The sequence below is a fragment of the Streptomyces sp. RG80 genome (assembly GCF_040446465.1).
In the GTDB taxonomy this organism is placed as follows: Bacteria; Actinomycetota; Actinomycetes; order Streptomycetales; family Streptomycetaceae; genus Streptomyces.
On the sequence record NZ_JBEAAJ010000004.1, the window covers coordinates 507421 to 563308 of the forward strand.

Annotated in this window: 54 protein-coding genes and 3 pseudogenes (2 of these 57 running past the window's edge); 40 read left to right on the forward strand and 17 right to left on the reverse strand. The window is 70.2% G+C overall.

Annotation, left to right across the window (positions count from 1 at the left end; genetic code table 11):
- From ABKA17_RS16425 to ABKA17_RS16440, 4 genes and pseudogenes are all read left to right on the forward strand, one after another.
- A protein-coding gene (locus ABKA17_RS16425; RefSeq protein WP_353692782.1) for a recombinase family protein crosses the window boundary here: on the forward strand, positions 1-286 show its 3' end. The gene continues 1076 nt to the left of window position 1, outside the view; 286 of the gene's 1362 nt are visible here — the last part of the coding sequence; the start codon falls outside the window, past its left edge; the stop codon is at positions 284-286.
- A gap of 85 nt (positions 287-371) precedes the next feature.
- Positions 372-1394: a class II fructose-bisphosphate aldolase gene (fbaA, locus tag ABKA17_RS16430; protein ID WP_353692783.1), complete on the forward strand. Its 1023-nt coding sequence runs from the start codon at positions 372-374 to the stop codon at positions 1392-1394.
- A gap of 58 nt (positions 1395-1452) precedes the next feature.
- Positions 1453-2919: an MFS transporter gene (locus tag ABKA17_RS16435; protein WP_353692784.1), complete on the forward strand. Its 1467-nt coding sequence runs from the start codon at positions 1453-1455 to the stop codon at positions 2917-2919.
- A gap of 66 nt (positions 2920-2985) precedes the next feature.
- Positions 2986-3261 (forward strand): annotated as a pseudogene (locus tag ABKA17_RS16440) (DUF3151 domain-containing protein); the annotation flags it as partial.
- Between the two features lie 87 nt (positions 3262-3348).
- Here the strand turns inward: ABKA17_RS16440 and ABKA17_RS16445 are convergent.
- A complete protein-coding gene (locus tag ABKA17_RS16445; protein ID WP_353692785.1) occupies positions 3349-3768 on the reverse strand; it encodes a DUF3151 domain-containing protein in 420 nt (139 codons plus the stop codon).
- A gap of 122 nt (positions 3769-3890) precedes the next feature.
- On the opposite strand from ABKA17_RS16445, the gene ABKA17_RS16450 reads away from it, so the two are divergent.
- Positions 3891-5339 (forward strand): recombinase family protein, encoded by a 1449-nt coding sequence (locus ABKA17_RS16450; RefSeq protein WP_353692786.1) that lies wholly within the window; start codon positions 3891-3893, stop codon positions 5337-5339.
- Positions 5340-5755: 416 nt separating this feature from the next.
- On the opposite strand, the gene ABKA17_RS16455 is transcribed toward ABKA17_RS16450, so the two are convergent.
- The gene (locus ABKA17_RS16455; RefSeq protein WP_353692787.1) at positions 5756-6274 is read right to left on the reverse strand and encodes a helix-turn-helix domain-containing protein; all 519 of its coding nucleotides are present in this window, start codon (positions 6272-6274) and stop codon (positions 5756-5758) included.
- Positions 6275-6567: 293 nt separating this feature from the next.
- Between ABKA17_RS16455 and ABKA17_RS16460 the strand changes: the two genes are divergently transcribed.
- From ABKA17_RS16460 to ABKA17_RS16495, 8 genes and pseudogenes are all read left to right on the forward strand, one after another.
- Positions 6568-8103 (forward strand): DnaB-like helicase N-terminal domain-containing protein, encoded by a 1536-nt coding sequence (locus ABKA17_RS16460; protein WP_353692788.1) that lies wholly within the window; start codon positions 6568-6570, stop codon positions 8101-8103.
- 378 nt (positions 8104-8481) lie between these two features.
- Complete coding sequence (locus ABKA17_RS16465) at positions 8482-9465, forward strand: DUF2637 domain-containing protein (RefSeq protein WP_353692789.1); 984 nt, start codon at positions 8482-8484, stop codon at positions 9463-9465.
- 115 nt (positions 9466-9580) lie between these two features.
- Positions 9581-10231 carry a MobC family plasmid mobilization relaxosome protein gene (locus ABKA17_RS16470; RefSeq protein ID WP_353693012.1) on the forward strand — a complete coding sequence of 217 codons (651 nt, stop codon included), beginning with the start codon at positions 9581-9583 and terminating at the stop codon, positions 10229-10231.
- Positions 10228-11925: a relaxase/mobilization nuclease domain-containing protein gene (locus ABKA17_RS16475; protein WP_353692790.1), complete on the forward strand. Its 1698-nt coding sequence runs from the start codon at positions 10228-10230 to the stop codon at positions 11923-11925. The genes ABKA17_RS16470 and ABKA17_RS16475 overlap by 4 nt, the downstream gene beginning before the upstream one ends.
- Positions 11926-12256: 331 nt before the next feature.
- A pseudogene (locus tag ABKA17_RS16480) lies at positions 12257-13477 on the forward strand (LamG domain protein jellyroll fold domain protein); the annotation flags it as partial.
- Positions 13478-13685: 208 nt separating this feature from the next.
- Positions 13686-16184, forward strand: coding sequence for an RHS repeat domain-containing protein (locus ABKA17_RS16485; protein ID WP_353692791.1), 2499 nt, complete (start codon positions 13686-13688; stop codon positions 16182-16184).
- A gap of 116 nt (positions 16185-16300) precedes the next feature.
- Complete coding sequence (locus ABKA17_RS16490; RefSeq protein WP_353692792.1) at positions 16301-16720, forward strand: hypothetical protein; 420 nt, start codon at positions 16301-16303, stop codon at positions 16718-16720.
- 612 nt (positions 16721-17332) lie between these two features.
- Complete coding sequence (locus ABKA17_RS16495) at positions 17333-17707, forward strand: hypothetical protein (protein WP_353692793.1); 375 nt, start codon at positions 17333-17335, stop codon at positions 17705-17707.
- Between the two features lie 360 nt (positions 17708-18067).
- On the opposite strand, the gene ABKA17_RS16500 is transcribed toward ABKA17_RS16495, so the two are convergent.
- Positions 18068-18217, reverse strand: coding sequence for a hypothetical protein (locus tag ABKA17_RS16500; RefSeq protein WP_353692794.1), 150 nt, complete (start codon positions 18215-18217; stop codon positions 18068-18070).
- A gap of 36 nt (positions 18218-18253) precedes the next feature.
- On the opposite strand from ABKA17_RS16500, the pseudogene ABKA17_RS16505 reads away from it, so the two are divergent.
- The 3 genes and pseudogenes from ABKA17_RS16505 to kynU all read left to right on the forward strand — a co-directional run.
- Positions 18254-18409: pseudogene (locus ABKA17_RS16505) on the forward strand (DUF3151 family protein); the annotation flags it as partial.
- A 149-nt stretch (positions 18410-18558) separates the two neighbouring features.
- Positions 18559-19401, forward strand: coding sequence for a tryptophan 2,3-dioxygenase family protein (locus tag ABKA17_RS16510; protein WP_353692795.1), 843 nt, complete (start codon positions 18559-18561; stop codon positions 19399-19401).
- Complete coding sequence (gene kynU, locus ABKA17_RS16515) at positions 19394-20596, forward strand: kynureninase (RefSeq protein ID WP_353692796.1); 1203 nt, start codon at positions 19394-19396, stop codon at positions 20594-20596. The genes ABKA17_RS16510 and kynU overlap by 8 nt, the downstream gene beginning before the upstream one ends.
- A 45-nt stretch (positions 20597-20641) precedes the next feature.
- Here kynU and ABKA17_RS16520 read toward each other — a convergent pair whose 3' ends face one another.
- Positions 20642-21244 (reverse strand): TetR/AcrR family transcriptional regulator, encoded by a 603-nt coding sequence (locus tag ABKA17_RS16520; RefSeq protein WP_353692797.1) that lies wholly within the window; start codon positions 21242-21244, stop codon positions 20642-20644.
- Between the two features lie 220 nt (positions 21245-21464).
- On the opposite strand from ABKA17_RS16520, the gene ABKA17_RS16525 reads away from it, so the two are divergent.
- The 9 genes from ABKA17_RS16525 (at position 21465) to ABKA17_RS16565 (ending at position 30430) form a co-directional block, all read left to right on the forward strand.
- Positions 21465-22349: an alpha/beta hydrolase gene (locus ABKA17_RS16525; RefSeq protein WP_353692798.1), complete on the forward strand. Its 885-nt coding sequence runs from the start codon at positions 21465-21467 to the stop codon at positions 22347-22349.
- Positions 22350-22735: 386 nt separating this feature from the next.
- Complete coding sequence (locus tag ABKA17_RS16530; RefSeq protein WP_353693013.1) at positions 22736-23701, forward strand: alpha/beta hydrolase; 966 nt, start codon at positions 22736-22738, stop codon at positions 23699-23701.
- Positions 23694-24944 carry an acyltransferase family protein gene (locus tag ABKA17_RS16535; RefSeq protein WP_353692799.1) on the forward strand — a complete coding sequence of 417 codons (1251 nt, stop codon included), beginning with the start codon at positions 23694-23696 and terminating at the stop codon, positions 24942-24944. The genes ABKA17_RS16530 and ABKA17_RS16535 overlap by 8 nt, the downstream gene beginning before the upstream one ends.
- Positions 24937-26307: a sensor histidine kinase gene (locus ABKA17_RS16540; RefSeq protein ID WP_502994250.1), complete on the forward strand. Its 1371-nt coding sequence runs from the start codon at positions 24937-24939 to the stop codon at positions 26305-26307. The genes ABKA17_RS16535 and ABKA17_RS16540 overlap by 8 nt, the downstream gene beginning before the upstream one ends.
- Positions 26304-26978 carry a response regulator gene (locus ABKA17_RS16545; protein WP_353692801.1) on the forward strand — a complete coding sequence of 225 codons (675 nt, stop codon included), beginning with the start codon at positions 26304-26306 and terminating at the stop codon, positions 26976-26978. Before ABKA17_RS16540 ends, ABKA17_RS16545 begins: the two co-directional genes overlap by 4 nt.
- A gap of 103 nt (positions 26979-27081) precedes the next feature.
- Positions 27082-28422 (forward strand): sensor histidine kinase, encoded by a 1341-nt coding sequence (locus ABKA17_RS16550; RefSeq protein WP_353692802.1) that lies wholly within the window; start codon positions 27082-27084, stop codon positions 28420-28422.
- Positions 28419-29084: a response regulator gene (locus ABKA17_RS16555; RefSeq protein WP_353692803.1), complete on the forward strand. Its 666-nt coding sequence runs from the start codon at positions 28419-28421 to the stop codon at positions 29082-29084. Before ABKA17_RS16550 ends, ABKA17_RS16555 begins: the two co-directional genes overlap by 4 nt.
- Before the next feature lie 232 nt (positions 29085-29316).
- The gene (locus ABKA17_RS16560; RefSeq protein WP_353692804.1) at positions 29317-29859 is read left to right on the forward strand and encodes a hypothetical protein; all 543 of its coding nucleotides are present in this window, start codon (positions 29317-29319) and stop codon (positions 29857-29859) included.
- A gap of 166 nt (positions 29860-30025) precedes the next feature.
- Positions 30026-30430 (forward strand): hypothetical protein, encoded by a 405-nt coding sequence (locus ABKA17_RS16565; RefSeq protein ID WP_353692805.1) that lies wholly within the window; start codon positions 30026-30028, stop codon positions 30428-30430.
- A 6-nt stretch (positions 30431-30436) separates the two neighbouring features.
- Here ABKA17_RS16565 and ABKA17_RS16570 read toward each other — a convergent pair whose 3' ends face one another.
- Complete coding sequence (locus tag ABKA17_RS16570) at positions 30437-30820, reverse strand: ATP-binding protein (RefSeq protein WP_353692806.1); 384 nt, start codon at positions 30818-30820, stop codon at positions 30437-30439.
- Between the two features lie 200 nt (positions 30821-31020).
- Here ABKA17_RS16570 and ABKA17_RS16575 point away from each other — a divergent pair, with 200 nt between their 5' ends.
- From ABKA17_RS16575 to ABKA17_RS16585, 3 genes are read left to right on the forward strand one after another with little or no spacing between them, the layout of a single operon-like run.
- Positions 31021-31872, forward strand: a complete 852-nt coding sequence (locus tag ABKA17_RS16575; RefSeq protein ID WP_353693014.1) for a helix-turn-helix domain-containing protein — start codon at positions 31021-31023, stop codon at positions 31870-31872.
- Positions 31872-32069 carry a DUF397 domain-containing protein gene (locus ABKA17_RS16580; protein WP_353692807.1) on the forward strand — a complete coding sequence of 66 codons (198 nt, stop codon included), beginning with the start codon at positions 31872-31874 and terminating at the stop codon, positions 32067-32069. The genes ABKA17_RS16575 and ABKA17_RS16580 overlap by 1 nt, the downstream gene beginning before the upstream one ends.
- Complete coding sequence (locus ABKA17_RS16585; RefSeq protein ID WP_353692808.1) at positions 32048-32485, forward strand: VOC family protein; 438 nt, start codon at positions 32048-32050, stop codon at positions 32483-32485. Before ABKA17_RS16580 ends, ABKA17_RS16585 begins: the two co-directional genes overlap by 22 nt.
- A gap of 3 nt (positions 32486-32488) precedes the next feature.
- Here the strand turns inward: ABKA17_RS16585 and ABKA17_RS16590 are convergent, their stop codons facing one another.
- Complete coding sequence (locus tag ABKA17_RS16590; RefSeq protein ID WP_353692809.1) at positions 32489-32680, reverse strand: hypothetical protein; 192 nt, start codon at positions 32678-32680, stop codon at positions 32489-32491.
- 188 nt (positions 32681-32868) lie between these two features.
- On the opposite strand from ABKA17_RS16590, the gene ABKA17_RS16595 reads away from it, so the two are divergent.
- A complete protein-coding gene (locus ABKA17_RS16595) occupies positions 32869-34071 on the forward strand; it encodes a cytochrome P450 (RefSeq protein WP_353692810.1) in 1203 nt (400 codons plus the stop codon).
- A gap of 33 nt (positions 34072-34104) precedes the next feature.
- On the opposite strand, the gene ABKA17_RS16600 is transcribed toward ABKA17_RS16595, so the two are convergent.
- From ABKA17_RS16600 to ABKA17_RS16610, 3 genes are read right to left on the reverse strand one after another with little or no spacing between them, the layout of a single operon-like run.
- Complete coding sequence (locus ABKA17_RS16600; protein ID WP_353692811.1) at positions 34105-34320, reverse strand: hypothetical protein; 216 nt, start codon at positions 34318-34320, stop codon at positions 34105-34107.
- Between the two features lie 46 nt (positions 34321-34366).
- Positions 34367-35935, reverse strand: a complete 1569-nt coding sequence (locus ABKA17_RS16605; RefSeq protein WP_353692812.1) for an ABC transporter permease — start codon at positions 35933-35935, stop codon at positions 34367-34369.
- A complete protein-coding gene (locus tag ABKA17_RS16610; RefSeq protein ID WP_353692813.1) occupies positions 35932-36828 on the reverse strand; it encodes an ABC transporter ATP-binding protein in 897 nt (298 codons plus the stop codon). The genes ABKA17_RS16605 and ABKA17_RS16610 overlap by 4 nt, the downstream gene beginning before the upstream one ends.
- 73 nt (positions 36829-36901) lie before the next feature.
- Here ABKA17_RS16610 and ABKA17_RS16615 point away from each other — a divergent pair, with 73 nt between their 5' ends.
- Positions 36902-37393: a GbsR/MarR family transcriptional regulator gene (locus ABKA17_RS16615; protein WP_353692814.1), complete on the forward strand. Its 492-nt coding sequence runs from the start codon at positions 36902-36904 to the stop codon at positions 37391-37393.
- A 115-nt stretch (positions 37394-37508) separates the two neighbouring features.
- On the opposite strand, the gene ABKA17_RS16620 is transcribed toward ABKA17_RS16615, so the two are convergent.
- Positions 37509-38081: a helix-turn-helix domain-containing protein gene (locus ABKA17_RS16620; RefSeq protein ID WP_353692815.1), complete on the reverse strand. Its 573-nt coding sequence runs from the start codon at positions 38079-38081 to the stop codon at positions 37509-37511.
- A gap of 141 nt (positions 38082-38222) precedes the next feature.
- On the opposite strand from ABKA17_RS16620, the gene ABKA17_RS16625 reads away from it, so the two are divergent.
- Positions 38223-39656 (forward strand): MFS transporter, encoded by a 1434-nt coding sequence (locus ABKA17_RS16625; RefSeq protein WP_353692816.1) that lies wholly within the window; start codon positions 38223-38225, stop codon positions 39654-39656.
- 124 nt (positions 39657-39780) lie between these two features.
- Here the strand turns inward: ABKA17_RS16625 and ABKA17_RS16630 are convergent, their stop codons facing one another.
- Positions 39781-40197, reverse strand: coding sequence for a DUF6086 family protein (locus tag ABKA17_RS16630; protein WP_353692817.1), 417 nt, complete (start codon positions 40195-40197; stop codon positions 39781-39783).
- A gap of 112 nt (positions 40198-40309) precedes the next feature.
- Between ABKA17_RS16630 and ABKA17_RS16635 the strand changes: the two genes are divergently transcribed.
- Complete coding sequence (locus ABKA17_RS16635) at positions 40310-40759, forward strand: hemerythrin domain-containing protein (protein WP_353692818.1); 450 nt, start codon at positions 40310-40312, stop codon at positions 40757-40759.
- A gap of 92 nt (positions 40760-40851) precedes the next feature.
- On the opposite strand, the gene ABKA17_RS16640 is transcribed toward ABKA17_RS16635, so the two are convergent.
- Positions 40852-41718, reverse strand: coding sequence for a diacylglycerol kinase (locus ABKA17_RS16640; protein ID WP_353692819.1), 867 nt, complete (start codon positions 41716-41718; stop codon positions 40852-40854).
- A 210-nt stretch (positions 41719-41928) separates the two neighbouring features.
- Between ABKA17_RS16640 and ABKA17_RS16645 the strand changes: the two genes are divergently transcribed.
- The 4 genes from ABKA17_RS16645 (at position 41929) to ABKA17_RS16660 (ending at position 46590) form a co-directional block, all read left to right on the forward strand.
- The gene (locus tag ABKA17_RS16645) at positions 41929-43212 is read left to right on the forward strand and encodes an adenylosuccinate synthase (protein ID WP_353692820.1); all 1284 of its coding nucleotides are present in this window, start codon (positions 41929-41931) and stop codon (positions 43210-43212) included.
- Between the two features lie 138 nt (positions 43213-43350).
- Positions 43351-45147, forward strand: a complete 1797-nt coding sequence (locus tag ABKA17_RS16650) for a bifunctional metallophosphatase/5'-nucleotidase (RefSeq protein ID WP_353692821.1) — start codon at positions 43351-43353, stop codon at positions 45145-45147.
- A 266-nt stretch (positions 45148-45413) separates the two neighbouring features.
- Positions 45414-46262 carry a sigma-70 family RNA polymerase sigma factor gene (locus ABKA17_RS16655; protein ID WP_353692822.1) on the forward strand — a complete coding sequence of 283 codons (849 nt, stop codon included), beginning with the start codon at positions 45414-45416 and terminating at the stop codon, positions 46260-46262.
- A gap of 37 nt (positions 46263-46299) precedes the next feature.
- Positions 46300-46590 (forward strand): hypothetical protein, encoded by a 291-nt coding sequence (locus tag ABKA17_RS16660; protein ID WP_353692823.1) that lies wholly within the window; start codon positions 46300-46302, stop codon positions 46588-46590.
- A 6-nt stretch (positions 46591-46596) separates the two neighbouring features.
- Here ABKA17_RS16660 and ABKA17_RS16665 read toward each other — a convergent pair whose 3' ends face one another.
- From ABKA17_RS16665 to ABKA17_RS16675, 3 genes are all read right to left on the reverse strand, one after another.
- Positions 46597-47247: a putative DNA-mimic protein gene (locus tag ABKA17_RS16665; RefSeq protein WP_353692824.1), complete on the reverse strand. Its 651-nt coding sequence runs from the start codon at positions 47245-47247 to the stop codon at positions 46597-46599.
- Between the two features lie 155 nt (positions 47248-47402).
- Positions 47403-48107, reverse strand: a complete 705-nt coding sequence (locus tag ABKA17_RS16670) for a GntR family transcriptional regulator (RefSeq protein WP_353692825.1) — start codon at positions 48105-48107, stop codon at positions 47403-47405.
- A 131-nt stretch (positions 48108-48238) separates the two neighbouring features.
- Positions 48239-49594, reverse strand: a complete 1356-nt coding sequence (locus tag ABKA17_RS16675; protein WP_353692826.1) for an aspartate aminotransferase family protein — start codon at positions 49592-49594, stop codon at positions 48239-48241.
- A 251-nt stretch (positions 49595-49845) separates the two neighbouring features.
- On the opposite strand from ABKA17_RS16675, the gene ABKA17_RS16680 reads away from it, so the two are divergent.
- Positions 49846-51828, forward strand: a complete 1983-nt coding sequence (locus ABKA17_RS16680) for a serine/threonine-protein kinase (RefSeq protein ID WP_353692827.1) — start codon at positions 49846-49848, stop codon at positions 51826-51828.
- A 63-nt stretch (positions 51829-51891) separates the two neighbouring features.
- Positions 51892-53325 (forward strand): M20/M25/M40 family metallo-hydrolase, encoded by a 1434-nt coding sequence (locus tag ABKA17_RS16685; RefSeq protein ID WP_353692828.1) that lies wholly within the window; start codon positions 51892-51894, stop codon positions 53323-53325.
- 31 nt (positions 53326-53356) lie between these two features.
- Here the strand turns inward: ABKA17_RS16685 and ABKA17_RS16690 are convergent, their stop codons facing one another.
- Positions 53357-53962, reverse strand: coding sequence for a response regulator transcription factor (locus ABKA17_RS16690; RefSeq protein ID WP_353692829.1), 606 nt, complete (start codon positions 53960-53962; stop codon positions 53357-53359).
- Positions 53959-55131 (reverse strand): histidine kinase, encoded by a 1173-nt coding sequence (locus ABKA17_RS16695; protein ID WP_353692830.1) that lies wholly within the window; start codon positions 55129-55131, stop codon positions 53959-53961. Before ABKA17_RS16695 ends, ABKA17_RS16690 begins: the two co-directional genes overlap by 4 nt.
- 148 nt (positions 55132-55279) lie before the next feature.
- Between ABKA17_RS16695 and ABKA17_RS16700 the strand changes: the two genes are divergently transcribed.
- Entirely contained in the window at positions 55280-55597 is a 318-nt protein-coding gene (locus ABKA17_RS16700) for a hypothetical protein (protein ID WP_353692831.1), read from the forward strand.
- Between the two features lie 70 nt (positions 55598-55667).
- Positions 55668-55888: the start of a hypothetical protein gene (locus ABKA17_RS16705; RefSeq protein WP_353692832.1), read on the forward strand. The gene runs 340 nt beyond the window's last position; 221 of the gene's 561 nt are visible here — the first part of the coding sequence; it begins with the start codon at positions 55668-55670; the stop codon falls past the right edge of the window.

The following is a 55888-nucleotide window of genomic DNA, read 5'->3' on the forward strand; positions in this document are numbered from 1 at the left end:
CGGCGAGGCCTTCGACGCCGCCTTCGGTGACGTTCTTCGTGACATCTGGGCCGACATGGATGTTCAGGATCGCAGGGCCTTCCTGCGCGAACACGGTGTCAGTGTCCGGGTGTGGCAGGACCTGGGGCCCCGGGCCGAGTACAGGGCGGTCATCGACTTCGGCGACCTCGCGGGCATGGCCAAGGGCTTGGGTCCCGGCTCACCGGCCTCGCCTGTCGATCATGGTCGGACAGATGAGCGGAAGAGGGGACTTTTGGGCGCTGTCACCCCTCCTAGGCAGGGGTAGCCTTAACGGCGCATACAGAAGGCCGAACAAGCCACGGCGCAGTGGCTCTCCCGAGGCCGGTTGACCCGCATGAGAGGAATGTGTCTTGGCTATCGCGACTCCCGAGGTCTACAACGAGATGCTCGACCGGGCGAAGGCGGGCAAGTTCGCCTACCCGGCCATCAACGTCACCTCGACGCAGACCCTGCACGCGGCGCTGCGCGGCTTCGCCGAGGCCGAGAGCGACGGCATCATCCAGATCTCGACCGGTGGCGCCGAGTTCCTGGGCGGTCAGTACAACAAGGAGATGGTCACCGGTTCGGTGGCGCTGGCCGAGTTCGCGCACATCGTCGCCAAGAAGTACGACATCACGGTCGCGCTGCACACGGACCACTGCCCGAAGGACAAGCTCGACGGGTATGTGCGGCCGCTGCTCGCCGTGTCCGAGGAGCGCGTGGCCCGGGGTGAGAACCCGCTGTTCCAGTCGCACATGTGGGACGGCTCGGCCGAGACCCTCGCGGACAACCTGTCCATCGCGCAGGAGCTGCTCGAGCGCGCCCGCGCCGCGAAGATCATCCTCGAGGTCGAGATCACCCCGACCGGTGGTGAGGAGGACGGCGTCTCGCACGAGATCAACGACTCGCTGTACACGACCGTCGACGACGCCATCCGGACCGTCGAGGCGCTCGGTCTCGGTGAGAAGGGGCGTTACCTGCTCGCCGCCTCCTTCGGCAACGTGCACGGTGTGTACAAGCCGGGCAACGTCGTGCTGCGTCCCGAGCTGCTGAAGGAGCTCAACGAGGGTGTCGCCGCCAAGTACGGCAAGACCTCCCCGTTCGACTTCGTCTTCCACGGCGGCTCCGGTTCCACCGAGGCGGAGATCGCGCTCGCGCTGGACAACGGCGTCGTGAAGATGAACATCGACACGGACACCCAGTACGCCTTCACGCGCCCGGTCGCGGACCACATGTTCCGCAACTACGACGGCGTCCTGAAGGTCGACGGCGAGGTCGGCTCCAAGAAGACCTACGACCCGCGCACCTGGGGCAAGCTCGCCGAGGCGAGCATGGCCGCGCGCGTGACGGAGGCCTGCGCCAACCTGCGTTCCACGGGTACGAAGCTGAAGTAACCCGCGAGACCACTGCGAGCCCGGTGCCCTGGCACCGGGCTCGTTGTATATCTGGGGCATGTCAGACGTCCGGCTGTCCTCGCCGCAAGGCAAGTGGATCCTGCTCACCACCGTGCTCGGCTCCAGCATGGCGATGCTGGACTCGACCGTCGTCAATGTCGCGCTGCCGCGGATCGGGCGGGATCTGGACGCCGATCTCGCCGCCCTCCAGTGGACCGTCAACGCGTACATGTTGACGCTGGCCGGCCTCATCCTGCTGGGTGGGTCGCTCGGGGACCGGTACGGGCGGCGCCGGATTTTCGTCGTGGGGGTCGTGTGGTTCGCCGCCGCCTCCCTGCTGTGCGGGCTCGCGCCGAACGCCGGTGTCCTGATCGCGGCCCGCGCCCTGCAAGGCGTCGGCGGTGCCCTGCTCACCCCCGGCTCGCTCGCCCTCATCCAGGCCTCCTTCCACCCCGACGACCGGGGGCGGGCGGTGGGTCTGTGGTCGGGGTTCGGGGGGATCGGCGCGGCGGTCGGTCCGTTCCTGGGCGGCTGGCTGGTGGACGGGCCCGGCTGGCGCTGGGTGTTCCTCCTCAACGTGCCGGTGGCGCTGCTGTGCGCCCCGATCGCCGTACGCCATGTCCCGGAGTCCGGGGACGGGCGTATCCATGCGCGCTTCGACGTGCTCGGGGCGGTCCTCGGGGCGCTCGCGCTGGCCTTCGTGACGTACGCCCTGATCGAGGCCCGCACGGCGTCCCTCGCCGTCGTCGTCTCGGCCGTCGCCGGGGTGGCCGCCGGGGTGGCGTTCGTGGTCGTGGAGAAGCGTCGCCCCGACCCGATGATGCCGCTGGACATCTTCGCGTCGCGGCAGTTCACGGCGGTCAACCTGGTCACGCTCTGCGTCTACGCGGCCTTCGGCGGTTTCTTCTTCCTGGCCGCGCTCCAGCTCCAGGTGGTCTCCGGCTACTCGGCGCTCGGCGCCGGTACGGCCCTGCTGCCGACGACCGCTCTGATGCTGCTGTTCTCGGCCCGCTCGGGCGCCCTCGCCGACCGGATCGGCCCGCGGATCCCGCTCACCGTGGGGCCGTTGCTGTGCGCGGCGGGGATGCTGCTGATGCTGCGGGTCGGGGAGGACGCCTCGTACGTCGTGGACGTGCTGCCGGCGCTGCTGGTCCTCGGCCTTGGCATGGTCACCCTGGTGGCCCCGCTGACCGCGACCGTCCTGGCGTCGGTGGACGTGGCGCGGGCGGGTCTGGCGAGCGGGGTCAACAACGCGGCGGCCCGGGCGGCGGGCCTGATCGCGGTGGCCGCGCTGCCGCTGGTCGCCGGGATGGGGGAGGCGGCGTACCGGTCGCCGGGCGCCTTCGACGAGGCGTTCGGGCGGGCGATGGCGGTGTGCGCGGGGCTGCTGGTGCTGGGCGCGGGCGTTGCCTTCGCGACCGTACGCCCGCTGCCGCCGGGCTGCACCCGCCCCGAATGCCTGCACCACGGCTCCGTCACGGCCCCGCCGCTGGAGGGTCGACCGGCGCGGAAACGGCTGGGGTAGCCCGGATCCCGCCGTACTGGCCCCGGCGGCCGTTCGTCATATGCGCGGATGGAGGAGACTTGACCCATGTCGATTCACGAGAACCTCCTCGGGGGACCGCCCCCGACCCACCTCCCCGACGACCCGGAGCCGCGTGAGCTGCTGGCCGGTGGCACCGCGCCCGCCGATGTCGCCGCGAAGTACCCGACGTCCTCGCTGGCCTGGGCCCAACTGGCCGACGAGGCGTTCGAGCGGGGCAGCGTCGTGGAGTCGTACGCCTACGCCCGTACGGGCTACCACCGCGGTCTGGACGCGCTGCGCCGCAGCGGCTGGAAGGGCCACGGACCCGTGCCCTGGGAGAACGGTGCTACATGTAATCGTTCAGTTTCTGCATTCCGTGCCGCCGTCGCTGCCTGAGTGACGGCGGCACAGACGTCTCAACTGCGGTGACTACCGCTTCAGTTCGGCGTACGCCTCGGCGCTGCTGTCCTTGAGGAACTGCCAGCAACGCTCCGTCTCTTCCTTCTCCTCGATCGCGCCGGCGGCACGGGCGAGGGCCGCGAGGCAGCGCAGGAACCCGCGATTGGCGCGGTGGTCCCAAGGGATGGGGCCATGCCCCTTCCACCCGGCCCGGCGCAGCGAGTCGAGACCCCGGTGATAGCCGGTGCGCGCGTAGGCGTACGACTCGACCACTCGCCCCGCCTCGAAGGCGTCGTCGGCGAGCATCGCCCAGGCAAGCGAGAACGTGGGGTGCTTCGCCGCGACCTCGGTCGGCGCCAGGGACTCCTCGCCCAGCAGGCGGTACGCCTCTTCGTTCTCCGGCAGGTAGGTCGGGTCCGGGCCGCCGAGCAGATTCTTGTGAGTCGTCATGCCGTCAGTCTGCCACCTCTCGCCTGATATCCGGGACGCTCGCAAGGGAAAAGGGCCGTGGACCGAGTGTGGGTGAGAACGGCGCTTGATGTCCCTGATCGTGATGTGCGACCATCCGGCGCATGGCGGCACGACGGGGGTCCTCCGGGGCCATACAGGTAGGCATCTACACCCGGATCAGCAAGGACGACGAGGCCGAGGGTCTCGGCGTCGCACGGCAGGAGGAGGACTGCCGGCTGCACTGTGCTGCCCGGGGATGGGAAGTCGCCAAGGTCTACGAGGACAACGACCTCTCCGCGTACAAGCGCAAGACGGTACGGCCCGAGTTTCGGCAGATGCTGGAAGACCTGAAGGCCGGGCGGATCGACGGGGTCGTCGCTTGGGACATCGACCGCTTCACGCGTCAGCCTCGTGAACTGGAAGCGTGGATCGACGAGTACGAGGACGCCGAGCGTCGGAAGCGGCACCTCGTCTTCGACTCCGTGTCGGCCTCGGACATCGACCTGTCCACGGAGAACGGCCGGTTCATCGCCCGGATCAAGGTGACCATCGCCAACAAGTCCTCGGCGGACACGTCGAAGCGGACGAAGCGCAAGCACCTGGAACTGGCGGCGAAGGGCAAGCTTCCCGGTGGTCGGGCGCCGTACGGATGGAACCGCGAGGACCGCAGGACGCTGGTGCCGGAAGAGGCCGAGAACCTCCGCAAAGCGGTGAAGGACTTCCTGGGCGGCATCCGCTGGGCGTCCATCGCGCGTGAGTGGCGGGACAAGGGGATCAGGTCGCACAGTGGAGGCTTCTTCGACGACTCCAAGATCAAGCGGATGCTGATGAACCCGCGGATCTGCGGCTATCGGATGCACCAGGGCGAGTTGTTCCTGGACGAGAGCGGTGGTCCCGTCGTCGGGGACTGGGAGGCGATCATCACCCCCGACGACTGGTACCTGCTGACGGAGAAGGTCAAGCGGGAGTCGGAGGGACGTGTCCCACGGGACAACGCCACCAAGTACCTGCTCTCCGGCATCGCTCGGTGTGGGCGGTGCGGTACGAAGATGCGGGCCTTCCCGTCGTACCGGAAGTCGAAGACGTCATCGCAGTTCAAGTACGCGTGTCCCGGTAGGAACGACGGTGGATGCGGGGGAGTGGCTCGGGCCGGCGAGCCGGTCGACCGTCTCATCAGGAACGCCGTGTTCCTCAGCTCGGACAAGGCGCTGGCGAACGTCCGCGAACGTGCGCCGGAGTGGACCAAGGAGGAGCAACTGGCCTCCCTGGAACGGGATATGGCCGAGTTCAAGCAGGCGTGGCAGGAGAAGCGCATGTCGGCCGCCCGCTACATCGCACTCACCGAGGATCTGGAGCGGCAGATCGCGGAACTGCACCGGGAGCGAGCCCTGCACCGGGCCGAGGCCGCGACCTTCGCTGCCGGCCCCATCGACATAAGGGGCCGGTGGGAGAACCTGGCGATCGAACAGCAACGCGCTGCGGTCCTCAAGGTCTTCCGCGCGGTCATCATCAAGCCCGCGTCCAACGGGCCGATCTTCGATCCGGCGGATATCGAGCCGGTGCTCCGGTGATACGAGGACGCAGGGTCCCCGTTGTGGCTGGGGACTCGGCGCCGTTCGTTCATGACCGGTCTATGCCGAAGATGCGGAGCAGGTCGTCGACCCACTCTTCGTCGCGGTCGGGGAGCTGAGCCTCAACTCGGCGCAGCCACTCGTCTTCGGTCAAAGAACCTGCCCCTCTCGCGCCGTGCCGCTGTGGGCGCCAGTTGGGCGCGAACGCGGCGGTGGGACGCGGGGAGGGAGGGCAGAGTCGGCGCGCGGTGTGGGTGCGGGGGCAGGGGGTATTGCGGGTTGGCGCAAGGGGTGGGTCCTCTTCTGGCGGGCGTGGGTGCGGCAACACTGGTCCGCCGGTCGATCGCTGGGGATGGGGTGAGGTGCCCGTGCTGGGGGTTTGCGGGCCCAGGACGGGGGTCGATGGAGGGTGGGGGCTATGCCTCGTCTGAGGTGTCGGCCGCGTCCAGGTGCTGGGCAGGTGGCAGTCCGTATGCCTCCAGGAGGTGCTTGGTGGACGCTTCGGCCATGGCGTTGGAGACCATCACGTCGGCTTCCTCGCGGATGTCGGGGTGCTCGGCGAGGTAGGCGTCCAGGGCGTCACGCGCCTGGGTGTAGGCGGCGTTGGCCCGCTGGGTTTCGCGGAAGGCGTCCACGACGGCGTCGATGAGCTCCATGGCGCGGGCCTGGGCGGCGAGCTGCGGGGGGCCCACGAGGTTGCGCAGGTCGATGCCGAAGACCTCGGCGAAGCCGATGGCCTCGTCGAGGTTGATGCGGCGCTTGCCGTTCTCGATGCGCCAGACCGCGGACGGATTCATCTCGTGGCCGGCCTCGTTCAGGCGGTCAGACAGGGCGTTGGTGCTCCAGCCACGGGCCTCGCGCTCCAGCTTGATGCGCACCGCGACGTTCGCCTCGCCGCTGAGCAGCACACCCTGCGGGGGGTCTTCATCGGCCACGGCCGCCTCCTTCCGTTCGTAGCAAGTCACTGCCGTATGCAGCAACCCCCAAACAGTAGCATGCGTTCTGCGAGACGCAGAGCACTTCTGCTATCTGCAATTCATGTGGCATAGTGGTAGCCCCACCTCCATCAACCCCGGGGAGTCCCCGCGGCCCACCCGACGTAGCACCGCATGCAAAAAGCCCCCGGCTGTCACCGGGGGCCAAGCGCAAACCTCTCAACCGCCATCCCTAGCGATCGACCCGCGAGGCCGGGATTGCCGTCCCGTATGGCCCGCGAGCAGAGGAGCTGATGCCCAGTATGACCGACGCCCCACCGAATACGCCATCCCACTTCGGACACGGCCCCGCGCCGTCGCCGGAGGAGCCCGGGCAGGCTCCGTTCAACCTGGAGGCCGAGTGCGCGGTGCTCGGCGCCTGTATGCACGACAGCGCCGTCATCGACACGGTCCGGCACATCCTGGGCGAGGGCGCCTTCTACCGGCCCGCGCACGAGACCATCTGGCGTGCTCTGCTCGCCCTGCACCGTGAGGACAGGCCGACCGACCCGATCGTCCTGACCGAGCTGCTCCAGCAGCAGGACGACCTGTTGCGCGTGGGCGGCCCCGCCTACCTGCATCAGCTCGCCGACGTGCACTACAGCGTCGGCAGTGCGGAGCACCACGCGGAGATCATCCGCGAGAAGGCCAATCTTCGACGCCTGCTCGCCTCGGCGATACGTACCGTCCAGCGTGCCCAGGAGCCGGGTGCCGATCCCGAGGCGATACGCAGCGAGGTCGAGGCGGAGATGCGGGCCGAGCGCGAGCGGGCCCTCGCCTCGGGCCAGGGCCGTCTGAACCGGTTCGCCAGGGACGGGTGGTCCTTCGTCAAGGAGACCGGCGCGGACGCCGAGCCGTTGTGGGGCACCCGTGAGAAGACCGTCTGGGCGCCGGGCGAGAGCCTGATGATCGTCGGCGCTCCTGGGGTCGGCAAGACCACCCTGGCCCACCAGGTGGTCTTCGCCCGTCTCGGCCTGTCGGAGACGGTCCTGGAGATGCCGGTCGCCCCGAGCAGGCGGGTGCTGTACCTGGCGATGGACCGTCCCAAGCAGATCGCCAAGGCCATGGCCCGCCGCGTCTTCGACACCGACGAGGCGATCCTGCGCGAGCGGCTCGTGGTCTGGGAGGGCCCGCTGCCCGCCACCCTCGACAAGGAGCCCGACCTCCTCGCCGACCTCGCCTCCGCCCACCGGGCCGACACCATCGTGATCGACAGTCTCAAGGACGCGGTCAGCACGATGGTCGACGACGGCCTCGCGGTCGCCTTCCACAACGCCCGCATGCGCGCCCTGCGAGGCGGCGTGGAGATTCTGGAGCTGCACCACCAGCGCAAGGCCACCGCCGACGCCCCGCGCGGCCAGCGCCCCGCGCTGGACCAGGTCTACGGCTCCACGTGGTTCACCGCCGGGGCGGGCAGCGTCCTGTTCGTCACCGGCCGGGCCGGAGACCCCGCCGTCACCCTGCACCACCTCAAGACCCCCACCGGGGAGGTCGGCCCGCTGGATGTCACCCACGACCACGTGCGCGGCACCACCACGCTCGACCCGACCAAGGATCCCGCCGTCCTGCTGCGCAACGCCCCCGGTGGCTTGACCGCCCGTGACCTGGCGACCGTCCTGATCGGCGGTGGCGACCCCGAACGCGGCGACGTGGAAAAGGCACGCCGCGCCCTGGGTCGTCTCGTCGACAGCGGTCTGGCCACCAGGGTGGACGGTGTCGCCGGAGGTGTCGGAGGCGGGCAGCAGACCCGCTACTACGCCACCTCCCGGCACCTCACCGCCGTCGGCTGAGGCCGGGCGCCAGCGCCCAGAAGCGTTCACGCGACCGTACACGCGGCCCTCACGCACCAAGGCCGCCGTGAGCCGCTCACAGCGTTCACGCTCACCGTAAAACCGCAGGTCAAGCGATCACGCGAGCGTCCACGCCGTACACGCGCCCAGGCGTACACGCGCGGGACCCCCTTTAGAAGGGGGCCCGCGTGAACGCCCCCGCCGTGAACGCTCCTCACCCCCGCACCACAAGCCCCGCTTCCCCTGCACCTGGAGCCCTTCACCTTGCACTCACCCATGCCTGACAACCCCCACCACGTGCGGCAACCGGCCCGCCGACGCTGGCGCCTTCCCGCTCGCCTCCGCCGGCGGGCACCCGCTACCGCTGAGGGGCGTCGCGTGAAACACAAGGGACGTACCACCCTCGTCCTCGGCCTGGTGGCGGTCGTCCTCATGGCCTTCCGGGTCTCGTGGAACGCGCTGTCCGACGTAGCCCGCGCCATCGGCGCCGACCCCACCGCCGCCTTTCTCTACCCGATCGTCGTCGACGGGCTGATGGCCCTCGCCCTGATCGCCACGCTCGTGCTGACCGGCGCCGACCGGAAGTTCGCTCTGCGGGTCCTGGCGGCCTATACGATCGCCAGCCTCCTGCTGAACTACGTGCACGGCCTCGTTCCGGCCCTGCACACCACGTCGGTCGAGTGGGGCCGACTGGTCGGCTGGGACCCTGCGAACTGGGCTCTCGTGCTGTTGGCCACGTCGCTCCCGGTCGGGTCGATCTACTTCGGGTCGGACCTGGTGGCGAAGGTGCTGCACCACAACCCCGAGTCGGCCGACTCCGCCGAAGCAGCCGCTGCCCGGTCGGTGAGTCAGCAAGCTGACCGGCAGGCCCGACGGTCAAGGTTTGACCAGGCCGAATCGGCCCCCGAGCAGCTGACCGACTCAACCCCCGGGAAGGTCGCTGAGGCACACATGCCGAGGCCGACCGAGGCCGCCGAGTCGGCCCCCGCTACCCGACCGCCCCGGTCAGCCGCTGTGGCGGAATTGACCGGAGGCACCCCGCGTCGGGCGACCGGTCGGGTGGCCGCCACCGCCAAGTCGACCGCCGACCGGACCCGAACCGACGCCGAAGTCCTCGACGAGGCCCGACACCTGACCGCCGACTGGAGCGACGACCGGCTGACCGCCGAGCGCCTGCGTAGCGGACTGCGGATCGGCCAGAAGCGGGCCCGCGCCGTGCGCGACCTACTGCAGGCCGAGCGCACCGGCCAGGCCGAGCGCGTCGCCTACGACGGCTTCGAAGCCGAGCCCCTCGACGGACTCGATGAAACCGCCTCCCAGCGGCAGAAGGAACCCGACCCTGCCCCCGTCGGCGCCGCCTGACCCCCGCAAAACGGCCCACCGACCGCCCTCCCTCCCGGTCACCCTCGTGCCCACGAGCGCAGAGGTCCGCGGCCACGCACAGCGCTGCACCCAGCACCCCACGGAGACCCACCCCATGCACGAACCGCACCATGAACTCCCCACGCCCCAGCAGGGGATAGCGGCCACCTCAGCCCCAGACGGCGCAGCAAGGTATCCCGCTGGACCGTCCACGGACGGCCCTGACGGGGATGCCTCCGCCCCGGGGGTGGCGGAGGTACTCGGGCACCAGGGGGCGCCCGAGCAGGAACAGCCCGCCGGCACCGCCGCGCCATTGCCGCGCGCTGCCGAAGCCGCAGCCCTGCACCGTGTCGCCCGACGCCGTCGGCGAGACGCCAACGGCCAGCGCAAGGAGCGCGTCGACGCCCGCTACAGCGTCGCCGAGAAGGCCGACATCCTGCGCAGGGCCCGGTCGCTGAACATCGCCGGCGCCCACTACGTCGGAGCCGTCGTCATGGCCCACGTCCACGGTGACCTCGCCCTGCCCGGCCAGCGCACCGAACTCGACGACTACATCGACGAGCTGACCGCCCTGCGCAGTGAGGTCGCCAAGATCGGCTACAACATCAACCAGATCGCCAAGAAGCTCAACTCCGGCGGTCATCCACACCCTGGGGACACCGCCGTCCTGACCCAGACCGAGCAGACCCTGACGGCAGTCGGCACCACCGTCCGCCACATCGCCACCGCCGCGAACCAGGCCGTCGCCAAGAAGGCAGCCCGATGATCGCGAAGATCATCAGCGGTAAGAAGACCGCCGGATTGATCCGGTACCTGTTCGACACGAAGAAGGCCAAGGACCACACCGACCCGCATCTGGTCGCCTCCTGGGACGGCTTCGCCCCCGACCCCGGCCGCAGTGACGACCCCGACGTCACCAGGAAGCTCCTCGTCGCCGACCTCGACCTGCACGTCAAGCAGGTACGGCGACTGGGCCGCGCACCCGAGAAGCACACGTGGCACTGCTCGGTCCGGGCTGCCGAGACCGACCGCGTCCTCAGCGACGAGGAGTGGGCCGACATCGCCCGCCGCATCGTCGCCGCGACCGGCATCGCACCCGTCGGCGACCCGGACGGCTGCCGCTGGGTCGCCGTTCGCCACGCCCCCGACCACATCCACATCGCCGCCACCAAGGTGCGGGCGGACCTGCGCACCGCACGCCACTGGAACGACTACCTCACCGCCGACCGCGAACTTGCCGCCATCGAGAAGGAATACGGCCTCTTCCGCGTCGTACGCGGCGATCGCACGGCCGCCAAACGGCCCACCCGCGCCGAGCAGGAGAAGGCTCGCCGAGCTGGCCAGGACAAGACCGCCCCGGAGCGGCTGCGCGCCACCGTCCGCACCGCCGTGGCCGCCGCCTCCAGCATGGACGAGTTCCTCCACCTGCTCAGCCACCTCGACGGCGTGCTCGCCGAGGTCGTGTACTTCCCCTCCGGCGACGTGCGCGGCTACAAGGTCGCTCTCGCAGACGACGCAGGCAGCCCCATCTGGTACTCCGGCTCGAAACTCGCTCCCGACCTGTCCTTCCCCAAGATCCAAGAACGCCTGGAGAACATCGAACCGCATCCCACCGACCAGCCGGGCCGACGCCGACCCGATCCCTGGCACCAGGCCACGGCCGCCACCGAGCGCATCCCCCATCGCCTCGCCCAGAACCACGACGAAGCCTCCCAGGCCCACCTCGCCGCCTTCGGCGAAGCCCTCGACGCCCTCCCCCTCCTCGCACCCCACCCCCTCAGGCCCCAACTGCGAGAGGCGGCAACCGCGTTCGAGCGCGCCACCCGCTCCCGCATCCGCGCCGAACACCACCACGCCCGCGCCCTGCGCGGCGCGGTACGGGCGATGCTCCGCGAGCCTGCGCCCAAGGACGGCGCTGCCCTGGCGATGCTCCTCGACGCCGCGCTCCTCGTCGTCATCGCCGCCGCCCGCTGGCACGAGCTCCGCCACCACGACCAGCAGGTCGCTGCCGCCCATCAGACCCTGATCCATCTCCAGGCCGCCTACGAGCAGACAGCAGCTGCACCACTGGCCGCCCTCGCCCAGCGTCGACCGCCGCAACAGACCGTCGACCGGCACATCCGCCACCTACGCCAGGCCGTACCCGACCACGCCGAGCAGATCACCGAAGACCCCGCCTTCGACGCCCTCACCGCTGTCCTCGCCGCAGCCGAGGCCGCAGGCCACAACCCTGAACGGCTCCTCCGACAGGCCGCCGACCAGCGCACCCTGGACGACACCCGATCCCCTGCAAGGACCCTGGCCTGGCGTATCGAGCGCCTCAGCGCAAGGCCGGCACCCAGCGCCCGAGCCCGCGCGGCGCAGGCCCGCAGTGTCGGCGCTCAGTGCCGTATCGCAGGGCCGGTCCAGATTAGTGCTGCCTCTCCATCCTCGCAGCAGACGCAAGCACGGAGGCGCTAACCATGGTTGGGCGGCTCGCGGCTTCCCGCTGCGGGTGAAGCGTCGGAGGCAGCAGCCGGTGCGATGGGCAACAGCGCGGCCCGCCCCAGAACTTCGACCAGGTGCTCGGCCAGGAGACCGACACGGGGGTCGGGCTGAGTGGGGCACATCACTCAGTCCTTCTATCTCGCCCAGCGAAGCGATTCCGGTTGCTCCCGTTTCGATACTGACACCACGGAACCCAGCCCTCATTAATCACATTCTCATCACAGGATGGTCATGCCTTCGCGCGCTGGGTAAAGAGCTTGGTCAGGTACGCGTCATAAATCGGCTGTGAACCTGGGTGGGGGATATGAGAACAACGCGGGGCGGGCGTTCCGGCATCGGTAGATGGAGACGGAGAGGTGTCTCGGCGATAACTGCTGCGGCGCTGTTGGCGGTCTTACCGGTGGCGGGTTCGGATCCCGTCGCCCAGGCAACTGCTGACAGCGCTGAACTGTCTGAAGGGCAGAAGGCGCTGGCCGAGGCACAGGAGTCCGGCGAGCGGGTGGAGGTCACCGGGGAGCGTGGGGAGCGCACAACGGTCTTCGCCAATCCGGACGGTTACACGTTCACGTTGGAGGAGTCGTCCGTCCCGGTGCGGGTGGCTACGCCTGGTGGTGGATGGCGCACGCCGGATGCGACGTTGGAGAAGCGTGCGGAGGGTTCGGTCGCTCCCAAGGCAGCTGCCGTGGAGATGATGTTCTCCGGCGGCGGGGATGCGCCCTTGGCCCGGATCGTTGAGCAGGGCCGGTCACTGGAACTGGACTGGCCGGGCGAACTGCCTGCACCGGAGCTCGACGACGCCAGCGCGCTGTATCGAGAGGTGCTGCCGGACGTAGACCTGAAAGTAACCGCAACAGTTGAGAGCTTCCAGTACGTGCTGGTGGTCAAGACCCCGGATGCGGCAGCCGACGAGGAACTGAAGGAACTCACCTTCGGCCTCAAGACGCAGGGCCTGGACATCATCAAAGGGACGGCGGGCAACCTGGCCGCCGTTGATGCGGATGGGCAGACCGTGTTCCGGGCGCCCCCAGCGTTGATGTGGGATTCGGCAGGCACGGCTGCCTCGCAGCAGCAGATGAGGCTGGCGCGAAGCGCGGCGGCGGATCCGTCCGATCCGGCAGAGGCAGCACCGTCGGGCTCAGGGCTGGAGCCGGGCCAGGGCGACACCGTGGCTCGCATGGATGTCGGGGTGACGAAGGACACGCTGACCGTCGTGCCCGACCCCGACCTCCTCACCAAGACGGAGGCCGCCGACTTTCCACTGTTCATCGACCCGACCGTGACCTGGGGCGAGTCGGAACGCACTCTGCTGCGCTCGGACGGCTACGAGTCCTACGGCTGGGGTAACGGCGAGGACGGCCTCGGCAAGGGCGCAGGTAAGTGTGGCACCTGGAACAGCTACTACTGCGGCCCGGGATACGTGCAGCGCCTGTATTTCGAGTTCTCCCCCGCCAGCCTGAAGGGCAAGAACGTCCTGGACGCCACGTTCCGGGTCACCGAGCCGTGGGCGTTCCAGTGGTGCGACCCGCACCGTTGCGGACGCCCGTGGCCGCGAGACTGAGAAACGCGAGTACGCAGGTACCAGCCCGGCAGACCCGGACTTCGGTGGCGGCGTCGGTGCCACCTACAGTGCCACGAAGTTCCAGCACACTCTGGACGACAAGGAACGCATCGTCACCGGGCCGGACGGCGCTGTCTGGACGTACGGCTTCGACCTGTTCGGACGGCAGAGCAGCGTGTCTGACCCGGACAAGGGCATGTCGACGATGGAGTACGACGTGCTTGACCAGCTCACCAAGAGCACAGAAGTAGCGCGCGGCAAGAGCATTCTCACGGGCTACGACGAACTGGGAAGGGTCATCGGTACCTGGGACGGTGTGAAGGACGATGGTCATCAGTTGACCGCGCGCACCTACGACTCGCTCCTCAAAGGCCAGCCGGCCTCGACCACCCGCTACGTGGGTGGCAAGAACGGCAGCGCGTACACCAAGACGGTCACCGGCTACGACACACTCGACCGCCCCACCGCCACCACACTCACTCTGCCGTCCACCGACCCGCTCGTCGCCGGAGGTGCGCCCGCCACTGTTGAGTTCTCCAGCTCCTATCGGCTCGACGGCACCCTGGGCAGCAACAAGGAACCTGCCGTTGGTGGACTGCCGTCCGAGGTCATCGAGTACACGTACACCCCTCTGGGCCAGGTCGAGTCCATCATCGGGGCGACCGGATACCTGCTGGATGCCGACTACTCGGCCTTGGGACGCGCGCAGCAGTACACGCTTGGCACTGCCAACACGGAAGAACACAAGAAGGTCTACGTCAACAACAAGTTCGAGGAGGGAACCGGCCGCCTCATCCGTAGCTTCGTCAAGGATCAGACGCATTCGTACATGCTGATGGACCTGAACTACACCTTCGACCAGGCCGGCAACATCACCGCCGTAGCCGACCCGGCAACACTCGGCGGCACCAGCACAGCCGAAACCCAGTGCTACGGGTATGACGGGAACCAACGCCTCGTCAGGGCCTGGACCCCGTCATCCCAGAAGTGCGACGACACACCCACCGCGACCAGTCTCTCCGGGCCCGCGCCCTACTGGACCGACTACACATACAACTCGGCCGGGCAGCGAGTCACAGAGGTCCAGCACGCGGCGAGCGGAGACATCACCACCACTTACTGCTACAAGGAAGGGCGCCCGCACACGCTCTCCGGAACCAGCAAGAGCGCCAACTGCGCGTCTCCTGACAGCTCCTACGGCTACGACACCTCCGGAAACACCACCAAGCGTCCCGGCAGCGGTGGGGACCAGGCACTCATCTGGTCTTCGGAGGGCCGACTTGCCGAGCTCACCGATGACGGCAAGAAGACCGACTACCTCTACGACGCTGATGGGGACCTGCTGATCCGCAGTACGGAGAATGGTGAGCGCATCCTGTATGCCGGGAGCACCGAACTGCACTTGAAGGCCAACGGCAGCACCTGGGCGCAGCGCACGTACTCCTCGGGCAGTCTGGACATCGCCGTTCGCACCAACCAGTCCGGGAACAACAAGCTCTTCTACCTGGCGGGAGATCACCAGGGGACGCAGACCCTGTCTGTGTCTGCGGATAGCGCTCAGGCATTCACCAAGCGCCGTACAACCCCCTTCGGTGCGGAACGAGGCGCGACCGAGGGAGGCAGCTGGCCCGACGACAAAGGCTTCCTGGGCAAGACGAAAGACACAACGACGGGCCTCACTCACCTGGATGCCCGCGAGTACGACCCAAAGATCGGTCAGTTCATCAGTGTCGATCCGGTCATGGAAACCGACGACAGTCAGTCACTGAACGGCTACTCCTATGCCGCAAACAATCCGGTAACCACCAGCGACCCAACGGGACGCACCAGGTGCGATGTCGACCCCTCCTTCTGTGGCCCACCACCCAACCCTGGGCCGGGTGCGCCCTGTCCCAGCCTCACCGACCCGCAATGCCCCGAATATGGCGGAGGCGGGGGTGGTGGCTCCGGCAGCGGAGGCTCTGGTGGTGGAGGAGGCGGAAGCGGAGGCTCCAGCCCTGTATACGGTCCTGCGAGCTGCGGGGCTCCTCCGCTCCCAGCCTGCGGCCCCGTCTACGGCCCACCGTCACAGCCGCCACTCCTGCTAGGGCCCGATCCTGCTCCCATCCTGTCCTTCTCGGCCAACTGCGGCATCGAGTCGGAATGGAACTACCTCTGCAACGCGGGCAACGGACTCATGACTTCCGGAACTTACCTTCAGGAGGGATTCAACCGTTCCAGTCAGCTGATTTCGCAGTCCGCCCGCGACTTGCGGAACAACCCCAATCCCAGCGTGCGCAGCCAGGCGGGCAAGACTCTGCGCTCCCTGCAGACCCACCCTGGCCTACAGCGGGTGGGTGCCATCGGGCGCAGCCCGATGGCACAGGCGATAGGAAGCAAGGTCTTGGTTCCTGGTGGGATTGCCTTCACTGGTTGGTCTAATTACAACAGTACAGGCGGCAATATCCCGCTGACCGTTGCTGAAACAGCCGCCGACTACTATGTCGTCCTAGGCGCCACAAAGGTAGGAGCCAACCTAGGCGCAGCCATTGGCACCGCTTTTGGGCCGGGCGGTACCGTCGTCGGCGCCGCTATCGGAGGAGCAGGCGGAGCAGTAACCGGAATTCTGATGACCGGGCCGGTCAACAACTTCATGTCAAATACGTGGAGGGGTGTTAGGGGGTGGTTCGACTAGCTGACAGCCGACAGCATGTAGGCCGGGTGGCCTTCGGGGTGGGATATCCGCATCGAGGCCGCCTGGCCTTATTCATCAATGCAGCGATATTTGAATAAATCCAGAAGGTGTGGCATATGGTCTTCCTTGGAATTGCATTCTCGCTGGCGCTGACATTTATGTCCTGGAAGGTTGTGCAATTGTGGGCTAATCCTGGACTGGTTGACCACTTTATGAATTCATTTACCATCTTGCCGTTTGGTGAAAATGTTCGTCGAGGTGAAGTTCGCTCGCTGGGTCTCACCGTCGTGGGGCTATGGTCTATTATGCCCATGTTTTTTCTGGGGCTCTATGATGTCGAACAGAAGGGTATATTGCTTATACTTTCTGCCGCTTTTGTGTTTCTAGTGCTTTTGTGTGTACTGCTCGAGGTCTGCGTGGTCCTATTCAACTGGCCGAAGTTCGTCGTTCCTCCGCACATGCGATCCGATCTAGGGGTAATCGCAGAGCGCCGGGCGCATCGGAGGGCAACGCGCAAGAAGCCGGAAGGTCGCTGATAACGCAGAGCTCTCTGGTGGGCCGGCCCACCCTGATCCGGGGGTGTGCAGCTAGGCGGGCAAAACTCTGCGCTCCCTGCAGACCCACCCTGGCTTCTAGCGAGTGGGGGAGCATCGGACGCAGCCTGATGGTGCCGGCGATCGGAAGGGGGTTGTGGTCCCTGGTGGGATTGCCTTCGCTTGGTGGTCCAACTACAACAGCACCGACGGCGACATAGCTCTGTCGACCGCAGAGACAGTCGCGGACTATGCGGTGGTTGTTGGTGCCGCAAAGCTGGGAGCCACCCTCGGCGCGACTATCGGCACGGCCGTCGGGGGCCCGCCGGGAACCGTTGTCGGCGCCGTCATCGGAGGGGCAGCCGGAGACGTCACGGGCATCCTCTCTACTGGCCCGATGAGCAACCTGATGTCGAGGGGATGGAAGGCCGTCAAGGGTTTGTTCGGCTGACACACTGACCACGTTATGGCCTCGGGTGGCTATCGCAGCGTCGGCATTGCTGTGGTACCCACCCGGTATCCCGTATCCAGCTGCAGCGCATGATGTGAGGACTGAAGGATCGTGAAATGGCATACCTTATAGGGGCCTGTTTCTTTCTGTGCGGAGCCGCTTTCATGTCCTGGAAGGCCCGTCAGCTTTGGCTTAACGCTGATCAGGTCTCGTTCTTCATGGCCACGTTCACAGTCCTCCCATTCGGTGAGGAAACAAGGCGTGGCGAGGTGCGCTCTGTGAGCCTGACGGCTGCGTCACTCTGGGGTATCGGGCTTCTGTTCCTTACGGCCTGGACGGAGGAGGGCAGTGCGATCACTGGTGTCATCTTCCTCATCTCCATGGCCGTGATCGCGCTTAGCTTGATACTTGAAGCTTGCGTTGTTCTGTTCAACTGGCCGAAGTTCGTCGTTCCGCCGCACATGCGATCCGATCTTGGAGTGATTGCGGCAAATCGAGCACGGCGGAGAAAGGTAAGGCGTAGATCCGTGCGGGACTGATATTTTCGGTGACGTATTCTTTCGGTGTCTTCCTTTATGGCAGGCGCGGCATTCTTGACCTGGAAGTTCATCCGGCTAGGGAAGAAGTCCTGAGCTGGTGGAATGGTTCATAGGCACCTTCACCACCCTGTCGTTCGGGCGTGATGTCCGTAGGGGGAGGTCCGCGTTTTCGGAGAACGCATCAGCCCTGGTGGTGGAGCTTGAAAAATACCGGTCACCAGCCTGTCCTGCGTGAGCGGACGATCTGGCACCAGTCATCGGTATGTGGATCGCCCCATAGGCGAAAGTGCTCTGGCCAGGTGGTTCCGGACACCGAACCGTCCGGAACCGGAACCTCCCAGCAAGCTTTGGCCAGGACTTTTAATCCATTGGACGCGCGTGGATCTCTCCCGTCGGCGGCTTGTCGCCTGCCCAATCCGTGGAGCAGATCCTGGCAAGCTCCACCACCCATTGCAGGTCCCGCTCCGGCAGCTGAGCCGCGATGTTGTCCAGCCACTCCTGCTCGGTCATACCGTGATCCCCTCTCACTCTAAGGTACATCTTCCGCCATTCTCCTGGGAGCACGAGCCGAACCGGGGCTTCCTGCGCGCCCTGCACGCCCTCGCCCGCGCCGCGGGGTCGATCGGTGAGCAGGAGGAGTACGAGCGCTGCTCGCAGTTCCTGAAGGACTCCTCGCCCACGGCGGCCCAGACGCTGGGCTGACCGTCGGCCGGGTGTGAGGTCCGTCTGACTGCTCAGGCGGACCTTGCCTTTTCGCGGGACCATCGAAGAGGATGCACCGCGGGGACCGGGGCGCCCTGTCGACGACGGCAGGTTGCGGACCGCTACCCGGAGTAATACAGGAGACAGCGATGTCGTCCCATGAGGCTCATGAATCGCAGGAGCCCGAGACCCCGCATCTCGACTTCGAAGGCACGACGCCGTACGAGGACTACGTCAAGGCGGACGTGCTCACCCACCTCCAGCACACCCTCTCCGACGATCCCGGAGAGATGGTCTTCCTGGTCACGACCCAGGTCATGGAGCTGTGGTTCACCGTCATCGTCCACGAGTGGGAGACCGCGGCGCGGGCGCTGCGCTCCGACGACGTGCCGGTCGCGGTCGACGCGCTGAAGCGTTCGGTACGGGAGCTGGAGGCGCTGAACGCGTCCTGGCGGCCGCTCGGACAGCTCACGCCGGCCCAGTTCAACTCCTACCGGGCGGCCCTCGGCGAGGGGTCCGGTTTCCAGTCGGCGATGTACCGCCGGATGGAGTTCCTGCTCGGCGACAAGTCCGCGTCCATGCTCGTCCCGCACCGGGGCGCGCCCCGCGTCCACGCCGAGCTGGAGAAGGCGCTGCACGAGCCGAGCCTGTACGACGAGGTCCTGCGCCTCCTCGCGCGGCGCGGGCACGCCATTCCGCAGGCCGTGCTGAGCCGGGACGTCTCCCGCCGGTACGAGCCGTCGGAGGAGGTCGAGGCCGCCTGGACGGCCCTGTACTCCGGCGACCCGAACGACGAACTCGCCCGTCTGGGCGAGGCGTTGACCGATGTCGCCGAGCTGGTGTGGCGCTGGCGCAACGACCATCTGGTGGCCACCCGGCGCGCGATGGGCGCCAAGGCGGGCACGGGCGGTTCGGCCGGGGTGGCGTGGCTGGAGAAGCGCGCGCAGAAGAACGTGTTCCCCGAGCTGTGGACGGCGCGGTCCTATGTCTGAACTGACCTTCAAGGCAAGGGAGTTGGACGCCGGGGATCAACTGGCAGGTCTGCGCGAGCAGTTCGTGCTCGACGAGGTCGTCTATCTGGACGGCAACTCGCTGGGCGCGCTGCCCGCCGCCGTCCCCGGACGCGTCGAGGACGTCGTACGGCGGCAGTGGGGTGCCCTGCGCATCCGGTCCTGGGACGAGAGCGGCTGGTGGACCGCGCCGGAGCGGATCGGTGATCTGATCGCCCCGCTGGTCGGTGCGGCGGCCGGGCAGATCGTCGTGGGCGACTCGACAAGTGTCAACGTCTTCAAGGCGGTTGTGGCGGCCGTACGGATGGCGCGGGCCGACTCTTATGACTCTTCCCCTCGGGACGAGATCGTCGTCGATGCCACGACCTTCCCCACCGACGGGTACATCGCCGAGTCCGCGGCCCGGCTGACCGGCTGCACGCTGCGTCCCGTGACCCCGGCCGAGGTGCCGGGGGTGCTGGGCGAGCGTACGGCGGCGGTGCTGCTGAACCATGTCGACTACCGCACCGGACGGCTGCACGACCTGCCCTCGCTCACGGCCGCGGTGCACGACGCGGGCGCCTACGCGGTCTGGGACCTGTGCCACAGCGCGGGCGCGCTGCCGGTCGGGCTGGACGAGCACGGGGTGGACCTGGCGGTCGGCTGCACCTACAAGTACCTGAACGGCGGCCCCGGTTCACCGGCGTACCTCTATGTGCGCTCCGGTCTCCAGGACCGTTTCGACTCCCCGCTGCCCGGCTGGAACTCCCACGCGGAGCCCTTCGGCATGCGGCCCGACTTCGAGGCGGCGCCGGGTGCGCTGCGCGGGCGGGTCGGCACGCCGGACATCCTGTCGATGCTGGCGCTGGAGGCGGCGCTCGAGGTCTGGGAGGGCGTCCCGATCGAGTCGGTGCGCGCCAAGTCCCTTGCCCTGACGGACTTCTTCCTGGAGTGCGTGACGGCGTACGTGCCCGCGGACCGGGTGGAGTCGCTGACCCCGGTCGCCCACGGGGAGCGCGGCAGCCAGGTCGCGCTGCGCTGCGACGACGCCGGGGACGTGATGAAGAAGCTGATCGAGCGGGGCGTGGTCGGCGACTTCCGGCGCCCGGACGTGCTGCGGTTCGGGTTCACTCCGCTGTATGTCGGGTTCGCGGACGTGGAGCGGGCGGCGCGGGTGCTGGGCGAGGTCGTGGCCTGACGCGGTTCGCGGGAGCCGAGAAGTCGGGGTGCGCGCGGCGGGGCGTCAGGTCAGGTAGGCGCCCGCCGCGGCGGCCGTGAACGCGGCTCGTGCCGCGCGGTCGGCGGCCTCGGGGGCGGGGGGCGTGCCGGTGGTGAGGAGTGCGTAGTAGAGGGGCGCCGAGACCGCTCGTATGACCTCTGCGGGATCGGTGCCCGGCGGCAACTCCCCGCGTTCTACGCCCAGTTGGACGCAGGGAGCCCACTCGGCGACCCGGATGTCGTAGAAGCGGCGCAGCGCCTCGGCCGTACGGTCGTCGCAGGTGGCCGCCGCGATCACCGCGCGGAACAGGGCGCCTTGGCGGGGATCGGCCAGAGTGCGCTGCACCAGACGGGCGTTGGCCGTCAGGTCGCCGAGCGCCGAACCGGTCTCCTCGCGGGGCAGCGACTGCTCGGCCATGTCGGCCAGCAGATCGGCGACCAGTCCGGTGACCGAGCCCCACCGCCGGTACACGGTGGTCTTGCCGACCTCGGCCCGGCGGGCGACGTCCGCGAGGTCGAGGTGCGCGAATCCCCGCTCCGCGAGGACGTCACCGGCGGCCCGCAGCACGGCGGCCCGCACACGGGCGGTACGTCCTCCGGGACGCAGGGTGCCGGGTTCGGCGGACATAACGGTCTCCATGGGACGGTCGTGAGGGACGGGCGGTGCCGACGTGCGGCATGGAGGCCAGCGTAACGAAACAGCAGAACCGTTTAACCCTCACCGAGCGTGACATCCCCGTGTCCGCGCACGTCACCGGCCTGATACCGTCCCCGCCAACGGCCGAACTCTCGCCAGGTCCGCCACATCTGTTTCGTCCAAATCCGTTTCACCGCTGAGAGGTTGGACCATGCCGGACGACGCCGCCGCAGCCCGGGCCGCCGCCGAGGAGGAGTCGGCCTTCTCCCACCCGCCCGTCGACCCGGACGTCAGCGCGGCGTACGGGGACCACCCCGACCAGGTGATCGACTTCTACGCCCCGCGCGACGAGGTCGCGCTCACGCCCCTGGTCGTCGTCCTGCACGGGGGCGCCTGGCGCGCACCGTACGACCGGCGGCACATCACCCCGTTCGCGGACTTCCTGGCCCGGCGCGGGTTCGCGGTGGCCAATGTGGAGTACCGGCGGGGGGCGGTGGCGCCGGAGTCGGGCGAGGGAGCCGTCGGCGGGCCGGTCGCGGGGCGGTGGCCGGACACCTTCGACGACGTCGCGGCGGCGCTGGACGCGCTGCCCGCGCTCGTACGGGAGGTCCTGCCGCAGGCCGATCCGCGGCGCACGGTGATCACCGGGCACTCGGCGGGCGGCCACCTGGCCCTGTGGGCGGCGGCCCGGCATGTGCTGCCCGCGGACGCGCCGTGGCGCACGGACCGGCCCGCGCCGCTGCGGGGCGTGGTGGCGCTGGCGCCGATCGCGGACTTCGCGGTCGCGGGGAAGCTGGACGTGTGCGGGGGCGCCGCGCTGCAACTCCTCGGTGGGGAAGCGCAGTTCGGTGACCGCCGTCCCTACGCGGACCCGTCGCTGCTGCTTCCGACGGGCATCGCGACGACCCTCGTCCAGGGCCGGACGGACACGGTCGTCCCGGAGGCGGTCGCCGAGTCGTACGCGGACGCGGCGGCGAAGGCGGGCGAGGTGGTGGGGCTGACGTTGCTGGAGGACGTCGGGCACTTCCCGCTGATCGATCCGGCGGCGGACGCGTGTGCGGTGGTGGTGGAGGAGATCGCGCAACTGGCGTGGTGAGCGACGCCGCCCTCTTCTCCTGCCTCTGACGGGTGCCTCTGATGTGCCTCTGATGTGCCTCTGAGGGGCCCCCTTTCATACCCGTAATACCTGAGAGCTACGTCGTGAGTGAGCTCCCCGGTGGGACGCGGACTACGCGGCCGGATCCGTAACTTCCCCACCAGACAGGCCTGATGGACGGGCTTGCCGGGAGGGAGAGGGCCGTGGGGTTCGGGACGGGGGACGGGGCGGAGGGGCGCGGGGCTCCAGGGCTGCGGGCGGCCGCTTGGGTGCGACGTGGCGGCCAGGGGCGGCGGAATCTGTCGGCGGCTGAGCCGGAGAGCTTGTCGGCGGTCGAGCCGGACGGCTCGTCTACCGTCGAGCCGCAGGGCTCGTCGTCGCGGCCCGTGCCGTCCCGGCGTCGCCGCACCCACCGTTGGCGCCGTGCCGGCCTCGCCGCGCTCATCACCGGTGCCGTCGTCCTCCCGCTCTCCGCCGCGGCGCACCCCGAGATCCCGGCCCCGGCGCCGGCCGCTCTCCCGCCCCTGACGGCGACCACCCTGGACGAGGCCTATGCGGCCAACCGTGCCAACGCCGCCGAGGCGTCCCGTATGGCCGCGGCGCACGGAGACCATGAACGGGCCGCCGCGGACCGGGCCATGGCCGCCCCCGCCCGGCACTTCCTGCACTTCGACGGCCGAGGCACCGGCCGGGCCACGGAGGTCTTCGGCGACCTCGCCCACGCCGACCACATCGCCGTCCTCGTCCCCGGCTCCGACACCTCCCTCGACACCTACGGCCGCTTCCAGCGGGCCGCGTCCGCCCTCCACCAGCAGCTGGCCCGCGTCAACTCCCGTACGGCGGTCATCGCCTGGCTCGGCTACGAAACCCCGGCCACCATCAGCACGACCGTCACCACGACCGGCCGAGCCGACCAGGCCGCCCCCCACCTGCGCGAGTTCATAAGGCAACTGCACGGCATAGCCGGCCAGGGAGCCACCGTCTCCCTCCTGTGCCACTCCTACGGCTCGGTCGTCTGTGCCCGGGCCGCCGACGGCCTGGACGCGACCGACCTGGTCCTCCTCGGCAGCCCCGGCACCGGCGCCGACGATGTCGCGGGCCTGCACACCCGCGCCCGGGTGTGGGCGGCGCGCGGCACGGACGACTGGGTCGGGGAGGTCCCGCACGTCAGGGCCGATCTGTTCGGCTTCACGGTCGGCTTCGGCACCGACCCCGTGTCCCCGGCCTTCGGCGCCCAGGTGTTCGCCGCGGGCGACGGCGGCCACAGCGAGTACTTCACCCCGGGCTCGGTCTCGCTGACCAACCTGGCCCGGATCGTCCTGGGAGAGACCTCGGAGGTGTCCCGTGCGTGACACGACCTCGCGCTCGACGAAAGAGGGCATACGACGGCAGGTCCGGGAGGCCCTACGGCAGGGTGCCGCCCAGGTCGACGCGGCCACGCCCGCGGGCCGGGACCGGGCCGTCGACGCCCTGCGCGCCTTCGCGATCCTCGGTGTCGTCCTCGGCCACTGGCTGGTGACCGCACTGGTCTCGGACGGCCGGTCCCTGCACACCGCGAGCCCGCTCCAGCACATGCCGTGGCTCGCCCCGATCTCCTGGGCCTTCCAGACCCTCGCGGTGTTCTTCCTGGTCGGCGGCCATGTGGCGACCAAGAGCTACGCCTCGGCGCGGGCGCGGGGCACCTCCTACGGCCGGTGGCTGACCGCCCGGTTGTCCCGGCTGTTCCGGCCGGTCGCCGCCGTCCTCACCCTGTGGACGGTGATCGCCGCCGGACTGCTGCTCACGGGCGCGGACCAGGCGACGGTGCACGCCCTGGTGAAGCTGGCCCTGTCACCGCTCTGGTTCCTCCTCGTGTTCGCCGCGCTGACGGTGGCGACCCCGTTGCTGACCCGGCTGAGCCCGCTGTGGCCGCTGGCCGTCGTCCTCCACGTCGACCTGATCCGTTTCGGTCTCGGTGGCCCGTCCTGGCTCGGCTGGGTCAACCTCGCGGCCGGCTGGCTCGTGCCGTACACCCTCGGCGCGGCCTGGACCCGGGGTGAGCTGGACCGCCGGCGCTCCGGCTGGATCCTGCTCACCGGTGGCGCCGTGATGACCGCGGTTCTGGTCGCCTGGGCCGGCTATCCCGCGTCGATGGTCGGCGTGCCCGGCGCCTCGGTGTCCAACCTGAACCCGCCGACCCTGGCCGCCGTCACCTTCGGTCTGGCCCAGTGCGGACTCGCCCTGCTGCTGCGCGACCGGCTGCGCGTCGTCATGTGCCGTCCCCTGGTCTGGGCGGCGGTCGCCCTGGTGAACCTCTCCGCGATGACGATTTTCCTCTGGCACCAGACGGCCCTGATGGCGACCACGGCCACCGGCCTCCTCGCCGGCCGGCTGCCCGGGCTGCACACCGTTCCGGACGGCCTGGACTGGGTCGCGGCCCGCCTCGGCTGGCTCCCGGTGTTCGTGCTGGTGCTCGCCGTCTGCTGGATCGCGTTCCGCTCCTACGAGCAGGGCGGCCGCCGGGGCGGGGCCGCGAGGGCGGTGCGCGGCTCACGGGTGGTCCGGGCGCACCGTCTGTCCGAAAGGGAGACGACGGTCGAGGTGGGCCATGTCTAGGGTGGGTCGCGTGATGGGAACGGGGATCCAGCACCAGGTCATGGGCCGGGTGCTGCGCTGGCTGCGGGTGCTGCGCGACGACCTGTGGACCGCCCGCCCGGATCCGCTGCCGGCGTCGATGTGGCTGCGATGGCTGCCGCACGGGGTGCTGTGCATGGTCGCCGTCGGGGTCACGTTCGGTGCTGTGGGGCAGCTCGTGGACAACGGCGGGGTGGGCCTCCAACTGGCCTTCGTGATCGGGCTCGCCCAGGGAGCCGCCGTGGTGTTCGCGATGTGGCGGCCCGTCCCGGCGTGGTGGCTCTCGACCGTGGCCATGCTGGTGGGTGCCTTCGAGGTACGCCGTCAGCTGCTGGCCGGTGGGGCGCCCGACTTCACCTGGCCGTGGACGTCGGCCGGGCTCATCGGGCACATGACCGTCCTCCTCCTGCTCGCCCTGCGGGTGCGCACCCGGGTGTCCGTCGAGGCGCTGGCCCTGAACCTGCTCCTCACGTACGTCGTCCAGGGGCTGGTGGGCGCGGCCGACTACTCGCCCACCGGGCTGCTCGCGGTCATCCTGTTCACCGTCGTCGTGCTCCTCGGCACCGCTCTGCGCGGCCGCCGCGAGGCCCGTCGGGAGCTCATCGAGCAGACCAGCCTCACCGCCGAGGAGCGCGCCCGGCGCACCCTGCTGGAGGAGCGCAGCCGGATCGCCCGCGAGCTGCACGACGTGGTCGCGCACCACATGTCGGTGATCTCCATCCAGGCCCAGGTCGCCCCGCACCTGGTGGAGAACCCGCCCGAGGAGCTCAAGGAGAACCTCGCCGGGATCCGGCAGAACGCGCTGGAGGCGCTGACCGAGCTCCGCCGGGTGCTGGGAGTCCTGCGCTCCGAGCACCCGGACGCCCCGGACCCCGTGGAGCCCGGCACGGGCACCGCCCCCCACACCCCGCAGCCCACCCTCGACCGGATCGAGGCGCTGGTGGAGAACACCCGGGCGGCCGGTCTCAGGGTCGAGGTCGACGTGCGGGGCGAGCCGCGTCCCCTGCCGCCGGGCCTGGAGCTGTCGGCCTACCGGATAGTGCAGGAGGCGTTGAGCAACGTCCTGCGGCACGCGCCGGGCGCGGTCGCCCATGTCGAACTCCGGCACACGGCCTTCGGGTTGATCGTGGACGTCGTCAACTCGCGTCCGACGGGGTCCGCACCGACCTCGCCCGGCGCCGGGCACGGGCTGCTCGGCATGCGGGAACGGGTCGGGATGCTCAATGGTTCGATGACCGCACATCCTCTTCCGGACGGCGGCTACAAGGTGTTCGCGTTCCTCCCGGCCCGCCCGGGCACCGAAGCCTCCGACCCGGCCGGCGACCTCAAGGACGGCACCGTATGACGAGCAGCCCCATCCGTGTCCTCATCGCGGACGACCAGCAGATGGTCCGGCAGGGCTTCACCGTGCTGCTCAACACCCAGCCCGACATCGACGTGGTCGGGCAGGCGGTCGACGGCCTGGACGCGGTGGCGCAGGTCGCCGAGCTCGCCCCGGACGTCGTGCTGATGGACATCCGGATGCCCGAGCTCGGCGGTATCGAGGCGACCCGGCGGATCACCGAGGCGACCCCGGAGATCCGGGTGCTCGTGCTGACTACCTTCGACCTCGACGAGTACGTGTACGAGGCGCTGCGCGCGGGCGCCTCGGGCTTCCTGCTGAAGGACGCCTCCGCGGACCAGCTGGCCGAGGCGGTGCGGGTGGTGGCGGCCGGTGACGCGCTGCTCGCGCCCGGTATCACCAGGCGCCTGATCACCGAGTTCTCCCGGCTCGGCGACCGTCCCCGGGGCCGGCTGAAGGAACGCGTCGGCGATCTGACCGAGCGCGAGACCGAGGTGCTCGCGCTGATCGCGGCGGGACTGTCGAACGCGGAGATCGCGGAGCGGCTGGTGGTGGCGGAACAGACCGTGAAGACGCATGTGGGGCGGATCCTGGTGAAGCTGGGCCTCAGGGACCGGACCCAGGCGGCGGTGTTCGCGTACGAGTCGGGGCTGGTGCGGCCGTCCGGGTACTGACGTGGGCTTCCGCCCGGGGTACCCGTAGTACCTGAGGGGGACGCCGAAGGACCCCTCTCGCAGGGGACGACCGGGACACGGTGCTCCGCCTACCGTTCTGTATGTGACCGAGACGACCCACATGCAGACGCCCTCGCCGGGGAGCGGGACCAAGCCGCGCAGCCCGGAGTACCGGCTGGCCGCGAACGCCCTGCACGGGCTGCGGCAGGATCTGTTCCACGACGCCTTCGCCTACCGTCCGCTGCCCCGGATGCGGGTCGACGGCCCGCTGACCCGGCGGCTGCCCGGCCGTCTGCGGGAGTACACGGCCTGGACACCGCACGCGGTGATCACCGGGGCGGCCCTGTTCACGCTGCTCATGGCCACGGTCGACTCCGGCGACGCGGCCGTCCTGCTCGGTCCGCTCGCCGTGCTCCCGATCCTGTTGACCATGCTCCGGCCGGTCGGAGCGTTCTGGCTGTCCATGGCGGCCACCCCGATCAGCCAGCTCTTCGGCAGCTACTACGACGGCTACCCCTGGCTGCCCGCCAGCTTCGCCTGCCATCTGACGGTGCTGACGGTCGTGGCCATACGCACCAGGCCGCGCACGGCCGCGTACATGTGGGCCGTCACCGCGGCGTACGGCTTCGTGGCGGACGTGATCCTCGGTCCGAGTTACTACTACGCCGACGACACCGCCCCGTTGCTGGTCTTCTCCGCCCTGGTCCTGCTCGTCGTCGCCATCTGGCACACGCGCAGGGAGGCTCAGCAGGAGGTGACCGCCCAGCAGACGGTGACCGCGCAGGAGCGCTCCCGGCGCACCCTGCTGGAGGAGCGCACCACCATCGCCCGCGAGCTGCACGACGTGGTCGCCCACCACATGTCGGTCGTGGCGATCCAGGCCGAGGCCGCCCCCTACCGGGTGGAGAACCCGCCGCCGGAGCTGGAGCGTGCCTTCGTGACGATCCGGGAGAACGCGGTGGCGGCCCTCACCGAACTGCGCCGGGTGCTGGGCGTGGTCCGCGCCGAGGACTACGAAGCCCCGGACGCCCCGCAGCCCACCCTGGCCGACCTGGACGCGTTGCTGGCGAACGTGCGGGACACGGGGCCGGCCGTCGAGAAGGTGGTGACCGGCGCGGTGCGCGAGCTGCCGCCGGGAGTGGAGCTGTCGGCGTACCGGATCGTGCAGGAGGCGCTGAGCAACACCCTGCGGCACGCGCCCGGCGCGAGCGCCCGCGTCGAGATCGGGTACGTGCTCGGCGGTCTCGGCCTGCGCATAGTCAACGGCCCGCCGCCGGCCTCGTCGCTCATCAAGCCCTCGCCCGGCGCCGGCCACGGCATCACGGGGATGCGGGAGCGGGTGTCGATGCTGAACGGCGAGATGACGGCGGGCCCGACGGACGAAGGGGGTTACGAGGTGGCGGTGTTCCTTCCGGTCACCACGACCGCGGAGGACGGGTCATGACCATCCGCGTGCTGATCGCGGACGACCAGATGATGGTGCGCGAGGGCTTCTCCGTGCTGCTGAACGCGATGCCGGACATCGAGGTCGTCGGTGAGGCGGTCAACGGTCGCGAGGCGGTGGAGCGGGTCCGTGAACTCGCCCCGGACATCGTGCTGATGGACATCCGGATGCCCGAGCTGAACGGCATCGAGGCGACGAGGGAGATCGTCGCGGCGGACGGTACGGCGAAGGTGCTGGTGCTGACGACGTTCGACCTGGACGAGTACGTCTACCAGGCGCTGCGCGCGGGCGCCTCGGGCTTCCTCCTCAAGGACGCCTCGGCCCGGCAACTCGCCGAGGGAGTACGGGTGGTGGCGTCCGGGGAGGCCCTGCTGGCGCCCTCGGTCACCAAGCGACTGATCACCGAGTTCTCGAAGCTCTCCGACTCCCCGCGCCTGATGGCCTCCGCGCACGCGGCGTACGGCGAACTGACCGAGCGGGAGACGGAGGTGCTGGTCCTGATCGCGCAGGGGCTGTCGAACGCGGAGATCGCCGAGCGGCTGGTGGTCGCGGAGTCGACCATCAAGACCCACGTCAGCAGGGTCCTGGTGAAGCTGGGCCTCAGGGATCGGACGCAGGCGGCGGTGTTCGCGTACGAGGCGCGGTTGGTGACGCCGGGGTAGGGGACCGGGGGCGCTCGCGTGCGGGAGAAGTGGGGGATCCGGGGAGGTTGGCGAGCGGTGTGTCAGGGCCCGTGATCTGTTGGCGGGCTGTTGGTGGGGCCCAGTTGGATCAGGATTGCCGCAAGGGAAGCGAACGGTTGTTCGCCAGCGGTTGTCCTGCCTGTCCTCGAAGGCACCCCCCACCACAACCCCTGCCGCAGTCCCAGATCTCCTGCTCAGCGAAGGACACAGCATGCGCAAGTTCACGCGCTCCGCCTCCACCGCGTTCGTCGTCGCCGCGCTCGCCGGTGGCACCGCCGTCGCGACGGCCGGCCCGGCGGCCGCCGCCACCTACAAGTGCACCAGCAGTTCCAAGTCGATCGACGACCCGTCGTACTCGGGCCCGTGGGCCGACAACTGGGACTTCACGGTCAAGGTGTGCGCGAAGCGCTCCGGCTCCACCGTCTACAGCTACGCCAAGACCAGCTGGGACGGGCCGGTCTACTCGAGCGTCGACGACACCACGAAGTTCGAGGACGCCTACTTCAAGGTCCAGATCAAGAAGTCCCAGTCGGGCACCGACCCGGTCAAGAAGTCCGCGAACTACGGCGGCATCGAGGCCAAGCTGGAGAACAGCGACTCCACCGGCAACTACAACGGCTCGTACACCACGCCCACCCTCAGCTACAAGATCGGCGCCGGCAAGGGCCTGGGCGACGGCGAACTCCACCTCAACTGGAAGAACGACGGCCACGGCGACCGCAACTACCAGTTCAGCGCGTCACCGGTCGTCTGACCTGCACTGATCGGCTCGGTCGCGGAGACCGCAGGCGGCCGTTCCCCACGGGGGCGGCCGCCGGAACCTGAACTGTTACAGGTACCCGTGCCGCCGGTGTTCGGGAGACCGTCAGGTGTGCCCGGTCGGGCACGTACCCACCGGGACAACGGGGAGTTGATTCCTTGTGCGTGCACGAGTGAGGACCAGGGCCACCGGGCGAACGGCCGTCGTGGCGACAGCGGCCGCCGCTCTCGCCGCCGGCGTACTGGCCGCGGCGCCCACCGCCTCGGCCGACGACTACAACGGCTGTGGCTGGCCCCGCGTCTGCTTCTATCTGACCGACAGCGACTGGAGCGACGGCGATCCCACGGCCGCGTACCAGGACGTCACCAGCTCCTACCAGACCCTCGGATCGAACAGCCGGGGCGCCAACTACGTCCGCAACACCCGCAACGACGACCGGGCCTACCTGCGCTACATCAACGACGGCGTGACGTACTACTACTGCCTGGCCCCGAACAGCACGTATCACTTCCAGCCCAGCTCCATCGTGACCGGCATACGCATCGACACCGCCTCCGGCTGCTGACGGCCCTCAGGCTGTCGCCAGTTCGCACCACACGTACTTGCCGCGGTTGCCGAATCTGGACAGCGGCTGCCAGCCCCAGAGGGTGGCGGAGGTGCTGACGAGTGCGAGGCCCCGGCCGCCCGTGATGTCCGGCGGTTCGGGGTCCGCGTCCCAGGCCCCGATCCGCAGCACGCCGGCCCCGTAGCGCACACGTAGCGCGGCGGGGCCGTCGGTGTGCAGTACGGCGTTGGAGACCAGCTCCGTGGCGAGGAGCTCCGCGGTGTCGGTGAGGGTGATCAGGCCGTGCATGGTGAGGATGAGGCGGAGGGTACGGCGGCAGATGGGGACGGCGCGGGGGTCGTTGGGGATGTAGAGGGAGTACTCCCAGGAGTCGTCGGTTGTTTCGGGCATGCGGGGAACTCCGTTCGGGGGTGGGGGGTCGCGCGGTGGCGGTGCCGCGTCCGGGGTGGCAGGGCGGAGCGGTGCACTTCCGCAGCGTGTGCGTTGCGTCACTGACAGTACTTCCTAAAAATAGGATGCCGCAAGCCGTTGCCGTATTCTCGACCCCCGAACGAGGTACGTTCGAAGGCGAGTTGGGGTGGGAGGCGCCGGTGCCGCCGAAGAGGCAGCTAACGGCCCGCAGGGTTCGTCTGGGCGCTGAACTGCGCAAACTGCGAGAGGCCACGGGCATGAAGGCGCGGGAGGCCGCGGCGCTGCTCGGGGTCGACTCGGTTCAGATGAGTCAGATCGAGTCCGCCGTCGCGGGCGTGAGCGCTGAGCGAGTTCGGCGTCTCGCCGCCAACTACGGCTGTATGGACGGGGCGCTGATCGAAGCGCTCGTCGCGTTGGCCACCGACCGCACACAGGGATGGTGGGAGGCCTACCGGGGCGTCCTGCCACCGGTGTTCATGGACATGGCCGAGGTGGAGCACCATGCCACGTTCATCCGCGAGGTCGTGATCACGCACGTGCCGGGGCTCTTGCAGACGCCCGACTATGCGCGGGCGGTTTTCGGCTACATGCGCCCCGAACTGCCCGAGAGTGAGGTGGCGCCTCGTGTGGAGCATCGGATGCAACGGCGCGTTGCCATCGAGGGAGATGCCCCGACACCGTACGAGACCGTCGTCCACGAGTTCGCTCTGCGGGTCCGGGTGGCCGACCGCCAGGCTTCCTTGTCGCAACTCCGGTTCATCCTCGGGAAGATCGAAGAGGGTCACGCGAGTGTGCGCGTCATCCCCATCGACCAGGACGGTTTCGGCGGTACCGGAGCCTCGATGATGTACCTCGGGGGTCCGGTGCCCAAGTTGGACACAGGACTGCGTGATTCGCCCACCGGCACCGCGTTCATCGATGCCGAGCCTCAGCTGGAGCACCTTCGCACGTTGCTTCGTAGGGTGGAGAAGGCGTCACTGGATCCGGTGGCGTCGCGGGACTTCATCCATCGATTGACCAAGGACCTCTGATGAACTGGCGGAAGTCCACCTACTCCGACGGTGGGGATGGCAACACCTGTGTCGAGATAGCGACGCACCCCACCCACATAGCCGTCCGCGACTCCAAGGCCCCCCTCCGCGCCACCCTCTCCTTCCCCGCCCCCGCCTTCACCGCCCTCATCACCCACCTGAAGGGCCGCCCCTCATGGAACAGCGAGTCACCCTGATCACTCTCGGCGTCTCCGACCTCGCCCGGTCCAAGGCCTTCTACGAAGCCCTCGGCTGGCAGGGGCAGGAGGTCCAGGAGACCGTCTTCTTCCAGGCCGGCGGGCTCGGACTGGTCCTGTGGGGCCGGGAGAAGCTCGCGGCGGACTGCGGTATCGAGCCCGGCCCGCCCCCGGCGGGGTTCGGCGGGATCGCGCTCGCGCACAACGTCCGCTCCGAGGCCGAGGTCGACGAACTCCTCGCCACGGCCGAGGCCGCCGGCGGCACCGTCACCAAGCCCGCCGCCGTCAACGACATCGGCTTCTACTCCAGCGCCTTCACCGACCCCGACGGCCACGCCTGGGAAATCGCCCACAACCCCGACTTCCCCCTCGCCGACGACGGCACGGTCACCCTGCCGGACTTCGGGCAGGCCTAGGACTCAGGACTGCCCGCCGGCTCGGATCCCGTTGGCCATCACCCGCAGATCCCGCCAGTCCTCGACGGCCAACAGGCAGTACCGGATCATTTTCGTCAGGTCGCCCTGGGAGCAGACCAGGAGATCCTCGATCACCTGGTCATCCGGTGTGACGTCCCTGTAGCAGTCGTGCCAGGCGTACTCGAGCAGCTCCATCAGATCGAGTGCGCGGGGAGCCGCGTCCTTTCCGAACTCCTCTTGGAACCTTGCCAGGCGTTCCGCCCGGCGGGCGGCCCTCCCCACTGCCACAACTGCCCCCACCCTGTGGATCTTCAGTCGAAGGGATCCACACTGCCACAAGACACCCCTGGTCAGAAGGGGTACCGCCGGGCTAGCGTCCGTCCATGGCAGCCTTCGACCCCTGGGACCCGGCGTTTCTCGCCGACCCCTACCCCGCCTACGCCGAGCTGCGCGCCAAGGGCCGCGTGCAGTACTTCGAGGCCACCAGCCAGTGGCTCGTGCCGCGGCATGCCGACGTATCGGCGCTGTTGCGGGAGCGGCGGCTGGGGCGGACGTATCAGCATCGGTTCAGTCACGAGGACTTCGGGCGGACCGCGCCGCCCGCCGAGCACGAGCCGTTCCACACGCTCAACGACCACGGGATGCTCGACCTGGAGCCGCCGGACCACACCAGGATCCGGCGGCTGGTGTCGAAGGCGTTCACGCCCCGGACGGTCGAGCGGCTCAAGCCGTACGTGGACCGGCTGGCCGGAGAGCTCGTGGAGCGGCTGGTCCAGCAGGGCGGGGGTGATCTGCTGACCGATGTCGCCGAGCCGCTTCCCGTCGCCGTCATCGCCGAGATGCTGGGCATCCCGGAGGCGGACCGGGCTCCGCTGCGGCCCTGGTCCGCGGACATCTGTGGGATGTACGAGCTCAAGCCGTCGGAGGACGTGGCGGCCAAGGCCGTGCGGGCGTCCGTCGAGTTCTCCGAGTATCTGCGCGAGCTGATCGCCGTGCGGCGCGCGCGGCCCGGTGACGACCTCATCTCCGGGCTCATCGCCGCCCACGACGAAGGCGACCGGCTCACCGAGCAGGAGATGATCTCCACCTGTGTCCTGCTGCTCAACGCGGGTCACGAGGCGACCGTCAACGCCACCGTCAACGGCTGGTACGCCCTGTTCCGCAACCCCGAGCAGCTCGCCGCCCTCCGCGCGGACCACGGTCTCGTGCCGTCCGCGATCGAGGAGCTCATGCGCTACGACACCCCGCTCCAGCTCTTCGAACGCTGGGTGCTGGACGACATCGAGATCGACGGGACCACCGTCCCGCGCGGCGCCGAGATCGCCATGCTCTTCGGCTCCGCCAACCACGACCCCGAGGTCTTCCAGAACCCCGAGCGGCTCGACCTCACCCGCAAGGAGAACCCGCACATCTCCTTCAGCGCCGGTATCCACTACTGCATCGGCGCCCCGCTGGCCCGTATCGAGCTGGCGGCATCCATGACGGCCCTCCTCGACCGCGCCCCCACCCTGACCCTCGCCAAGGAACCGGAGCGCAAGCCGAACTTCGTGATCCGGGGTCTGGAGGGGCTCAGCGTCACGGTCTGAGGCGTCACGGTCTGAGGCGTCATGGTCTGAGCGTCACGGTCTGCGTCGCAGCAGCGCCCACGCCCCGAGCGCGGCCGCGACGCCGGCCAGGACCATCAGCGGCAGTTCCGCGTAGAGCACGCTCCAGTCGGGGGCCTGTTCGAAGGGCCGGAAGCGTTCGCGGACGTCGACGGACCACACCGCCAGCCCGACCCCGGCGCCGACGGCGGCGGTCAGACACCCCGCGGTGGCCTGTGCACGTTGTCCCATGTCCGGGACGGACGCACGCGGGCCGCCCAGGGGTTCCGCCCGTCGGTCAGGTCGTCATGTCCCGTCGCCGCAGCCCCGCCAGTCCGGCGGCCACCAGCGCCACGGCGACACCGGTCAGCACCAGCACCGGACCCCAACTCATCTCCCCGCCCGGCAACTTCGGCAGATGCCCGAACGGCGACACGTCCAGCACCGCCTGCGGGGCGTCCAGCGCCGGACCGACCCAGCCGATCAGCAGCACCACCCCGGCGACTCCCCAGGCGGCCATCGCGGCGCGCGGCAGCAGCCCGTACAGGGCGACCGCCAGGCCGCCGACCACCCACACCGCCGGGAGCTGGACCAGGGCCGCGCCGATGATGGGCCCGGCCTGTTCGCCGTAGCCGACGACGAAGCCGAGGCCGGTCAGGAGCATGATGAGGGCGGAGCCGCCGAAGGCCACCGCCAGATGGCCTGAGGCCCAGCGCAGTCGGCCGACCGCGTTCGCCAGCACCGGTTCCGCGCGGCCCGAGGTCTCCTCGCCGTGCAGCCGCAGCACCGAACCGACCACGTACAGGGCGGCGATCAGGCCCATCATGCCGATCATCGAGGCGAGGAAGGCGTCGGTGAGGCCGCTGTGGCCGCCCATCCGCTCGAAGATCTCCCGGGCGCCCGCGTTGTCGCCGACGAGGTCGCTGACGCCGTCCGTCAGCCCGCCGTAGACCACTCCCACGGCGAAGAAGGCCAGGCTCCAGCCGTACACGCTGCCCCGCTGGAGCCGCCAGGCCAGGGCGCCCGCCGTGCGCAGGCGGCCGGTGGCGGGGCCCGGGCGGGTGGGGAAGAAGCTCATGCCGACGTCCCGGCGGCCCGCCAACTCGTAGGCCACGAGGGCCTGGAGGGCCACCGCGGCCGCGAACAGCAGCAGTACCCACCAGCGTTCGCCGGCGAAGGGGCGCAACTGCGACAGCCAGCCCAGCGGGGACAGCCAGGTCAGGGCCGAGGAGCCGTCGTCCGTCGCCGCGTCGCCGGCCGCCCGGAGCACGAAGGCCGCGCCCAGGACACCCGCCGTCAGGCCGCGCGCCAGCCGCGCGCTCTCGGTCAGCTGCGCGACGATCGCCGCCATCGTCGCGAAGACCATGCCCACGGCCGCGAGGCCGAGACCGAGGGCCAGCGCGCCCGTGATGCCCTGTCCGGCCAGGCCCGCCGTCACCAGCAGTGCCAGTACGGCGTTGGCGACCCCGGCCGCGAGCAGCGCCGCCGTCAGCGAGGCCCGGCGGCCCACCATGCCGGACGCCACCAGCTCCTGACGGCCGCTCTCCTCCTCGTCCCGGGTGTGCCGTACGACGATCAGCAGGCTCGTCACCGCCGCCAGCAACCCCGCGTAGACGCCGACCCGCCAGGCCGTCAGCGCGCCCAGCGAGGTGTCGAAGACCGGGCCGATCAGGGCGCGGAAGGAGGCGTTGGTGGACACCTGGTGGATGAGGTCGGCGCGTTCCCCGGGGGTGCCGTACAGCGACTTGAGGCTGCTCGGCATCGACAGCACCATCAGCGTGTTCACGCCGACCCACAGCGGGGTCGTCAGCCGGTCGCGGCGCAGGGAGAAGCGGAGCAGTACGCCCGTACCCGTGAGGGTGCTCATCGGGTCGCCGCCTCGTCCTGGTAGTGCCGCAGGAACAGCTCCTCCAGCGTCGGCGGCGTCGACGTCAGCGACCGCACGCCCGACTCGCTCAGCGAGCGCAGTACGCCGTCCAGCCGGTCGGTGTCGACCTGGAGCCGGACGCGGTGCCCCTGGACGTCGAGGTCGTGGACGCCCGGCAGCCTGGCCAACCCGTTGGGCGGGCCCGCGAGTTCGGCGGTCACGCTGGTGCGGGTGAGGTGGCGCAGGTCGGCCAGGGACCCCGTCTCCACGGTGCGCCCGCGCCGGATGATGCTGACCCGGTCGCAGAGCTCCTCGACCTCGCTGAGGATGTGCGAGGAGAGCAGGACCGTACGGCCCCGGTCGCGCTCCTCCTCCACGCACCGCTGGAAGACCTCCTCCATCAGCGGGTCCAGGCCCGAGGTCGGCTCGTCCAGGATCAGCAGGTCGACGTCCGAGGCGAACGCGGCGACCAGCGCGACCTTCTGGCGGTTGCCCTTCGAGTACGTGCGGCCCTTCTTGGTGGGGTCCAGCTCGAAGCGATCGATCAGATCGGCGCGGCGGGCCGCGTCGAGGCCGCCCCGGAGCCTGCCGTAGAGGTCGATGACCTCGCCGCCGGACAGGTTGCGCCACAGCGTGACGTCGCCGGGGACGTACGCGATCCTGCGGTGCACCTCGACCGCGTCCGCCCACGGGTCGCGGCCGAGCACCTGCGCGGCGCCGGAGTCGGCGCGCAGCAGGCCGAGCAGGACACGGATGGTGGTGGACTTCCCGGCGCCGTTCGGGCCGAGGAAGCCGTGCACCTCGCCGGTCTCGACCTCCAGGTCCAGTCCGTCGAGCGCGTGCGTCCTGCCGAAGGCCTTGTGGAGGCCGGCGACGCTGATTGCCTTCGTCATGCTTCCGAACGTACGCTTCTTTCAGAAATTTGTGAAGTTAAGGAAGCGTATGAAGCCCGGATAGGATGACGCCATGACGGAAACACCTGGCGGGCGGGACGCGGAGGCCGTCTCGAAGTTCGTCGAGTCGTTCGCGGCGCAGCTCGTCGAGGCCGGGATGCAGCGCATGCCCGCCCGGGTCTTCGCCGCGCTCCTCTCCTCGGACGACGGCACGATGACCTCCGTCGAGCTGGGCGAACAGCTGCGGATCAGCCCGGCCGCGGTGTCCGGCGCGGTGCGCTACCTCGCCCAGACGCACATGGTGTCGCGGGAGCGGGAGCCCGGTTCCCGCCGGGAGCGCTACCGGGTGCACGGCGACCAGTGGTACGAGGCGCTCACCAACCGCGAGGCCCTCATCAAGCGCTGGGAGGGCGCCCTGCGCGAAGGCGTCGCGAGCCTGGGGGAGAACACCCCGGCCGGCCGTCGTATGGCCGAGACGCTCGCCTTCTTCGAGTTCATCGAGGGCGAGGTCGCCGCGATGATGGAACGGTGGCGGGCGCACCGGGAGCGGGAGTTCGGCGCGTAAGCGCTTCGCTGGAAGTGCGGGGGCGGGTCGCTGTCCGTCTGCGGCGCCGTCGTGGCTGGTCGCGCCCACGCGGCTGCAGCCGCAAAGTGACACAGCCCCGCGCCCTTTCGGGGCGCTAGGTGCGGACCACGGCCTGGTCCCCTCGCGGGCCGAACAGATGCAGGATCTCCACGGCGTTCGAGTCCGCAGGGCCGAACCAGTGGGGCTCGGTGGTGTCGAACTCGGCCACCTCGCCGGGGAGCAGCGTGACGTCCCGCGCCCCCAGGACGAGACGGAGCCGGCCGGCCAGGACGTAGAGCCACTCGTAGCCCTCGTGAGTGACCAGTTCCGGCTGCCGGGGTGCCAGTACCTGCTTGAAGACCTGTACGCGGCCCGGGTACTGCGTCAGGGGCACCAGGACGCTCCCGTGCCTGCGCAGGGGCCGCAGGTGGACCCGGGGGTCGCCGCTGGCCGGGGCCGCCACCAGCTGGTCGAGAGCGACACGGTGTGCCCGGGCCAGCGGGATGAGCAGGTCCAGCGTCGGGCGCCGCTTGCCCGACTCCACCCGGGACAGCGTGCTGACCGAGATGCCGGTCGTCGCCGCGAGCGCCTCCAGCGTGAGCCCCCGCTCCTTGCGCAGGCGGCGCAGCCGGTGCCCGATGCCGTCGAGGATCTCGTCCAGCTCCGGGTCGCCCGGTCCTGTGCTCACGGGTCCTGTGCTCGTCGGTCCTGTGCTCGTCGGTCCTGCGCTCATGGGCCCATTCTTGCAGTGTCCGCAAAAACGATGGGCCGCGGAACTCGCCCGGGCCGAGCCTGGCCGCGCACCGTTCCCGGACTTCGGAGGTAGACCGTGACCGCGACGACCCACGCCGCCGCTCCACCCGTGGCGGCGCCCGCGCTGAGTGCGCGCGGACGCCGGACCGTACTGGCCGTCTGCTGTCTGAGCATGTTCCTGGTCGGCCTGGACACCACCATCGTCAACGTCGGTCTGCCGGCCATCGGACGCGGCCTGGACGTCGACACCCGCCACCTCGAATGGATCGTGGACGCCTACACCCTCGTCCTGGCCGCTCTGCTGATCTCCTCCGGCGCACTGGCGGACCGCTTCGGACGCCGCCGCGTGTTCCAGTGCGGGCTGGCCGCGTTCGGCGTGGCCTCGCTGCTCTGCGCGCTCGCACCGTCCGCGGGCGTCCTCATCGCGGCCCGCGCCCTTCAGGGCATCGGCGCCTCGATGCTCAGCCCCGTGGCCCTCGCGATCGTGGTCAACGCGATGCCCGACCCGAAGGAACGGGCGCGGGCGATCGGCATCTGGGCCTCGGTGTTCGGACTGAGCATGGCCGCCGGACCCGTCACCGGCGGCGCGGTGCTCGCGTGGCTCGACTGGCGGGCCCTGTTCTGGATCAACACCCCCGTCATCGCGGTCGCCCTGCTGCTCAGCGCGGTGTTCGTGCCGGAGTCCCGGGCGCCGCGGGCCCGTCGGCTCGACCTGCCCGGCCAGCTTCTGCTGACCCTGGTCCTCACCGTCGTCGTCGGCGTCCTGATCGAGGGGCCGCGGATCGGCTGGACCTCCCCCGCGGCGCTGGCGGGATACGCGGCGGCCGCCCTGGCGACAGCCGCCTTCGTGCGGGTCGAGTCCCGCCGCCCCGAGCCGCTGATGGATCCGCGGCTCTTCACCCGCCCGGTCTTCAGCGGTGCCGTCGTCGGCGCGGTGGCGGCCTTCGTCGCGCTGAACGTCACCCTGCTGCTGAACACCCTCTACCTCCAGCACACCCGGGGCTGGACGCCGCTGGCCGCCGGTGTGGCGGCGCTGCCCCTGGCCGTCGGAGCGACCGTCTGCGCCCCCTGGTCCGGCCGTCTGGTCGGCCGCACGGGACCGCGGCTGCCGCTGCTCCTCGCCGGCGGGTTCATCACGGCCGGCGGGCTCTGTCTGGTCCGGCTCACCCCGCACACGAGCGTGCTCCTGCTGCTGGCCGCGTACGCGCTCATCGGCATCGGGTTCGGGTTCGCCAACGCCCCGATCACCAACACCGCGGTCAACGGACTCCCGCCCGCCCGGGCCGGCGTGGCCGGCGCCATCACCTCCACCGCTCGGCAACTCGGTGCCGCCCTAGGCATCGCCATCGCCGGCGCCCTGGTCACGGCCACCGGCCCGAAGGAGCTCGCCCACGCCTCCCGCCCGGGCTGGATCCTGGTCGCCGCCTGTGGCGTCCTGCTCTTGGGCGTCGCCCGTGTGTCGCGGCCGAGGGAGGGCGCCGCGGGCCCCGAGACCCGGCCGGAGAGGTGAGCGGGGGTGACCGGCGGCCGTACGCCGCCTCGACCGAGCGCGGTGAGCGGTGTGCCGGCCTGAGGCCGACCGGTATGCCGGGCTGAGGCCCGCCGGCGGCGGACCCCGTGGGCCTCGGCGTGACCTACACGGGCATACGGCGCTCGAGGAGACCGGCGCGTTCGCGCAGCCGTACCGCCCGGTCCTGGGCGTCGGGCAGCGGTACCTGCACGTCCGTCAGCCCCTCCAGGCCCTCCGCCGGGGCAGGGCGCCGCACCTCGACGCCGGCCCGCTCGGCGAGCACCAGCACCGTCGCGACGAAGCCCTCCGAGAGCGCGTCGACGATCGCGTGCCGGGTGCGGTCGTGGAGCTCCAGCAGGGCGTCCACGTACGTCTCGAAGGCGGCGGGGTCGATCGCGCACTCGTCGTTCTCCATCGGCCCGAACCCCGACGGCACCCCCAGCTCCTCCTCGTACAGCCGCACATGGCGCAGGAACAGCCGGGCCGCGCCGTTGGAGGGGTTCCACAGGGTCTCGTCACCCACGTCGAAGTACTGGCTCACCGCTGCCCCTCCCGGCCCTGGTCACGGACCCGCACCGTAGCCGGACCGGGCGACGGGCCGCACCCGCGTTTCGCTGCGCCGCGCCGCGGTCCGGGGCGCCTACAACAACCCCATGTGCCACTACTGCGGTTGCCGTGAGATCCCGCTGATCAAGGAGTTCATCGCCGAGCACGAGCGGGTCACCGACGCCGCCGGCGACGCCCTGCGGGCGCTGGAGCGCGGGGCGCACGGGCGGGCCCGGGAGCTGGTCGAGGTCATGGCGCGTGAGCTCGACAGCCACTGGCGGGGCGAGGAGGACGGGCTGTTCGCGGTGATGCGGACGGACCCGGAGTACGCCGACCACATCGACGCCCTCGTCGCCGAGCACCGCGAGCTCGCCGCGCTGCTGCCCTCGCTGGACCTCACCGACCCGGCCGACGTCCGCACGCTGACCGAGGCGGTCCGGGAACTGCGCCGCCACATCGCCAAAGAGGAGGACGGCCTGTTCCCGGCCTCGCTGACGGCACTGTCGGGGGAGGAGTGGGACCGGGCGATGGCGGCGTGGCGGGCGGCGCATCCCTGACCGGGGTCACCGCCGACCAGGGGCACCCTCCACCAGCGTCGCCCTCGACCCAGCGCACCCCTCGACCAGCGCGAGGGCGTCCCGCGGGCCCTTCACCGTCCCGGCAAGGTCAGTCCCAGCGCACCCTCCCACACCGTCCACGTCCGTCTCCGTACCGGCCCCCACACGCCGGAGTCCGCCCGGTAGCGGAAGTCCGTCCCCGAGACGGTCACCGTGCGTCCTTGGGCCTGGAGGGGGGAGGCCTCCGCGCCCACCGACAGCGGGCGCACCTCCACCGCGGCCGTGCCCGAGTCGCCCGGGGTCACCGACACCGCCTCGACGGGCTGGTCGAGGTCGACCAGCGTCACCCCGTCGACCTCGACCCGCAGCCGCGCGGGCCGGAGCACGGGGACCGGGGTGTCCCGGGCCGGGCGGGCCGGTACCAGGGTGCGGACGAGGGACTGGCAGGTGCGCAGCCAGGGCCGTGCCGCCGCCGAGGCCGTCTCCAGCGGCTCGCCGTCCGGCGGACCCGGCACCGAGGGGATCCGCAGCGCGCCCAGCACCACCCCGTCGCTGTCGTCCACGAGCAGGTCGAGCCGCCGCTCCGCGCCGTCCAGGACCGCGCGCGCCGCCGCCACCGCGCCCGTGGGCAGGCCCAGGGACCGGGCGACGGTGAGCGCGCCGCCGACCGGCACGACCGACAGCACACATCCGGCCAGCTCCCGCCGCCGGTGCAACAGGGACACCGCGCGCACCAGCGCCCGGTCGTCGCCGACGACCACCGGCCGCCGCGAGCCGCGCCGGGCCAGTACCCGGGCGAACTCCTCCGGGTCCTCGGGCAGGCACACCTTCGTCCCCGCCGCACCCGCGCTGAGCACGTCTTTCGCGATGCGGACGGACTCCCCGTCCGTCCTGCGGGCAACCGGATCGATGACCACCAGCAGCTGATCGGAAGTCGCTGAAGTCGCCACCTCGGTCATGCCTCGCTTCCTCGGGTAGCATCTTTGTGCAAGAGCCCCTTGCGCTATTGCGCCAGGGGCTTCGTCTATTCCGGGGCATCCGGGTCCGACGGTTCGCGGCCGACTATGGCCGAACGGTGGCCGAAGCAGGTCGCCGGGGTACGAGGCACAAGGCCGTGTCGCGTACGCCCCTGACCTTGGACATGCCCCGCCCGGAAGGGGTGTACGCGCGTGCCCGCACTTGTGCTGCTCGGTGCTCAGTGGGGTGACGAAGGCAAGGGAAAGGCGACGGACCTGCTTGGCGGATCCGTTGACTATGTGGTGCGCTACCAGGGCGGCAACAACGCCGGCCACACGGTAGTCGTGGGCGATCAGAAGTACGCCCTGCACCTCCTCCCTTCCGGAATCCTCACACCTGAATGCACTCCCGTCATCGGCAACGGCGTCGTCATCGACCCGTCGGTCCTGTTCTCCGAGCTGAACGGGCTGAACGAGCGTGGCGTCGACACGTCCAAGCTCCTGATCAGCGGTAACGCTCACGTCATCACGCCTTACAACGTGACCGTCGACAAGGTGACGGAACGCTTCCTCGGGAAGCGGAAGATCGGCACGACCGGGCGCGGCATCGGTCCGACGTACGCCGACAAGATCAACCGCGTCGGCATCCGCATCCAGGACCTGTACGACGAGTCGATCCTGACCCAGAAGGTCGAGGCGGCGCTCGACGGCAAGAACCAGCTCCTCACCAAGGTCTTCAACCGCCGTGCCATCGAGGTCGGCCAGGTCGTCGAGGAGCTGCTCTCCTACGCGGACCGCCTGAAGCCGTACGTCGCCGACACGGTCCTGATCCTGAACCAGGCCCTGGAGGACGACAAGGTCGTGCTCTTCGAGGGCGGCCAGGGCACCCTCCTGGACATCGACCACGGCACGTACCCCTTCGTCACGTCCTCGAACCCGACCGCGGGCGGCGCCTGCACGGGTGCCGGTGTCGGCCCGACGAAGATCAGCCGGGTCATCGGCATCCTGAAGGCGTACACCACCCGGGTCGGCTCGGGCCCGTTCCCGACGGAGCTCTTCGACGAGGACGGCGAGGCGCTGCGCCGCATCGGCGGCGAGCGGGGCGTCACCACCGGCCGTGACCGCCGCTGCGGCTGGTTCGACGCGGTCATCGCCCGCTACGCGACCCGCGTGAACGGCCTGACGGACTTCTTCCTCACCAAGCTCGACGTCCTCACCGGCTGGGAGCAGATCCCGGTCTGCGTGGCCTACGAGATCGACGGCAAGCGCGTCGAGGAGCTCCCGTACTCCCAGACCGACTTCCACCACGCGAAGCCGATCTACGAGACCCTCCCCGGCTGGTCCGAGGACATCACCAAGGCCAAGTCCTTCTCCGACCTCCCCAAGAACGCCCAGGCGTACGTCAAGGCGCTCGAGGAGATGTCCGGCGCCCCGATCTCCGCGATCGGCGTGGGCCCGGGCCGCGACGAGACGATCGAGATCAACTCGTTCATCTAGGACGCGCCCCACATGGGCCGGTCAAGGATTTCCTTGACCGGCCCATGGTCTGTTCCTGGTTCCGTCCGGAAGTAGGGGAAGGCAACTATCTACGCGGGTAGTTGCACCCTCCTCCCTCTCCAGTCCCAGGAGCTCCGTATGCCCGTCAGTCCCATGAACCGTCGCGAGTTCGTGCAGAAGTCGGCTGTCACCGGTGTGGCCGTGGCCGCGGCGGGAGCCGTCGCCGCGACGCCCGCCCAAGCCGCCGAACGCAAGCCCAGGACCTGGTCGTTCTCCATCCTCGGCACCACCGACCTGCACAGCCATGTCTTCGACTGGGACTACTACCTCGACAAGGCCTACTCCGACGCCAAGGGCAACTCCGTCGGCGTCGCGCGCGTGGCGACGCTCATCAAGCAGCAGCGTGAGGCCAAGGGCGAGGAGCGGGTGCTGCTCGTCGACGCCGGGGACATCATCCAGGGCACCTCGCTGGCGTACTACTTCGCGCGCGTGCGGCCCATCACCGACAAGGGCGCCCCCAAGCACCCGATGGCCGTCGCCATGAACCACATGCGCTACGACGCCGCCGCCCTCGGCAACCACGAGTTCAACTACGGCATCGAGGTGCTGCGGAAGTTCGAGAGCCAGTGTCGCTTCCCGCTCCTCGGCGCCAACGCGCTGGACGCCAAGACGCTGAAGCCCGCCTTCCAGCCGTACACCGTGAAGCGGATCTGCGTGCCGGGCGCCCCCGACATCAAGGTCGGCATCCTCGGCCTCACCAACCCCGGTATCGCGCTGTGGGACAAGGACAACGTGAGCGGGAAGATGGTCTTCCCGGGGCTCGTCGAGCAGGCGAAGAAGTACGTGCCGAGGCTGCGCGCGCTCGGCTGTGACGTGGTCTTCCTGACCGATCACTCGGGGCTGGACGGGTCGTCGTCGTACGGCGACGAGCTGCCGTACGTCGAGAACGCCTCCAACCTCGTCGCCCAGCAGGTGCCCGGGATCGACGCGATCCTCGTCGGGCACACCCACGTCGAGGTGCCGTCGTACACCGTCACCAACACCGAGACCGGCGAGGACGTGCTGCTGTCCGAGCCGTACTGCTGGGGCTACCGGCTCAGTGTCTTCGACTTCGAGCTGGAACTCGTGCGCGGGCAGTGGAAGGTCACCAAGAAGAGCGCCCAGACCCTGAACCCCAACACGGTCGACGAGGACCCGGAGATCAAGAAGCTCCTGGAGGCCGACCACGAGCTCGTCGTGAAGTACGTCAACACCGCTGTGGGCACCTGCACCGAGGACCTGTCCGCCGCCGAGTCCTGCTGGAAGGACGTCCCCATCATGGACTTCATCCACCAGGTCCAGATGGACGCGGTCAAGGCGGGCCTCTCCACGGCCGACGCCGCCCTGCCGCTGATCTCCGTCGCCGCGCCCTTCTCCCGCACCGCCGACATCCCCGCGGGCAGCGTCACCATCAAGGACATCGCCGGGCTCTACATCTACGACAACACCCTGTACGGCAAGAAGCTCACGGGCGCGCAGCTCAAGGACTATCTGGAGTACGCGGCGAAGTACTACCACCAGGTGCCCGCCGGCACGAAGGTCGACACCGCGACCCTCACCAACGCCAACAGCTTCTGGGACTACATGTACGACACCGCCGCGGGTGTCTCGTACGACATCGACATCGCGGCGGCCGAGGGCTCTCGCATCAAGAACCTCTCCTACAACGGCACTTCGGTCACCGACGACCAGGTCTTCGTCGTCGCCGTCAACAACTACCGGGCCAACGGGGGTTCGGGATACCCGCACATCGCGGCCGCCGACATCGCCTACAGCTCGACGAACGAGATCCGGCAGTTGATGATCGACTACGTGACGGCGAAGGGGACGCTGGATCCGGCGGACTTCGCCGCGACGAACTGGAAGCTGACGCAGGGCGGGACCGCCGTGTTCTAGGGCCTGTTGTTTGGATCAGGTCGGCCGTGAGAATCAGTGCTTCCGGGCCGACCCGAGCGGGGGCGATGGGGGCCCCTCCCGCGCGAGCGAAGCCGAGCGTGGGGGAGCGTGCACCTGCAAGGCGGAGGAGGGAGTCGACGCGGAGCGTCGGCGACCGACGACAACGCGGCTGGGGGTCCCCCCTCTGGGGGAGTGCGTGCCAGACCCCGCGACGCCGAGCTGATCCAAACGACAGGCCCCGGGGTCCCGGCGGCGAACGGGGGAACATGATCGAGGAGTTCGAGGCGCATCGGGCGCGGCTGCGGGCTGTGGCCTACCGGATGCTCGGGTCGCTGAGCGAGGCCGACGACGCGTTGCAGGACGCCTGGCTGAGGGTGAGCCGGGCGGACACGCAGGACGTGGAGAACCCGGCGGGCTGGCTGACGACGGTGGTCGCGCGGGTGTGCCTGAACATGCTGCGCTCGCGCGAGCACCGACGCGAGGAGCCGCTGGAGCGGGCCGAGTCCATGGGCGCGGCCGACCCCGAGGAGGAGGCGCTGCTCGCCGACTCGGTGGGCCTGGCGCTGCTGGTCGTCCTGGACACCCTCGCCCCGGCGGAACGGCTCGCCTTCGTGCTGCACGACATGTTCCAGGTGCCCTTCGACGAGATCGCCCCGCTGATCGAGAAGACCCCGGCGGCGACCCGGCAGCTGGCCAGCAGGGCCCGCCGCCGGGTCAAGGGGGCACCCTCGCCCACGGCCGATCTGCCGCGTCAGCGGCGGGTGGTGGGCGCGTACCTCGCCGCGACGCGGGGCGGGGACTTCGAGGCCCTGCTCGGCCTCCTCCACCCCGACGTGGTGCTGCGCGCCGACCGCGCGGTCGTACCGACGCCCGAGCCGATCCTTCTCGTCGGCGGCCGCCCGGTCGCCGATGCGGCGATGGGCTCCATGGGCCGGGCGCGGTTCGCGGACCTGGTGCTGGTCGACGGCCGGGTGTGCGTGGCGATGCTGGCGGCGGGACGCCTCAGGGTGCTGCTCCGGTTCACCTTCGACGGCGACCTGATCAGCGAGATCGATGTGATCGCGGAGCCGGAGCGGCTGGCCGGGCTGGGACCGGTCATCGGGGCTACGATCTAAACGTACGCGTGTGCGCCAACAGGAGAAGGTGAGTGCGATGCGCGTCCTGCTCAAGGCGTCCCTGAACACCGAGAAGGCGAACGAGCTGATCCGCAGCGGCAAGTTGCCCCAGCTGATGCAGGAAACCCTCGAGAACATCAAGCCCGAGGCCGCCTACTTCACCCTCGACCACGGCGTCCGCACCTGTTACCTGGTCTTCGACCTGCAGGACAGCTCGCAGATGCCGCCGATCGGTGAGCCCTTCTTCATGGACCTGGACGCCGAACTGGACATGACCCCGGTCATGAACGCCGAGGACCTGCAGAAGGGGCTCTCCGCACTGCGGTGACCGGCCTCAGCTGAAGATGATCATCGACCCCTGCGCCAGACTCCGGGTCGCCGCCGCGTGCAGCCCCAGCCAGACGTGCCGCTCCCGGGCGAAGGGGCTGGGGTCGTACGGCGCGGGGACGGCCGGCTCCTCCAGTTCCGTCGGGCCCAGGGGCGGCTGGGGGGCCGCCGGCGGGTTGGCCGGGTCGATGCCGATCGCGGGGGCGACCAGCTCCAGCTCCCGCAGCAGGGTCTGCGAGGAGCCCAACGGGCCGCCGCTCGCCAGGAGTTCGTCGTTGGCCAGCGGGTGCGGGAAGTCCACCGGGACATAGGCGCCGGCGTGGTCGTAGTGCCAGACCAGGTGGGACTGCTGGGCCGTGGCCTCGAACATCTCCAGCAACTGCTCGTAGTCCCCGCCCAGTTCGTCCACCGGGTTCACCGGCAGACCGCACACCTGAAGCAGGTAGGCGCGGCGCAGGAAGTGCAGCGCGTCGTAGTCGAAGCCCGCCACCGGGGCGACCTCGCCGGACAGGCCCGGCATGTACTGGTACACCGGCACCGGTGGCAGCCCGGACTCGGCGAGCACCTTGTTGTATTGCGCGAGTTCCTCGGCGAACGGATTGTCGGGCGTGTGGCACAACACGTCGACGAGCGGTACCAGCCACAGGTCACAGGCCAAAGAGGGCTCCTCGCATAGCACGGTGTAGCGAAGTGGTCAGGGAAGAGTAATCGGTTCGGCGTGCCATGGCTTCCCCCGGGGCGGGGTCGGCCGCGTGCTGAAGGACCCATACCCACCCCGCGGCCGCCCACGTATGGCCGTCCGCCGGACAGTGCCTAACGGCCGGACAACCGTTCGACGACCGCGAGGGAATGGTGGTTGTACGCGGCGACTATCTCCCGGGCCGCCGCGGTGTCCCGGCTGACCAGTGCGTCGACCAGGGCGGTGTGGTCGGCCCACAGCTCGCCGCGCAGTTCCGTCAGCCGGCGCAGGTGCTGGACCGCGCACACCCAGGACTGGACGCGCAGCCGGTGCAGGAAGTCGGCGAGGTAGGGGTTGCCGAAGACGTTGCTCAACTCGCGCCAGAAACGCAGGTCGTAGCCGATCAGGACGGAGAGGTCACCGGCGAGCGCGGCCCGCTGCGCCTCCTCGCCCCGCCGTCGCACCCCGGCGAGGGCGGCGAGGACGCGGGTGTTGTCGGGGTCGTTGACGAACCCCTTGTGACCGCCGTCCAGCGCGTGGAACATGCCGTCGATGACGAGGCTGCGGGCCTCGATGATGCCGCGGTAGTCGTCCAGGGAGTACTCGTGCACCCGGAAACCGCGATGCTGGTCGGCTTCGAGGAGCCCTTGAGCGGAGAGGTCGACGAGCGCCTCGCGGACCGGGGTCGCGGAGACCCCGTACTGCTCGGCGATCTCCTTGACCGTGAACTCCTGACCCGGCTGGAGACGCCCCGCGAGCACCTCGTCGCGGAGCGCGTCGGCGATCTGCTGCCGCAGGGTGCTGCGGGTCACGGCGCCGTTGCCGCTGCTGCCGGGCATCGTCGGGCCTCTCCCTGATGGCGGTCGGGTGGCGTGCTCGTACACGTACACGTATGACTACGAGCACGCCACCTTACGCGTTCGGGTTTCCCGCGGTTACTCACGTAGCGTCCGTCACAGCGTCGCCACGGCTACTCCGTGTGCTCGTCCGCCACGGAGAGCGCCGCGTCCAGCGCGGAGAGGCCTTCCTTCAGTTCGGCCTCGGAGACGTTGCACGGCGGCACGACATGGGTGCGGTTCATGTTGATGAACGGCCAGATGCCGTGCTTCTTGGCGGCGGCGCCGAACGCGGCCATCGGGGCGTTCGCGTCACCGGCCGCGTTGTACGGCACCAGCGGCTCGCGGGTCTCCTTGTTCTTCACGAGGTCCAGCGCCCAGAACATGCCGACACCGCGCACCTCGCCGACCGACGGGTGGCGCTCCGCCAGCTCCCGCAGCGCGGGCTCGACGACCTCGGCGCCGAGCCGGGCGGCGTTCTCGACGATGCCCTCCTCCGCCATGACATTGATGGTCGCGACGGCGGCGGCACAGGCCAGCGGGTGCCCGGAGTAGGTCAGACCGCCGGGGTAGGGCCGCTTGCCGAAGGTGGCCGCGATCTCGGCGGAGATGGCGACACCGCCCAGCGGCACGTACCCGCTGTTGACGCCCTTGGCGAAGGTGATCAGGTCCGGGGTGACGTCGAACAGGTCGGCGGCGAACCACTCACCCGTACGCCCGAACCCGGCCATGACCTCGTCCAGGATGAAGACGATCCCGTACTTGTCGCAGATCTCGCGCACACCGGCGAGGTAGCCGGGCGGCGGGACCATGATCCCGGCCGTCCCCGGAATGGTCTCGAGGATGATCGCGGCGACGGTGGCCGGCCCCTCGAAGGCGATCGTGGTCTCCAGGTGCTCCAGCGCCCGGGCGCACTCCTGCTCCTCGGTCTCCGCGTAGAAGCGGGAGCGGTACAGGTACGGCGCCCAGAAGTGCACCACACCTGCGGCGGCACCGTCGGAGGCCCAGCGGCGCGGGTCACCGGTGATGTTGATCGCCTGCTGGGTGCCGCCGTGGTACGAGCGGTAGGCGGACAGCACCTTGGCGCGGCCGGTGTGCAGCCGGGCCATGCGCACGGCGTGCTCGACGGCGTCGGCACCACCGTTGGTGAAGAAGATCTTGTCCAGGTCGCCGGGCGTCCGCTCGGCGATCAGCCGGGCCGCCTCCGAACGGGCCTCGACGGCGAAGGCGGGCGCGAACGTGGACAGGGTTGCGGCCTGTTCCTGGATCGCGGCGACGACCTTCGGGTGCTGGTAGCCGATGTTGGTGTAGACGAGGCCACTGGTGAAGTCGAGATACCGCTTGCCGTCGTAGTCCCAGAAGTACGACCCCTCCGCGCCGGCGACGGCGAGCGGGTCGATGAGCTCCTGCGCGGACCAGGAGTGGAAGACGTGCGCGCGGTCCGCGGCCTTCACGGCTGCGCCGGCCTCGGGGTTTGGCTGAGGGGTCATGCCCGTGAGCGTAAATGTCCGCGATGCGGAAGCGGTATCGGCGTCCTGTCTGTGGACAGGGGCTTTCCGCGACAGGTTGTCGTGTGGGCGGCGGGGTGGGCGCGGGCACCGGCCGGTCGCGGTTCGGGGTGACGGAGCCGGGGCGCTCCGTTACGGAACCGTCGATGCCGGAGCGCTCACCTCCTCGTATGCCCGCACTATCGTTGGTTGTCGCACAGGGGGTGCACACGGGGGACTTGGGGGAGGGCCCGATGGACAAGCTCGGGGCCGGGGATCCGCAGGGGATCGGGGCGTACCGGCTGCTGGCGCGGCTCGGGGCCGGTGGGATGGGGCAGGTGTATCTCGCGCGGTCGGACCGGGGGCGGACCGTCGCGGTGAAGCTGGTGCGCGAGGAACTGGCCGCGCAGGAGGAGTTCCGGGCACGGTTCCGGCAGGAGGTGCAGGCCGCCCGGCAGGTCGGCGGGTACTGGACCGCGCCGGTCCTCGACGCCGACACCGAGGCCGCCGTGCCGTGGGTCGCCACCGGGTATGTCGCCGGGCCCAGCCTCCAGCAGGTCGTCGGACACGACCACGGGGCGCTGCCCGAGCGGTCGGTGAAGATCCTCGCCGCCGGGCTCGCGCACGCGCTCAAGGACATCCACGCCGCCGGGATCGTGCACCGGGACCTGAAGCCCTCCAACGTGCTGGTCACCATCGACGGACCCCGGGTCATCGACTTCGGTATCGCACGCGCCCTGGAGACGGTGACCGACGGCGGCCTCACCCGAACCGGCGCGCTCGTCGGGTCGCCCGGGTTCATGGCGCCCGAACAGGTCCGGGGCGACCGGATCACCCCGGCCTGCGACGTCTTCTGCCTCGGCTCGATCCTCGCGTACGCCGCCACCGGCCGGCTTCCGTTCGGCGCCGGGGGCAGCGGCGTCCACGCCCTGATGTTCCGCATCGCCCAGGAGGAACCCGACCTGGAGGGCGTGCCCGAGGGCATCGCCGAGCTCGTCCGCGACTGCCTGAAGAAGGACCCGGCGCGACGCCCGACGCTGGACCAGATCCTGGAGCGGACCGGCGCCGAGGACACGGTGTCCGGCGGACGCTCGCGCGACCCCTGGCTGCCGAGCGCGCTGGTCGCCCAGCTCGGCCGGCACGCGGTGCAGCTGCTGGACACGGAGGACCCGGAGGGACCGGGGACAGGTCCCGGTCCCGGTCCCGGTTCCGGTTCCGGTTCCGGTGAAGGCTCGCCCGAGCACGCGCCCGCGTCCCCGGACGACGCCCCGCCCGCTCCGGGCCGCCCCGGCGCGGGGACGCCGCACAACCACCTCCCCACGATGGTCGCCGGAGCCGGAGCCGGAGCCGGAGCCGGAGCCGGAGCCGGAGCTGGACAGGGTGTTCCGACGCCGCCCGTGCCCTTCGGCGCCCCGCCGACGCCTCCGCCCGCCCACACGCCGGCGCCGCCCCAGCCGTCCCACCCCGCCTACGGCTACCCCCAGCAGCATCCGCAACCGCCGCAGACACCGGCGTACGGCCCCCCGCCCCACCACTCCCAGCAGCCGCCGGCCCAGCCGTACGGCTACCCCTCCCAGCCCGGCGTCCCGGCGCCGTACAGCCCCTACGGCGGCGGCCACGGGACTCCGCCATACGGTCCCGGTCCCGGTCCCGGCTACGTCCCGCCCCAGGAACCCCCGCGCCGCAACGGCCGTTCCACCGCGGCGCTCGTCATCGTCGCCCTGGTCGTCGCGCTCGGCGCGGGTGGCTCGGTCTACGCCCTGATGAGCGGGGGCGGTGACGACGACAAGGCCACGCCCACGCCCACGACGAGCGCGCCGACGACGCCCGGCCCGAGCCCCGACGAGACCACCCCGACGCCGTCCCCCACGCCGACGACGAGCGCGCCGACGGACGGCGGCATCCCGGCCGGCTACCTCGGCACCTGGACCAGCACCATCGACAACGCCGACGGCTCGCACGACCGCCGGCTCACCATCCAGCAGGGAGAGGTCGGCGACACGGTCCTCTCCCTCGTGGCCGACGGCCCCGACTACCACTGCGTGTTCGAGGCGGACCTGGCCGAAGAGCCCGGCGCGGACGGCCCGTTGAAGATCGGCCCGTCCACGGTGACGGTCGGCGAGCCCGCCAGCTCCTGCACCCCGGGCGCGGCCAGCGAGGTCACCCTGCTCCCGAACGGCACCCTGGAGCGGGTCAACAGCGGCAACGGAGAGAAGCTGACCTACACGAAGGAGTAGCCCCGAAGTCCCCTTGCCCGTAAGGCTGTGTGGGTGATGGCATCCCCTACCCCGGGAGAGCACATGCGTCCCAGCAGAAGAACGGTCCTGAGCGCGACCGGCGCGGCCGCGGCCGCCGCCTGCACGACCGCCGGCCCGGCCGAGGCGACCCCCTCCGCGGCCGAGCCCACCCCGACGGCCGGGCAGACACCCAAGGGCAGCCGCCCCCCGGCCACCGCCCAGCCGCCGACCCGTGAACTCCGCGCCCTGTTACGGGAGATAGACCCGGGCCGCATCGAGGCCACGGTCCGCAAGCTCGTCTCCTTCGGCACCCGCCACACCCTCTCCGCCCAGGACGACCCGAGGCGCGGCATCGGCGCCGCCCGCGACTGGCTGCTGGCCGAACTGCGCTCGTACGCCGAGGCCTCCGGCGGCCGGATGACGGCCGAACTCCAGTCGTACGTCCAGGAACCGGGCCCCCGTATCCCGACGCCGACCCGCATCACCAACGTCGTGGCGACCCTGCGCGGTTCGGTCACCCCGGATCGGATCTACGTCGTCTCCGGGCACTACGACTCCCGCGTCACCGACGTCATGGACGCCACCTCGGACGCCCCGGGCGCGGACGACGACGCGTCCGGCGTGGCGGTGGCGCTGGAGCTGGCGCGGGTGATGGCGAAACGCCGCCCCGCGTCGACGATCGTGTTCGCGGCGGTGGCGGGGGAGGAGCAGGGCCTGTTCGGATCGGCCCACATGGCCCAGCGGTTCAAGGCGGCCGGGGCGGATGTGCAGGGCATGTTCACCAACGACATCGTCGGCAGCCCGACCGCCGACGACGGTACCCGGGACCCGTACACCATCCGTCTCTTCGCGGAGGGCGTCCCGTCCTCGGAGACCGCCGAACAGGCCGCGACCCGCCGCTCGGTCGGCGGCGAGAACGACTCCGCGACCCGCCAACTCGCCCGCTTCGTCCGGGACGTGGCCGACAACGACGCCACCGGCATGAACGTCCGCGTGATCTACCGCCGGGACCGCTACCGCCGCGGCGGCGACCACATCCCGTTCCTCGAACGCGCCTACCCGGCGGCCCGGTTCACCGAGCCCGCCGAGGACTTCGCCCACCAGCACCAGGACGTCCGGGTCGAGAACGGCAAGCAGTACGGCGACCTGCCCGAGTTCTGCGACTTCGACTTCATCGCCCGGGTGGCCCGGGTGAACGGCGCCGCCCTGTGGACCCTGGCGCAGGCCCCCGGCACCCCCAGGGGAGCGAAGATCGTCACGACCAACCTGACCAACGCCACCGAACTGGTGTGGACCCGCGGCCCGGAACCGGACCTCGCGGGCTACGAGGTGGTGTGGCGGGAGACGACGGCCCCGGAGTGGACGCACGTCATCCCGGTCGGCGACGTGACACGGCACGAGGTCGACCTGTCGAAGGACAACGTGTTCTTCGGGGTGCGGGCGGTGAACGCGAAGGGTCTGAGGAGCCCGGTGGCCTTCCCGGAGCCACAGGCCTAGGGCCGACGAGCGCTACCGGTCGGTCGGCCGGCTAGATCCAGCCCTGCTGCCAGGCCTGATGGGCTGCCGCGTGCCGGGGGGAGGCGCCGAGCTTGGACATCGCCGCGGAGAGGTAGTTGCGCACGGTGCCTTGTGCCAGATGCACCTGCGCGGCGATCTCGGCCACCGACGCCCCCGTACGGGCCGCCCGCAACACCTCCAACTCCCGTTCGCTGAGCGGGCAGTCGGCCTCGGTCAGGGCGGACGCGGCGATGTCCGGATCGACGTACCGGCGTCCGGCGGCGATGTCCCGGAGGATCTCCGCGAGCCGGGCCGCGGGGGTCGTCTTGGGCACGAACCCGCGGACCCCGGCGGCGAGCGCGCGGCGCAGGACCGCCGGCCGGGCGTGCCGGGTGACGATGACGACATGGGTGTCCCGCAGGGCGTCCCGGATCTCCCCGGCGGCCCGCAGCCCGTCCGTGGGCGGCATCTCCAGATCGAGTACGGCGATGTCGGGCCGGTGTTCCAGGGCGAGCCGTACGGCGTCGGTGGAGGTCGAGGCCTCCGCGACCACCGTGAGGTCGTCCTCCAGGGCGAGGAGCGCGGCCAGGGCGCCGCGCAGCAGGTCCTCGTCGTCGGCGAGGAGCAGCCGGATCACTTCTCGGCTCCTCGTACGGGCAGGGTCGCGGTCACCACGAAACGGTCGCCGTCCGCCCGCTCCCAGGTCAACTCCCCGCCCGCGCCCCGCAGTCGCTCGGCGAGCCCGCGCAGTCCGGTGCCGTCGCCGGCCCCCGGGTCGGTGTGGGACCGGTCGTTGCCGATCCGCAGCCGGGCCCGGCCCCCGGTGAGGCGGTAGTCGACCTCGGCGTGCCCCGCGTCGCTGTGCCGCAGGACGTTGGTGGTGGCCTCCCGCACGACCAGGCCGAGGAGTTGGCGACCGGCGTCGCCCAACTCGGCTCCCAGCGCGGTCAGTTCCAGATTCATCCGGGCGTCTATGCCGGCCGCCGCGAGCACCCGGGTCGCGTTGGCGATCTCGTCGTCCAGGGTCGTACGCCGGATCCCCCGCACCACGGCCCGGGTGTCCCGCAACGCGTCCGAACACAACTGCCGCACCTCCTGCATCTCGGCGGCGGCCCGCGCCGGGTCCGTCTCGGTGAGCCGGGACGCCAACTCGGCTTTCAGTGCGATCACTTGCAGATGGTGCCCCTGGATGTCGTGCAGGTCGGAGGCGAACCGCAGCCGTTCGTCCTTCACCGCGAGCTCCGCCTCCAGCCGCCGCGCCCGGTCCAGCCGCCCCGCGATCCGCCACGCCCACAGCGGCCCGAGCACGGTCCACACCGTGAACACGGTCAGACAGGCCGGGAACAGCGCCGCGTACGCCAACTCCCCGTCCCCCGCGGCCAGGCTCACGGCACCGCCCGGCAGCGTCGCGAGGACGACGGCCCCGCCGATCAGCCACCGCTTCCCGGTCCCCGGCAGACACGCGGCGAGGATCGCCACGGTCACCGCCGGGGCGACCGCCCACAGCCCGTAGTCGTGCCGGGCCAGCGGCGGTACGGCGAGCGCGGCGGAGGCGAGACAGGCGGTGAGCACCCAGCCCGCGAACGGCCCCGACGCGGGCGCCCGGTCCAGCGCCCCGCCGAGCAGCACGGTCGCCGCCACCGCCTCGACGGCCAGCGCGGGGACGATCGGCGCCCGCGCCCACAGCGGCACATCGGCGTCCAGCGCCCAACTCCCGTACGCCACGACCAGCACACACAGCACGGTCCCCGGTACGGCCCACCACGTGTAGCGCCGAAAACTCGTGAGCCCCGCCCCGTCCTCCACGCGGCCATTCTGGCAGCGGGGGCGGCGCGACGGATGACAGATGTCATACGCGGACGTGCGGTTCCGGCACTACTGGCGCCAGTGCCGCCGAGGCCAGTCTGAGAGCCGTGGGGACATACCCCACCCCCGTACCTCTCAGGGAGGCGTCATGCCCCACGAACGGCACCACGGACTCGCCCGCCACTACGTCGAGATGATCCTCGCGATGCTGGCCGCCATGCTCGTCCTCGGCGCGGCCCTCAGGGGCGTACTGGCCCTCGCCGACCTCACCTACGGCATGGCCGGCCATCCCGAACTGGTCACGCTGGAAATGGCGTTCACGATGTCGGCCGGCATGGCGTTCTGGATGCGCCGACGCGGTCACGCCTGGCCGGGCATCGCCGAGATGTGCGGCGCGATGTTCCTCCCGGCCCTGGTCCTCGTACCCCTGCTGTCCTGGGATCTAGGTCCCCGGGTACGGCGATGACGTGGGAGCACCTCGCGATGCTGCCGCTGATGTTCGCCGTCCTGCTCCGCCGCCGCACGGAGTACGCGGCATGAGCGCGCCCTCGGCGATCCGTCGCTGGCCCACAGCCCTCGCCCTCACTGTCTGGGCCGCCCAGGCCGCGGCGAGCACCTCCGACACCCTCGACGACTCGGTCACCGGCTTCGCGGAGATCCTCCCCCTCCTACCCCTGCTCTACGTCGTCATCAACCAGACCGGCACCCCGAGGTCGACCTGGCCGGTCCTAGGCGGCGGCCTGGCGCTGGTGTTCGG

Excerpts from the sequence above, each read along its gene's own strand:
- ABKA17_RS16555 (WP_353692803.1), top strand. The coding sequence starts at position 28,419 with ATGACCATCCGCGTGCTGATCGCGGACGACCAGATGATGGTGCGCGAG.
- ABKA17_RS16495 (WP_353692793.1), top strand. The coding sequence starts at position 17,333 with ATGTCCTGGAAGGCCCGTCAGCTTTGGCTTAACGCTGATCAGGTCTCG.
- ABKA17_RS16470 (WP_353693012.1), top strand. The coding sequence starts at position 9,581 with ATGCACGAACCGCACCATGAACTCCCCACGCCCCAGCAGGGGATAGCG.
- ABKA17_RS16590 (WP_353692809.1), bottom strand. The coding sequence starts at position 32,680 with ATGGAGCTGCTCGAGTACGCCTGGCACGACTGCTACAGGGACGTCACA.
- ABKA17_RS16560 (WP_353692804.1), top strand. The coding sequence starts at position 29,317 with ATGCGCAAGTTCACGCGCTCCGCCTCCACCGCGTTCGTCGTCGCCGCG.
- ABKA17_RS16600 (WP_353692811.1), bottom strand. The coding sequence starts at position 34,320 with ATGGGACAACGTGCACAGGCCACCGCGGGGTGTCTGACCGCCGCCGTC.
- ABKA17_RS16700 (WP_353692831.1), top strand. The coding sequence starts at position 55,280 with ATGCCCCACGAACGGCACCACGGACTCGCCCGCCACTACGTCGAGATG.
- ABKA17_RS16490 (WP_353692792.1), top strand. The coding sequence starts at position 16,301 with ATGGTCTTCCTTGGAATTGCATTCTCGCTGGCGCTGACATTTATGTCC.
- ABKA17_RS16510 (WP_353692795.1), top strand. The coding sequence starts at position 18,559 with ATGTCGTCCCATGAGGCTCATGAATCGCAGGAGCCCGAGACCCCGCAT.
- ABKA17_RS16685 (WP_353692828.1), top strand. The coding sequence starts at position 51,892 with ATGCGTCCCAGCAGAAGAACGGTCCTGAGCGCGACCGGCGCGGCCGCG.
- ABKA17_RS16520 (WP_353692797.1), bottom strand. The coding sequence starts at position 21,244 with ATGTCCGCCGAACCCGGCACCCTGCGTCCCGGAGGACGTACCGCCCGT.
- ABKA17_RS16540 (WP_502994250.1), top strand. The coding sequence starts at position 24,937 with ATGTCTAGGGTGGGTCGCGTGATGGGAACGGGGATCCAGCACCAGGTC.
- ABKA17_RS16675 (WP_353692826.1), bottom strand. The coding sequence starts at position 49,594 with ATGACCCCTCAGCCAAACCCCGAGGCCGGCGCAGCCGTGAAGGCCGCG.
- ABKA17_RS16500 (WP_353692794.1), bottom strand. The coding sequence starts at position 18,217 with ATGACCGAGCAGGAGTGGCTGGACAACATCGCGGCTCAGCTGCCGGAG.
- ABKA17_RS16640 (WP_353692819.1), bottom strand. The coding sequence starts at position 41,718 with ATGACCGAGGTGGCGACTTCAGCGACTTCCGATCAGCTGCTGGTGGTC.
- ABKA17_RS16435 (WP_353692784.1), top strand. The coding sequence starts at position 1,453 with ATGTCAGACGTCCGGCTGTCCTCGCCGCAAGGCAAGTGGATCCTGCTC.
- ABKA17_RS16615 (WP_353692814.1), top strand. The coding sequence starts at position 36,902 with ATGACGGAAACACCTGGCGGGCGGGACGCGGAGGCCGTCTCGAAGTTC.
- ABKA17_RS16650 (WP_353692821.1), top strand. The coding sequence starts at position 43,351 with ATGCCCGTCAGTCCCATGAACCGTCGCGAGTTCGTGCAGAAGTCGGCT.
- ABKA17_RS16605 (WP_353692812.1), bottom strand. The coding sequence starts at position 35,935 with ATGAGCACCCTCACGGGTACGGGCGTACTGCTCCGCTTCTCCCTGCGC.
- kynU (WP_353692796.1), top strand. The coding sequence starts at position 19,394 with ATGTCTGAACTGACCTTCAAGGCAAGGGAGTTGGACGCCGGGGATCAA.
- ABKA17_RS16570 (WP_353692806.1), bottom strand. The coding sequence starts at position 30,820 with ATGCCCGAAACAACCGACGACTCCTGGGAGTACTCCCTCTACATCCCC.
- ABKA17_RS16595 (WP_353692810.1), top strand. The coding sequence starts at position 32,869 with ATGGCAGCCTTCGACCCCTGGGACCCGGCGTTTCTCGCCGACCCCTAC.
- ABKA17_RS16660 (WP_353692823.1), top strand. The coding sequence starts at position 46,300 with ATGCGCGTCCTGCTCAAGGCGTCCCTGAACACCGAGAAGGCGAACGAG.
- ABKA17_RS16525 (WP_353692798.1), top strand. The coding sequence starts at position 21,465 with ATGCCGGACGACGCCGCCGCAGCCCGGGCCGCCGCCGAGGAGGAGTCG.
- ABKA17_RS16445 (WP_353692785.1), bottom strand. The coding sequence starts at position 3,768 with ATGACGACTCACAAGAATCTGCTCGGCGGCCCGGACCCGACCTACCTG.
- ABKA17_RS16460 (WP_353692788.1), top strand. The coding sequence starts at position 6,568 with ATGCCCAGTATGACCGACGCCCCACCGAATACGCCATCCCACTTCGGA.
- ABKA17_RS16670 (WP_353692825.1), bottom strand. The coding sequence starts at position 48,107 with ATGCCCGGCAGCAGCGGCAACGGCGCCGTGACCCGCAGCACCCTGCGG.
- ABKA17_RS16585 (WP_353692808.1), top strand. The coding sequence starts at position 32,048 with ATGGAACAGCGAGTCACCCTGATCACTCTCGGCGTCTCCGACCTCGCC.
- ABKA17_RS16580 (WP_353692807.1), top strand. The coding sequence starts at position 31,872 with ATGAACTGGCGGAAGTCCACCTACTCCGACGGTGGGGATGGCAACACC.
- ABKA17_RS16655 (WP_353692822.1), top strand. The coding sequence starts at position 45,414 with ATGATCGAGGAGTTCGAGGCGCATCGGGCGCGGCTGCGGGCTGTGGCC.
- ABKA17_RS16635 (WP_353692818.1), top strand. The coding sequence starts at position 40,310 with ATGTGCCACTACTGCGGTTGCCGTGAGATCCCGCTGATCAAGGAGTTC.
- ABKA17_RS16475 (WP_353692790.1), top strand. The coding sequence starts at position 10,228 with ATGATCGCGAAGATCATCAGCGGTAAGAAGACCGCCGGATTGATCCGG.
- ABKA17_RS16680 (WP_353692827.1), top strand. The coding sequence starts at position 49,846 with ATGGACAAGCTCGGGGCCGGGGATCCGCAGGGGATCGGGGCGTACCGG.
- ABKA17_RS16545 (WP_353692801.1), top strand. The coding sequence starts at position 26,304 with ATGACGAGCAGCCCCATCCGTGTCCTCATCGCGGACGACCAGCAGATG.
- ABKA17_RS16610 (WP_353692813.1), bottom strand. The coding sequence starts at position 36,828 with ATGACGAAGGCAATCAGCGTCGCCGGCCTCCACAAGGCCTTCGGCAGG.
- ABKA17_RS16450 (WP_353692786.1), top strand. The coding sequence starts at position 3,891 with ATGGCGGCACGACGGGGGTCCTCCGGGGCCATACAGGTAGGCATCTAC.